Below are 57515 nucleotides of genomic sequence, written 5' to 3' on the forward strand. Positions count from 1 at the left end.
CGTGCGGCCCCTGGCCGCGCCTTACTCTGAGCTTTCGATGAGTTGAATCGGCGCGGGAACTATTGCGCGCTGCTCGCCGACTACTAACGGGCTGATAGGTGTGCCGTCCACTGCCCGGGCGTCGCCGATTCCGGCCAGGCGAGGAGTGCGGGGATGGCGCTGTCGTTGCCGTGCTCGATCGGCGGCCGAAAATGACGGCACCGATATGGATGGCATCGCCTCCCGAAGTTCACTCCAGCCTGCTGAGCAGCGGTCCGGGACCCGGTGGTTTGCTGGCTGCCAGCGTCGCGTGGGACTCGTTGAGTACCTCCTACGCCGAGACCGCGGACGAACTCTCAACGATCTTGGCCAACACGCAGGCCGGGGCGTGGCAGGGCCCCAGCGCCGAGGAGTATGTGGCTGCCCATGCGCCTTACCTGGCCTGGCTGACGAAGGCCGGCGCCGACAGCGCGACGATGGCGGCGCAGCACGCGACGGCGGCAGCCGCCTACACCGCGGCATTGGCCGAGATGCCGACGCTGCCCGAATTGGCCACCAACCACGTAGTACACGGCGTCTTGGTGGCGACCAATTTCTTTGGGATGAACACGATTCCGATCGCGGTCAACGAGGCGGACTACGCACGGATGTGGGTCCAGGCTGCGACCACGATGTCCACTTATCAAGCCATCACCAGTACGGCGCTGGCGGCCAGCCCGCAGGCCGATCCGGCGCCGGTGATCATGCACGCCGCCGACGACGACGGCGAAGGTGAAGGTGACGGCGACGATGACGACATCGTCGACGACGACTCCGGCAACCCCTACCAACTGAGTTGGTGGATCAACCGATTCCTGGAGATATTTCAGACCTTCGCGCGCGACCTGAAGGATTTTCAGACGGACCCAATCGGGTCCATCCTTCATCTGCTCGCCGACCTCGGTCCCCTGATCGCCGATGAGCTCGGTCACGCGCTCGAGGCCTTTCAAGCATTCGCCCCGCAAATCGCGATCATCGTGGCGACCTCCACTCTCGGATTCGCCGGAGCCCTGGCGAGCCTGGCGTCGCTGGCCGCGATCCAGCCTCAGGTTGCCGCGGCTCCGGCCGTGGTGGTTCCCACACCAGCGCCGGCGACGCCGAGCACGCACGCGGCGGCGAGCTCGCACACTGTGGGCGCGCACGCCGCCCCGAAGCCGACCTCCGCCGCAGCCGCCGCGGCCGCGCCCGCGACCGCGCCGGCGCCCGCCTCCGCAGGGCCACCGCCGCCCGCCGGTATCGAGGGTGCCGCCTACCCCTACCTGGTCGGCGGCCCCGGGATCGGGACCGGCTCGGGTGTCCGCAGTGGCGCACGGCGCCACGCTCTGGCGCCCGATTCCGCGGTGGCCGCAGCAGCGGCCGCGGCGTCGGCGCGATCTCAGCGGCAGGGGCGTCGGCGCCGAAGCGCGGGGATGAACGCCGGCCAGCGCGGCTACCGCTACGAGTTCGTGGAATCCGACGGCGATTCGTTCGTCGACGAGCGGGCAGTCGACGGCCCGACCACGCCGTCCGGGCAGGGAGCGGGTGCTTTGGGGTTTGCTGGGACCGTCCCCAACGATGCCGTTGCGGCAGCGGGATTGGCGACGCTGGAAGGCGACGGCTTCGGGAGCGGCACGTCGGTTCCAATGGTGCCCGGAACCTGGCAGGTACCCAGCGATGACGGACTGACGTGAAACGCGCGGCGCCAGAACCGAGCGCGTGCCCAACAGGGAACTTTTCCGGTCCAGCAGCCGACTATTAACTGCCTGCTCGCGGCGCCGCTAATCAGTGAAGGCGGTCGCCCGCGCCCCACCCGATCGGTTAGGAGTCGCTGCTGTGACCGCGCCGGTTTGGATGGCTGCAACCCCGCGCCGGCGTTCGGCGATCGCTGACCACTGCGACTCCGAGTCGGCCCCGGGCATTGCGGCCAGGCCTACTTCCAGCGCCGGTGCGCGGGGCGGGCTCAACCCGTCGCCGAAGGCGTCGGGCACCTGGAGGAACCCTTTGCTATTGAAAACCATTTTCAGTAAGCTCTGGCGTCGACACAGAGTGCGGCCAACGCCACAACTGGAGAGGTGGGCTGGTGATCGGGCAGAAAACCCAGTTCAAGGTCGGTATTCGGGTCGGCAGGTGCTCAGTCGGACGGCCGCGAGAGCCTCGACACTTAGCTTATGCAATGCTAACTTCAGCAAATTAAGTTAGGGGAGACTATCTTCATGGAAAATAGCGGCCGTGGAACTCGGTGACAGCGGTGTGCTCGCAGTCCAGCCCGGCACTTCCCGGGTGGACACCAGAGTCGACGGCGACGTCGTCAGCCGGTTTGCGACGTGCTGCCGCGCCCTCGGTATCGCGGTCTATCAGCGTCAGCGCCCGGCCGATCTGGCTGCCGCTCGCTCGGGCTTCACGGCGCTGACCCGCGTCGCCCATGACCAGTGCGACGCGTGGACCGGGCTCGCGGCCGCCGGCGACGCGTCCTTGCGGGTACTAGAGGCGGTGTCGCGCACCGTGGCCACGGCCGGCGTGCTGCAGCGACAGACCGATCTGGCGCCCGGCGCTCTGGGCTTCCGCTACGACAGCGGACTGTATTTACAGTTTCGCGCCAGCAATGCGGACGAGTTTCACCTCGCCTTCGCCGCCGCCCTGGCAACGGTAGGTCGGTTTGCCGAAGCCAACGAGATCGTCACCGGGCTGACCGCACGCCGCCCGAGCTGGCGTGAGGCGCGGTGGATCTCCGTCGTCATCAACTACCGCGCCGAGCGGTGGTCCGACGTCGTCAAGCTGCTGACCCCGATCGTCAACGACTCCGATCTGGACGCGGCCTACGCGCACGCGGCCAAGATCGCGCTGGGAACCGCGCTGGCCCGGCTGGGCCTGTTCGCCCCCGCGCTGTCCTACCTCGAGGAGCCGGAAGGCCCCGTCGAGGTGGCCACCGTCGATGGGACGTTGGCCAAGGCGCTCGTGCTACGTGCACACGTCGACGAAGAGTCGGCCAGCGAAGTCCTGCAGGACCTGTACGCCGCACACCCGGAGAACGAACAGGTCGAAACTGCTCTGACCGATACCAGTTTCGGGATCGTGACCACCAATGCGGCTCGCATCGAGGCCCGCACCGACCCGTGGGATCCGGAAACCGAGCCCAGCGCAGAGGATTTCGTCGACCCCGCCGCGCACGAACGCAAGTCCGTGCTGCTGCAGGAGGCCGAACGTCAGCTCACCGAGTTCATCGGGCTCGAAGAGGTGAAAAACCAGGTATCCCGGCTCAAGAGTTCGGTGGCCATGGAGCTGGTGCGCAAGCAGCGCGGCCTGCAGGTCGCACAACGGGCCCACCACCTGGTGTTCGCCGGGCCACCCGGGACCGGTAAGACCACGATTGCGCGTGTGGTTGCCAAAATCTATTGCGGCCTAGGCCTTTTGAAGAAGGAAAACATCCGCGAGGTGCACCGCGCCGACCTGATCGGTCAACACATCGGCGAAACCGAGGCCAAGACCAACGCGATCATCGACAGCGCGCTGGACGGGGTGTTGTTCCTGGACGAGGCCTACGCCCTGGTGGCCACCGGCGCCAAGAACGACTTCGGCCTGGTTGCTATCGACACGCTGCTGGCCCGCATGGAAAACGACCGGGACCGGCTGGTGGTGATCATCGCCGGTTACCGGGCAGATCTGGACAAGTTCCTGGACACCAACGAGGGTCTGCGGTCGCGCTTCACCCGCAACATCACCTTCCCGTCGTACAACTCCCATGAGCTGGTCGAGATCGCGCGCAAGATGGCCGAACAACGCGACAGCATCTTCGAGCAGTCTGCGCTGGACCACATGGACGACCTGTTCGAGAAATTGGCGACGGCCACGACCCCCGACTCCAACGGCGTCGAGCGGCGCAGCCTCGACATCGCGGGTAACGGTCGTTTCGTCCGAAACATCGTCGAGCGCTCCGAGGAGGAGCGCGAATTCCGGTTGGACCATTCAGAACAAGCGGGAACCGGCGCGTTCACCGATGAGGAGCTGATGACGATCACCGACCGAGATGTCAGTAATTCGGTGGAGCCGCTGTTGCGCGGGCTCGGGCTCTCGGTGCCGTCATGACCAATCCCGAACCTCAGGACGAGCGGCGTTCCTTCTCGTCGCGTACCCCCGTCAACGACAATCCCGACAAGGTGGTCTACCGCCGCGGATTCGTCACCCGGCATCAGGTGACGGGGTGGCGTTTCGTGATGCGCCGCATCGCCTCGGGAATCGCGTTGCACGACACCAGGATGCTGGTCGACCCGCTGCGCACCCAGTCGCGCGCGGTGTTGATGGGCGCCCTGATTCTAATCACCGGGCTGGCTGGTTGTTTCGTGTTCTCGCTGATCCGGCCCAACGGTCAAGCGGGCAGCAACGCGGTGCTCGCCGATCGGGACACGGCCGCCCTGTATGTGCGCATCGGCGACGAACTGCACCCGGTGCTGAATCTGACCTCGGCGCGGCTGATCGCCGGCAAGCCGGTCAACCCCGCCACGGTGAAAAGCAGTGAGCTGGACCGGTTTCCGCGCGGAAATCTGATCGGCATCCCGGGGGCACCAGAACGCATGGTGCAGAACGCATCTCATGACGCGAACTGGACGGTGTGCGACGCGGTCAGTGAGGCGGCCCAGGGATCGCACGCCGTGCACAGCACCGGCGTTACCGTGATCGCAGGTCCGCTCGACAGCAGCGGTGCCCGTGCGGCCACCATCGCGCCCGCCGACGCAATCCTCGTCGAGTTCACCGGCGACAAGGGCACTAGTACCTGGCTGCTGTGGAACGGCAAGCGCAGCCAGATCGACCTGACCAACCACGCGGTCACCAACGCGTTGGGGCTCAGTGCCGACGTGCCGGCACCACGGCCCATCGCGGCGGGGTTGTTCAACGCGATCCCCGAGGCGCCGGCGCTTTCGGCGCCCGGCGTCCCGAATGCCGGCGCTGCGGCGAACTACCCGGTCCCGGCCCCGATCGGGTCGGTGGTGACGTCCTACGGCGTCGACCCGGGCAACGTGCGTTACTACGCGGTGCTGCCGGATGGCCTGCAGCCGATCTCGCCGGTGCTCGCCGCGGTCCTGCGCAACACCAATTCCTATGGCCTGGACCAACCCCCGCGGCTGGGCGCCGACGAGGTGGCCAAGCTGCCGGTGTCGCGGATGCTGGACACCACGCGCTTTCCGGATCGTCAGATCGCCCTGGTCGACGCGGCCAAGAATCCGGTCGCCTGCGCGTACTGGAGCAAGCCGGCCGGGGCCGCGAGCAGCTCGCTGACCCTGCTGGCGGGTTCCGCGCTGCCGGTGCCGGAGTCGGTTCGCACCGTGAACTTGGTCGGCGGCGGCACGCAGGGGATCGCCACCCGGGTGGCCCTGGTGCCGGGCACCGGCTACTTCGCGCAGAGCGTCGGCGGCGCAGCGACGTCGCCGGGCGCCGGCTCACTGTTCTGGGTGTCCGACACCGGCGTGCGCTACGGCATCGACAACGAGGCCGAGAACGCCGGGCACGGCAAAACCCTTGAGGCCCTTGGCTTAACCCCACCCTCCGTTCCCATTCCCTGGTCGATACTGTCGCTGTTCGCGACGGGCCCGACGCTATCGCGCGCCGACGCGCTACTTGCACACGACGGGTTGGCGCCCGATAGCAAGCCCGGACGTCCGGTTTCGGCCGAAGGAGGACCCCGATGAGCCGACTTATCTTCGAAGCCCGCCGGCGCCTGGCGCCGCCGAGCACCCGCCAGGGCACCATCACCATCGAGGCGCCGCCCGAGTTGCCGCGGGTGATTCCGCCGTCGTTCCTGCGCCGCGCCATGCCTTACGTGCTGGTGATTTTGATCGTCGGCATGATCGTCGCGCTGGTCGCCACCGGGATGCGGGTGATTTCCCCGCAGACCTTGTTCTTCCCATTTGTGTTGCTGCTGGCCGCAACCGCGCTCTATCGCGGCAACGACAACAAGATGCGCACCGAGGAGGTCGACGCCGAACGCGCCGACTACCTGCGCTACCTATCGGTGGTTCGGGACAACATCCGCACCCAGGCCGCCCAGCAGCGCGCGGCCGCGCAGTGGTCGCATCCCGAGCCGGCAGCTTTGGCGACGGTGCCCGGCTCTCGCCGCCAGTGGGAACGTGATCCCCACGACCCCGACTTCCTGGTGCTGCGGGCCGGACGTCACCAGGTCCCCCTGACCACTGCCGTACGGGTCCAGGACACCGCCGACGAAATCGATCTGGAACCGGTGTCGCACAGCGCATTACGCAGCCTGCTCGACACCCAGCGCATCGTGCGCGATGTGCCCACCGGAATCGACTTGAGCAAGGTTTCCCGGATCACCGTCCTCGGTGAACCCGACGAGGTGCGCGGTGCGCTGCGGGCCTGGGTCGCTCAGGCCGTCACCTGGCACGACCCGACCGTGCTGGGGGTGGCGCTGGCCACCCGCGATCCGGAGAACCGTGACTGGTCCTGGCTGAAGTGGTTGCCCCACATCGACATTCCCGGCGAGGTGGACGGTGTCGGCCCTGCCCGCTTCCTGTCCAGTGATCCTGAAGAGCTGGTCGCCCTGCTGGGCCCGGCGCTGGCCGACCGGCCGGCGTTCACCGGCGAGCCGGCCGACGCGTTGCGGCACCTGCTGATCATCATCGACGACCCGGAATACGACGTGAACGCCTCGGCGCTGGCACTCGGACGGGCCGGCGTGACCGTGGTTCACCGCACCACGACATCGCCTCACCGCGAACAGTATTCAGATCCGGAAAAGCCGATTCTGCGTGTCGTCGGGGGGGAGCGCCGGGCGATCCAGCGGTGGCAGACCGGCGGCTGGCAGCCCTTCATCGACAACGCCGACACGCTCGGCGCCGACGAGGCCGCCCACCTGGCGCGTCAGTTGTCGCGCTGGGATTCCAACCCGACTCACACCGGGCTGCGCTCGGCGGCCACCCGGGGTGCCACGTTCACGACGCTGCTGGGTATTCCGGACGCGTCACAGCTCGATGTGCCGACGCTGTGGGGGCCGCGGCGTCGCGACGACGAGTTGCGGGTGCCGATCGGTGTCACCGCGACGGGCGAACCGCTGTACTTCGACCTCAAGGACGAAGCCGAGGGCGGGATGGGTCCACACGGCCTGATGATCGGTATGACCGGTTCCGGCAAGTCGCAGACACTGATGTCAATCCTGTTGTCGCTGTTGACAACTCATTCGGCAGACCGGCTCATCGTGATCTACGCCGACTTCAAGGGTGAGGCCGGGGCCGATAGCTTCCGGGACTTCCCGCAGGTCGTCGCGGTGATCTCGAATATGGCCGAGAAGAAATCGCTGGCCGACCGTTTCGCCGACACGCTGCGCGGCGAGGTGGCACGGCGCGAAACGTTGCTGCGCGAGGCCGGCCGGCGGGTGCAGGGCAGCGCGTTCAACTCGGTGGTCGAATACGAGAACGCTCGGGATTCCGGCGCCCCCGGCGCCGAAGACCTGCCGCCGATCCCGACGCTGTTCGTGGTCGCCGACGAGTTCACGCTGATGCTGGCCGACTACCCGGAGTACGCAGAACTGTTCGACTACGTGGCGCGCAAGGGCCGCTCGTTCCGCATCCACATCCTGTTCGCGTCCCAGACGCTAGATGTCGGCAAGATCAAGGACATCGACAAGAACACCTCGTATCGCATCGGTTTGAAGGTGGCCAGTCCCAGCGTTTCTCGCCAGATCATCGGCGTGGACGACGCCTACCACATCGAATCGGGTAAAGAACACAAGGGCGTGGGCTTCTTGGTGCCCGCCCCCGGCGCCGCCCCGATCAAGTTCCGCAGCACCTACGTCGACGGCATCTACGAGCCGCCGCGCACCGCTAAAACTCTTGTGGTGCAGTCTGTTCCACAGCCGCAACTGTTCACGGCCGGACGGGTCGAGCCCGATCAGGGCACGGTGATCACCGGAGCCGACCAAGACGAGTTCGCCGGTCCGCCGCGCAAGCTGATCGCGACCATCGGCGAGCAGCTGGCGCGCTACGGTCCTCGGGCTCCGCAGCTCTGGTTGCCGCCGCTGGACGAGCCGATCCCGTTGACGACTGTGCTGGCGAACGCCGCTGTGCCGGAACGGCAATGGCGTTGGCCGCTCGGTGAGATCGACAAGCCGTTCGAGATGCGCCGCGACCCGCTGATTTTCGACGCCACGTCGGCGTCGGGTAACATGGTGATTCACGGCGGCGCGAAGTCCGGTAAATCGGCTGCGCTGCAGACGTTTATCCTCTCCGCGGCCAGCTTGCATTCGCCGCGCGACGTCACCTTCTACTGCCTGGACTACGGCGGTGGTCAGCTGCGTGCGCTGGAAGACCTGGCGCATGTCGGCAGTGTGGCGTCACCGTTGGAGCCCGAGCGCATTCGCCGCACCTTCGGCGAGCTCGAGCAGCTGCTGATTTCCCGGCAGCACCGCGAGGCGTTCCGCGACAAGCACGGTTCGACTCACGACGATGGCTTCGGTGAGGTGTTCCTGGTCATCGACAACCTCTACGCCTTCGCCCGGGACAACACCGACCAGTTCAACACGCGTAACCCGTTGCTGGCCAAGGTGACTGAGCTGGTCAACGTCGGCCTCGCGTACGGCATCCACGTGATCGTCACGACCCCGAGCTGGCTGGAGGTGCCGTTGGCGATGCGGGATGGCCTCGGACTGCGGCTCGAGCTCAAGCTGCACGACGCGCGGGACAGCAACGTGCGGGTGGTCGGGGCGCTACGCCGCCCTGCTGACGCCGTGCCCGCAGACCAGCCGGGTCGCGGGTTGACCATGGCCGCCGAGCACTTCCTGTTCGCTGCCCCGCAACTGGACCAGGTGGCCGCGATCAACGCCCGCCACCCGGGTATGGCCGCACCGCCGGTTCGGCTGCTGCCGACCAACCTGGCACCGGATGCCCTCGAGCCGCTGTATCGCGGACCGGAACAGGTCGTCATCGGGCAGCGCGAAGAGGACCTGGCGCCGGTCGTGCTCGACTTCGCGGAGAACCCGCTGCTGATGGTGTTCGGCGACAGCAAGTCGGGCAAGACCACCTTGTTGCGCCACATCATCCGGACCATCCGCGAGCACTCTACGTCGGATCAGGTGGCGTTCACGGTGCTGGATCGACGGCTGCATCTCGTCGAGGAGCCGTTATTCGGCGACAACGAGTACACCGCGAACATCGACCGGATCATCCCGGCGATGCTGGGCCTGTCCAACATCATCGGATCGCGCCGTCCACCGGCCGGCTTGTCGGCAGCGGAGTTGGCGCGATGGAGCTACCAGGGTCACACCCACTACCTGATCATCGATGACGTCGACCAGATTCCGGACGCGCCGGCGATGAGTGGCCCATACATCGGACAGCGGCCGTGGGCCAGCCTCATTCCGGAGCTGAGCCAGGCTGCCGATCTGGGGCTGCGGGTGATCGTGACGGCGCGGGCCACCGGCTCGGGACATGCCCTGATGACCAGCCCGCTGCTGCGCCGATTCAACGACTTGCAGGCAACCACGCTGATGCTGGCGGGCAACCCGCAGGACAGCGGGAAGATCCGCGGTCAACGATTCGGCCGGCTGCCTGCCGGACGGGCAATTCTGTTGGGAGACAACGAAAGCCCGACGTATGTGCAGTTAGTCAACCCGTTGGTTGGCGAGTCTGTTGTAGGGGGAGCCGACGAAGGTTTCGCCCGCTGATGGTGATTAGTGAAGTAGCAACCGAAGGACCACAGAAGGAGGGGTTATGACGTTGCGAGTTGTTCCTGAAGGCCTGGCGGCGACGAGTGCGGCGGTGGAGGCGCTGACGGCGCGGTTGGCGAGTGCGCACGCGGCGGCCGCCCCGGCGATCACCGCAGTGGTGCCGCCCGCGGCGGATCCGGTGTCGCTGACGACCGCTGCCGGATTCAGCGCCCGGGGTCAGCTGCACTCCGTGGTGGCCGCCGAGGGTGTCGAGGAGCTGGGCCGCGCCGGCGTCGGCGTCGGCGAAGGCGGGGCGAGTTATCTCGCGGGTGACATCGCCGCGGCCGTCACGTACGGCGTCTGACAATGACCGCGCCTATCTGGATGGCGTCTCCGCCGGAGGTGCATTCGGCGTTGCTGACCGCTGGACCGGGACCGGGGCCGCTGCTGGCGGCCGCCGGTGCGTGGACCTCGCTCAGCACCGAATATGCCGACGCGGCAGCCGAACTCAGTGGGCTCCTGGGGGAAGTGCAAGCGGGGTCGTGGGAAGGGCCGACCGCCGAGCAGTACGCGGCCGCGCACATCCCGTATCTGGCGTGGCTGATGCAGGCCAGCGCCGACAGCGCGGGGGTGGCCGCCCAGCACGAAGTCGCGGCGGCGGCCTACACCGGCGCCTTGACGGCCATGCCGACGCTGGGGGAGCTGGCCGCTAACCACATGATCCACGGTGTGCTGGTGGGGACGAATTTCTTTGGTATCAACACGATTCCGATCGCGATCAACGAAGCCGACTACGCGCGGATGTGGGTCCAGGCCGCGACCACGATGAGCACCTACCAGGTGGTGTCGGAAGCGGCACTGGCCGGGGCGCCGCAGACCGACGCCGCGCCCAACGTGCTGCGCCCCGGTGCTGAGACCAACAACTTCTCGACGCTGGCCCAGCAGAGCGACTCGGACTCCGGCAACTGGTGGGAGAACCTCCTGCGGCAACTGCAGCAGTTCTTCCAGAACCTGAACGACATGATTCAGCAGTTCATGCAGAATTTGGGGCCGTTCCTGGTGGCAAACGGGCCGCTGTTGTTTTTCCTCGCCTATCAGCTGGTCACCAACCTGCTCGGCTGGCCCACCTGGGGCGCGATTCTGGCCGCACCGCTCCTGATCCCCCTGGTCATCGGCATCGGGGCCTACCTCTACTTGCAGAATCCGCAGGACCTGCCCGAGGTTCCGGGCGCGGTCGCGGTCGCGCCGGTATCGCCCTCGCAGAGTTCATCCATGCCGCCGGTGGCAGCCATGGCCCCGCCGGCTCCCACACCCGCGTCGGCTCCCGGGTCCGCACCCGCCGCGCCCGCCACCGCGGCGACCGCGCCGGCGCCCGCACCGGCCGCCGGAACGTTCGGCTACCTGGTGGCCATGGGAGGCGATCCGGAAACGGGCTTCGGCCCCACCCTGGGTGGCCGCGGCGGGATCAAGGCGCCGGCCGCGACCATCCCTGCGGCCGCCGCAGCGGTACCCGGCCGCGCGGCCGCGGCGCGACGACGCCGGCGGGCCGCGATGCGCGATCACGGTGACGAATTCCTCGACATGAACGTCGACGTCGATCCCGACTGGGGTGGCGCCGAGGAAGTCGCGGCCGCAATGGCTTCGGGCAGTGGGGCCGGACGGCTGGGGTTTGCCGGAACCGCGCGCAAAGACGCGGATCTGCAGGCCTCGGGACTGACCGAGCTGGCCGGCGACGAGTACGGCGGCGGCCCGCGGATGCCCATGGTGCCGGGAACCTGGGACCGCGACGGCGCGGGCCCGGATGAGCCCGATCAAGCGGGGGGAGGGGGCTCCGAAAGTTAACAGTAGCGCAGCCAATAGCCGAAATCGTAAGGGACAGAAGAGAAAGGAAATGTCATGAGTCTTCTGGATGCTCACATTCCACAGTTGGTGGCCTCGCAGTCGGCGTTCAGCGCCAAGGCCGCCCTGATGCGCAGCACGATCAACGGGGCCGAGCAGGAAGCGATGGCCGCCCAGGCATTCCACCAGGGTGAGTCTTCGGCTGCGTTCCAGGCCGCGCATGCCCGGTTCGTGGAGATGGCGGCGCGGGTCAACACCCTGCTGGACATCGCCCAAGCCAACCTTGGTGACGCCGCGGGCACCTATGTGGCCGCCGACGCTGCCGCCGCGTCCGGCTACACCTCGTTCTGAGCCGACCACCAGTAACCGCGAAAGGACTTGAGATGTCGCAGATCATGTACAACTACCCGGCGATGCTGAGCCACGCCGCCGACATGTCGGGCTACGCCGGCACGATGCAGGGCCTCGGCGCCGACATCGCCACCGAACAGGCCGCGTTGCAGAACGCCTGGCAGGGTGACACCGGTATGACCTACCAGGTCTGGCAGGCTCAGTGGAATCAGGCCATGGAGGCGTTGGTGCGCTCTTACCAGGCGATGGCCAGCACGCACGAAAACAACACCCTGGCCATGTTCGCCCGCGACACGGCCGAAGCCGCCAAGTGGGGCGGTTAGTCCCGCATCGATGAGTGTCGAGCCCAATGCCGTCGAGCTGACGGTCGAAAACGCATGGTTCATCGCCGAAACCATTGGAGCGGGCAGCTTTCCATGGGTTTTGGCGATCACGCCGCCCTATCGCGATGCCGCGGAGCGTGACGCGTTCTTCAAAGATCAGAAGGACGAGTTAACCCGGATGGGTTTGATCGAACCCGACGGGGCCGAATCGGGAAGAGTGAACCGGGCGGTCGCCGACTGGATCAAGTTGGTGTGTTTTCCCGACCAATGGCTCGATTTGCGCTACGTGGGCCCGGGCGCGGCCAGCGGTGCCGGCGAGTTGCTGCGCGGTGTGGTCGCGCGGCGCGCCGGTGCCATGGGCAAGACCGTCGTCGCGCTACGCAGCGCGCAGCTGGTCACGTTCACCGCCATGAATATCGGCGACGCGCGGGCACTGGTTCCGGTCCTCGGTGTGGGGCTGGGCCAGCGTCCGCCGGCGCAGTTCGCGGAATTCAGCACGCCGGCGCGTGTCGGAGCCCGCGCCGACGAACGGCTGCGCTCCGGTGCGCTGCTGACCGAAGTCCTTGACTACCTTGGCATTCCGCAATCCGCCCGGGCAGTTGTGGAATCCGTATTCACCGGCCCGCGTACCTACGTGGAGATCGTCGCCGGTTGCCATCGTGACGGTCAGCACGCCACCACCGAAGTCGGTATGAGCATCGTCGACACCACCGCGGGCCGGATCCTGGTCAGTCCGTCCCGCGCGTTCGACGGTGAATGGGTCTCGACGTTCAGTCCGGGAACCCCGTTTGCGATTGCCGTCGCGATCGAGAACTTGACCGCCTGCCTGCCCGACGGACACTGGTTCCCCGATCAGCGGCTGTCGCGAGATCTATCCACCCAATACGCCTCAAACACAACAAGATAGAGAGAGAACACGATGTACCAGGCTGATTCGAGGGTCCGTTGACCTCCGGTGCCGTCATGCCGATCGTTCGCGTGGCCATCCTCGCGCACAGCAGGCTGACAGAAGTTGCCCTGCCCACCGAGCTGCCGCTGCGTGAAGTCCTGCCCGCAGTGCAGCGGCTGGTGGTCCCGACGGCACAGAACGGTGACGGCGGTGACCCTGACAGTGCGCGCACCGGCGCCGTATCCCAACTGAGCCTGGCACCGATCGGGGGAGCGCCATTCAGTCTGGATGCCAGCCTGGATACCGTCGGCGTGGTTGACGGGGATTTGCTTGCGCTGCAGCCGGTTCCGTCCGGTCCGGCCGCGCCCGGCATTGTCGAGGACATCGCCGACGCTGCGATGATCTTCTCGACGTCGAGGCTCAAGCCGTGGGGCATCGCGCAGATCCAGCGTGGGGCGCTGTTGGCGGCGATCCTGGTGGCCTTCCTGGCCACGGGACTGGGAGTGACCTACCGGGTCGCCACCGGCACACTTGCCGGCCTGGTCGCGGTCAGCGTGATCGCGGCAGTGACCGCGATCGCCGGTTTGTTTGTCACGTTACGTTCGGAACGCACCGGGCAGGCGCTGTCGGCCGCCGCACTGGTGCCCATCGCCGCTGCCCTGGCATTGGCGGTGCCCGGCACGTTCGGGGCCGCGCAGCTGGTGCTGGCCGCGGCCGGTGTGACCGCGTGGTCGTTGATCGTGCTGATGGTGCCGACTACCGAGCGGGAACGCATTGCCGGTCTCTTCACTGCGACCGCGGTACTCGGGGCCGGTGTATTACTGGCCGCGGGTGCCGAACTGCTTTGGCAACTACCGATATTGACCATCGGTGCCGGACTGATCGTGGTCGCTGTGCTGGTCACCATCGAGGCGGCACAGCTGTCCGCACTGTGGGCACGCTTCCCGCTGCCGGTGATCCCGGCACCCGGGGATCCGACTCCGTCGGCACCCGCGCTTCGGGTGCTCGAGGACCTGCCGCGGCGGGTGCGCATCGGGGACGCTCACCAGAACGGCTTCATTGCCGGCGCGGTGCTGCTCAGTGTGCTGGGATCGGTGGCGATCGCGCTGCGACCCGAATCGTTGAGCGGCTGGGGCTGGTACGTGCTGGCCGCCACCGCTGCGACTTCCGTGCTGCGTGCCCGCGTGTGGGATTCGGCCGCGTGCAAGGCGTGGCTGCTGGCTCAGCCGTTCCTGGTCGCCGGCATCCTGCTGGTGTACTACGCCTCGACCGGACGCTTCCTGTCCGCATTCATTGCGGCGGCGGTGCTCGTCGTGCTGGTGTTGGCGTGGGCAGTGGTGGCACTCAACCCCGGCATCGCCTCACCGGACACCTATTCGCTGCCGCTGCGCCGCCTGCTGGGCTTCGTCGCGACCGGCCTGGACGCTTCGCTGATTCCTGTCATCGCCTACCTGGTCGGCCTCTTCGCCTGGGTGCTCAATCGATGATTCGTGCCGGATTCGCCTGCCTCACAGCGGCGTTGGTCTTCTCGCAGACCATTGCGCCGTGGGGCTGTCCACAGGCATCGGCGATCAGCCAGCCCGTGGTCGACCCGGGCGTGCAGCCGCCAAGCGGGGCTGCGGGACCGGTGCAGCCGATGGAGCAGCGCGGGCCCTGCGCCGCCTCCGGCGTCATCGGCGGCAGCGACCCCACGGCCGTGACGCCCAGCCAGGCGATGCTGAATCTACCTGCGGCATGGCAGTTTTCCCGCGGCGAAGGTCAGCTGGTGGCGGTGCTCGACACCGGGGTGCGGCCGGGACCCCGGCTGCCGAATGTCGATCCCGGCGGCGATTTCGTGGAGACGACCGACGGCCTGACGGACTGCGACGGGCACGGCACCCTGGTCGCCGGGCTCGTCGCGGGCCAGCCGTCCGGCGAGGACGGCTTCTCGGGCGTCGCGCCCGCGGCCCGCGTGCTGGCGATCCGGACGGGGTCGGGCAAGTTCTCGCCACGCTCACCGGGCGGCGACCCGATGGTGGCGCGGGTGTCCCTCGAGGTCGCGACGCTGGCCCGGGCGATCGTGCACGCGGCCGACCTGGGCGCGCGGGTGATCGATATCTCGCAGGTCACCTGCATGGCGGCCGACCGGCCCGTCGATCAGGCCGCGCTCGGTGCGGCGATCCGCTTCGCGGCGGTGGACAAGGACGCGGTGATCGTGGCGGCCGCGGGCAACACCGGGTCCACCGGCTCGGTCGGCGGCGGAATGTCTTGCGAGTCAAACCCGCTCACCGATCTCGCCCGCCCCGACGATGCGCGGAACTGGGCGGGTGTCACGTCGGTGTCCATTCCGTCGTACTGGCAGCCCTACGTGCTGTCGGCGGCGGCCCTGACCGCGGATGGGCAGCCGTCGAAGTTCACCATGTCCGGGCCGTGGGTCGGTGTCGCGGCCCCGGGCGAAAAAATCGTGTCGGTGAGCAACCGCGACGGTGGCGGCCTGGCCAACGGCCTGCCCGACGACCATCAGCAACTGAGCCCGCTCAGCGGCACCAGCTACGCGGCTGGCTACGTGTCAGGCGTGGCGGCGCTGGTCCGCAGCAAGTACCCGACCCTGTCCGCGACCGAAGTCGTGCGCCGGATCACCGCGACCGCCCACAACGGCGCCCGGGCGCCGTCCAACGTCGTCGGCACCGGCAGTGTGGACCCACTGGCAGCGCTGACCTGGGAACTGCCCGCGAGCACCGGACCGGCTGCGACGCCGGCCAAGCCGGTCGCCGTGCCCCCGGCACCGGCGCCGAAAGACAACACCGGCCGGACCGTCGCGTTCGCCGGGACCGCCGCACTGGCGATGATTGTCGCGGCGGTTGCAGCCGCGGCCGCGATCGTCGGCGCGCGCCGACGGAAGGAGACCACCTCGTGAGCTCGATCCCGATCCCGGGGAGCGCCCGAATCACCCTGGCGGCATTGGCGGTAGTGCCCGCGGTGCTGGCCTACCCCTGGCACTCGACTCGCGACTACTGGCTGCTCGGCATCGCCGTTGTGGCAGTGATCGTGTTGTTCGGCTGGTGGCGCGGACTGCACTTCACCACGATTCTGCGGCGCCGGGTGGCCATCATGAGCCGCCGTTCCAACCCGACCGGCGAAGCCGACGCCCAATCCGTGGTTGCCGCAAAGACAACCGCGTTGGTGCGCATCGGGCCGTCCAGCGCCGACGACGCCGTGCTGCCGCTGCAGTTGATCGCCCGATACCTGGACCGCTACGGCATCCGTGCCGACAAGGTCCGTATCACCAGCCGCGACAACGCATCCGACGTGTCGCGACGTGAGACGTGGATCGGTATCACGGTGTCGGCGGCCGACAACTTGCCGGCGCTGCAGGCACGCTCCTCGCGCATCCCGCTGCATGAGACCGCCGAGGTGGTCGCGCGACGGCTTGCCGACCACCTCCGCGAGATCGGTTGGGAGGCCAACACCGTCGCGCCGGATGACGTCCCGCGGAGGTTGACGGCCAACGCCCGCGAGAGTTGGCGTGCGGTGCAGCGTGGCACCTCGGATTTCGTTGCCGCATATCAAATCGCCGTCGATGCTGGCCTGCCCGCGGCGCTGGAGGCCATCCGGTCGCATCCGGCCCGCGAGACGTGCATCGCGCTCGAAATCGCGCGCTCGGGTGAGCAGGACACGGTCGCGGCCGCGTGTGCTTTCCTCACCGATGCGCCCCCGGCGGGCACGCCGCCAGTGGACGGACTGAGCCCGCAGCGCGGCAACCAGGCGCCGGCGCTGGCGGCGCTGGATCTGTTGTCCACGCAGCGGCTTGACGGTCACACCGCGGAGCCCGACGGCCTGCTGGCGACGTTGGATTGGCCGACGCCGGTGAGCGGCGCGCACCGCGCGGTGCGCGCCGAGGCGGCTAGTCCAGCATAAAACCGTTCAGGAAGCTGGTCATCCGCCTCAGGTAGTCCAGCTGGCTGGTGTGCAGTACGTGACTGCCCGGAAACCAGTGCAGCGCACAGCGATCCCAGTGCTCCCACAGCATGACGGCCTGTCCCGGGGGAGCCATCCGGTCGGCGAGGCCGGTGATGATCATCCGCCGGTCCTTGGGAAGCTGCGGCTGGTAGTTCAGCGGGCAATGGTAGGCCAGCCCCGCGTTCAGGTCGTCGCGGGTGATGCTGGACAACGCAAGCCCCAGGCCGACCAGCTTGTTGGCCGGGAACCACTGGTCGAACATCGTCACCGGCGTGACGACCGGGCAGTTGGGGATGACGGCCTCCAGCCGGTCGTCGACGGAGGCCAGCAGCGCGCTGGTGTAGCCGCCCAGCGAAAGACCGGTCAGCGCAATGCGTTCGACGCCGGTGTGCAGCAAATAGTCGACGACGGACCGGAAGTCGTGCACGGCCTGGGCCATCGATTCGGCGAAGCCGCCGAGCCCGCCGGCGAAGTAACCGAAACCGCTGAACGGCGAGCACTTTTCGGCACGCTGGCCGTGGAATGGCAACGTAAAAAGCAAGACGTCGTAGCCGGACCGGTAGTACCACGGCATCGAGAAGAAGCGGCCGTTGGCCAGATACGACGACCCCATGAAGCCGTGGATCACACACAGCGTGGGACGTGGCCCGTCGTCGTGGCGCCAATGCTGGGCGCGCACGATGTTGTTGGACTGCAACGCATTCCATCGCTCGCGCATCGCGGGATTGATCGCGGTGAAGCTGCTGGGGAACGAGATGTTGTCGACGGTGCCGCGCGCGATCCATCGCGCGAGCGGGCCGGCGGGCCGCGACGATACCCGGGGCAGTTCGGTCGGAGCCGGGAATGACTGCGCCGGATCGTGCTCGGCGGCCAGCTCGGCGTAGAAGTTCAGGTTGGCGCGTTCGCTCCCGGACTTGCTGTGGCGCAACGTGGTGGCCACCACCGCCGGCGCGGCCGTCACGGCCAGCAGTGATGACACCCACGTGCGCAAAGCGACGTCGCCGGCGGCGCAGGCTGCGACCACCCCGCGTTCACGCGGCGGCAACGCCGACAGCGGTGGCAACCCGTCGGCACCGGGCGGTACATCGGCGCCGGGAACGTCGGGAACAGGAATGGGCGGATCGATCGGATCTGTGTCGGGCCCCACGAGTGCCGATGCTATCCCGGTCCAACGGCCGATCCAGGCCATTTGACCCGATTCCGGGGCCACTCGGGCGCCACGGGGGCACGATGCGGTAATACGGTTTTGTCTATATCGCCGACCAGCCACGGCGTTGATCAGGAGGACCGACATGTGGGATCCAGACGTCTACCTGGCATTTGCAGACCATCGCGGCCGTCCGTTTTATGACCTGCTCTCGCGAGTGGGGGCCGAACGGGCGCGGCGGGTGGTCGACTTGGGCTGTGGACCCGGCAACTTGACGAAATACCTCGAGAAGCGCTGGCCAGGCGCGGCCATCGAGGCGATGGACACCTCGCCGGAGATGGTGGCCGCCGCCCGGGAACGCGGGATCGATGCCACGGTTGCGGACGTACGGGACTGGAAGCCGAAACCCGACACCGACGTGGTGGTCAGCAACGCCGCGCTGCATTGGGTTCCCGAACATGCCGACCTGCTGGTCCGGTGGGCCGGGCAGCTGCCGGATCGGTCGTGGATCGCGGTGCAGATTCCGGGTAACTTCGAAACCCCCTCGCATGCCGCGGTGCGGGCCGTGGCGCGGCGCGAGCACTACGCAAAGACGCTGAAAGACATACCGTTCCGGGTCGGCGCGGTGGTCCAGCCGCCGGCGCATTACGCCAATCTGCTGATGGACGCGGGCTGCCGGGTCGATGCCTGGGAGACGACCTACCTGCACCAGCTGACCGGGGAACACCCAGTGCTGGAATGGATTACCGGCACCGCGCTGGTTCCGGTGCGCGAGCGCCTCGACGACGCGGGCTGGGATCAGTTCCGCGAGGAGCTCATCCCGCTGCTCGACGACGCCTACCCGCGGCGGGCCGACGGCACGACGATTTTCCCGTTCCGTCGGGTATTCATCGTCGCCGAGGTCGGCGGCGCGGCCGCGGGGTAGCGGCCGGCTACTCTTCGACGCCGCGGTCGGCGGCGATCGCCGACCGGTTCGCCGGTGTCGTGTGATGGATCTGTAGATACGTTTCGGTATAGCGCATCGCTATCCGGGTACCGGCGAAGTCCGAGGGGATTACGTCGCCGGTGCGTTGACGCCAATCATTAAGGCGGACAGCCAAATCCGCGGCGATCGCATCCATTCCCGGATCGCCGTCGGCCAGTAGATTGGTGGTCTCGGTGGGATCGGTTCGCAGATCGTACAGTTCGCGCTGCGGGCGCGGTGATTTAACGAACGGGGCGACCGCTATCCCGGACGGACTCTCTTCGATGTCCCACGGCAGATCCAGCAGCGGGCGCGGCACGTAGTTCTCGATGTAGCTGTATTCCTTTGTGCGGATTGCCCGAATCGGATCGAACGAGTCGTGATACGTCTTCATCGTGTATACCTGCTCACGCACCGGGTCGGCCGGCGTATCGGGTGCGAGCAGGGCGTGGGCGTGCGAGACGCCCTCGATCTCGGCGGGCACGTCGAGGCCCAGTAGCTCCAGCAACGTCGGAACCAGGTCGACGCCGCTGAACAGCTCTTCGTAGACCTGGGGTGCCGCGGCCCGGTGCGAAGAAGTGGGCGGGCGGATGAGCAGCGCGATGCCGGTTCCGGCGTCGTACAGCGTGGATTTCGCCCGGGGAAAGGCCGGGCCGTGATCGGTGAAGAACACCACCCAGGTGCTGGCGTCCAGGCCCGTCTCGGCCAGGGTGTCCACGATCCGGCCGACCGCGGCGTCCGCGGTGCTGATCGCGCCGTAGAAATCGGCGAGATCGCCGCGCACCTCAGGCGTGTCGGGCAGGTAGTCCGGTAGATCGACGGCCGCGCTATCGGCCGGTTCGTAGCGATCGCGCGGGTAGGGGCGATGGGTCTCGAAGAATCCCGCCGTCAGCAGGAACGGCTGTCCAGCCCGCGCCGCGGCGTCGTTGCGCAGCCAATCCTGCACCCCGTCCACCACGTAGTCGCAGTAGGAGTTCGATACGTCCACCTCGTCGAAACCCAGCCGCTTCGGGTAGGACGTCTCGTGCTGCATACCGAAAAGCGCTGAGTGCCAGCCTGATTCGGACAGGATTTGGGGAAGGGTCTGGACGCCGGCGCGGTATTCCCAGCCGTGGTGGGCCAGGCCGACCAGACCGTTGCTCTGCGGATAGCGACCGGTGAACAACGAGCCGCGCGACGGTGTGCACAACGGAGCGGTGGCATGGGCCCGGGTGAACAGAATGCTCTCCCTGGCGAGCTGGTCCATGCGCGGGCTGCTGACGTCCGGGTGGCCGTAGGCACCGAGATAGCGTCCGAGGTCGTGCCAGTGCACGATCAGCACGTTGTCGCCGGTCACTGCCACCTCCCTACCATGCCTTGCCGACCGGCGACGATACCGCAGACGCCTGCCAAGAATCTGGGCGCGTCACCACATACCCGTGCGCCGAACGTGCTCTGAGGGCGGTTTTTCCGCGGGTTTCTATCCGTGAGTGCACGTTCGGCGCGTGGGTATGCCAAAGTCGCCGATCCCGCGTCACGCCGGCTGGGACGGGACCGTGCTGGCCGCTGCGGTGTCGGGCCCCGGCCGGGTGTCCGGCGGCTGAGTCCATCGGTTCTCGGAGACGAACTCCGCGAGCGGTCGTGCATGCGTCCAGCCGTCGAGCTCCAGCGCCGGCCGGTCGGGGAAATCGGGCACCGGGCCGACGCACAAGATGGCCACCGGCTCGGCATCGGCGGGCATGCCCAGCAACTCGGCCAGGGGTTGCGGATCGAACAGCGAGACCCAGCCGACGCCGAGACCTTCGGCCCGGGCCGCCAGCCACAGGTTCTGAATCGCGCAGGACACCGACGCCAGATCCATCTGCGGCAGCGTGCGCCGACCGAAGATGTGGACGTCGCGTTTGTCGGCCAGCGCCACCACCAGCAGCTCGGCGCATTCGAGAATGCCTTCGACCTTGAGCCGCAGGAACTCCGCGCCCCGTGGTCCCAGCGCTGCTGCGGTGCGCGGACGTTCCTCGTCGACCAGGGCGTGGATGCCGCGGCGCACCGCGTCATCGGTGATCCGGATGAAACGCCACGGCTGCATCAACCCGACGCTGGGCGCGGCGTGCGCGGCCTGCAACAAGCGGGCCAGCACCTCCTCGGGCACCACGGCACCGGGCACGAACCGGCGCATGTCCCGCCGTTCGGCGATCACCCGGTACACGACGCGACGATCCTGCGCGCTGAACGCGTGCTCGCTCACCGCGCCGTCGGAGTATTCGCCGGAGGAGAATGGCATTAGCGTCAATGTATCGCGCAGTCCCACAACACCACCAAGGGAGCGTGCAGTGAAATATTCCGACGTGCTCGATCAGCTGCCCGCCGACCGCCAGCCGGGGCGGGTCTACGGCGCGCCCTTCGAGACCACCGACGGTGCCACCGTCATCACGGTCGAAAGGCCGGTCGGCGTCTTCGTCATTCGTGAGGGCCGGGCAACCTGGGTGCCCGCCGTCAACGCCAATCGCGTCGCGCTGATCGGAGTGCTCACCGGCCTGCTCGCCGCGGTCATCGGCAGCCTCGCGGTGCTCCGCCAGCCGCCGTGGCCGCTGATGACGATCACGGAGAATAGGTGACGCCGACCGCGCGGACGATGCAGTCCGGCGCCATGTCGAACGTCAACGAGCGCGCCGGCAGCCCGCTGAGCACATCCGCCGGAATCGCGGTCTTGTAGAGCAGCGACAGTTCGCCGCTGAACTTGTCGTCGACCCGCGCGACGTCGACGTGTACCTCCATGCCGCCCGCCGAGATCTCGGCCCGGGCCGTGCCGGTCCGCGGCGCATCCCAGGGCACGTCGACGGTCGCGCCGGCCAGTTTCGGCAGCATCGACAGCGTCGCGAGTACCCGTTGCCGGGTGAGCGCCAGCGAGCCCGTGTAGTAGGCGACGCTGTGCGGCAACCGCACACCGGGGATGGTGCCGCTGAACCGCCTGGTCACCGGGACGTAGTCAGCAAGGTAGAGCAGGCCTTCCGCTTCGACCTGAGCATGCAGGTCCTCGGGTAGCTTGCCGATACCGAGCAACCTGCGGACAAAGACCGCCATGACGCCAGTATGACGCGCAACCGGGCCGGGTCCACCAATCCGCATGGTGATCCTGGTATCGCTTAGGGGTGACCCGCCCGCGAGCCTGGATGGCCCCGTCTGCCGCTCTCGTGGCCGTCGCGGTCTATGCACTGATGTGGGTGGGCTACCTCCAGGAGTGGGGCTGGCTGCACCGGATCGATTGGTCGCTGTTGAACGCCTCGCACGACGCCGCGGTCAAGCAGCCGGCGTGGCTGCGGTTCTGGGGCGCGGTGACGAATGCGTTGGGGCCGGTCCCATTGCGGGTGCTGGACACGGTCGCGGCGGCGGCCGCGTTGGTGCGGCGTGAGGTGCGCGCGGCGCTGGTGCTGGTGGCCTGCGGGCTGCTGAACGGCTTGGTGACGCAGGCGGCCAAGAGCCTGGCGGATCGTCCGCGGCCGTCGACCATGCTGGTACCCATTGCCCAGACGTCGTTTCCCTCGGGGCACGCACTCGAGACGACGGCGTCCCTGCTCGCCCTGCTGGCCTTCGTCATGCCGATGATGAGCGTGACGCTGGGTCGAATCGCGATGACGCTGACCGCGATCATCCTTGTGCTGGTGGGCTTTTCGCGGGTTGCCTTGAACGTGCATTACCCGTCCGACGTAGTCGCCGGCTGGGCACTGGGATACCTATACGTCCTGGTGTGTCTGGCAGTGTTTCGTCCTAAGCCGCTGCCGCGGTGGGCCTTTCGTTGATCACGGCGCCGTGACCCAACCGGAGCTAAAGCTTGACTTGACCCTGAGGTTGGCGTCGCCTGACGATGGAATGCATGCATCGATTGCTAGCTTCGCTGTGTGCTGTGGCGTGCTGCGTGTGGGCATCGCTGCTACTCGCGCCGACGGGAAATGCCGCTCCAACGGGCAACCCGCTGGCCGGGACGCCCTGGTTCGCGAATCAGGTTGGCAATGCCACACAAGTGGTTTCGGTTGTCAGCACTGGCGGCTCCAACGCGACCATCGACATCTACCAACGCACCGCGGCCGGCTGGCAGGCGCTGCGCACCGGCGTTCCGACCCACGTGGGTTCGGCGGGAATGGCGCCGCAGGCCAAGAGCGGGGTGCCGGCCACCCCGACGGGCGTGTACAGCCTCGACGCCGCGTTCGGCACCGCCCCGAACCCCGGTACCGGGTTGCCCTACACGCAGGTCACCGGACCCAACTACTGGTGGAGCGGCGACGACCACAGCCCCACGTTCAACTCGATGCAGATGTGCCAGAAGGCGCAGTGCACGTTCAACACCGCCGAGAGCGAGAACCTGCAGATCCCGCAGTACAAGCACGCGGTCGTGATGGGCGTCAACAAGAACAAGACCCCGGGTGGCGGCGCCGCGTTCTTCTTCCACACCACCGACGGCCAACCCACCGAGGGTTGCGTCGCGGTCGACGATGCTCAGCTGGTGTCGATCATGAAATGGCTGCGGCCGGGCGCAGTCATCGCAATCACCAAGTAGCGCTCAGTCGACGGTGGCGATGGCGCGACCGGGCTTGAGCGTGAAGTTCATGCCCTCCAAGGACATCGTGGCGTCGTAGGTCCGGTCGTAGCCGGTACCGCAGATCTTCCAGCCGGCATCGGTGCGCCGGTAGGTGTCGCGGTAGAAGGCGGCGCCGATCAGCATGAAGTTCAGGTCGGCGACGATCACCCGGTCCTGCAGATACCAACTGCCCGTTGCGGTGTCGCCGTCGAGGACGATGTCCGGATGCGTCACCCGGTGTTCGGTGATGACGTTCGCGGGCAGCGACGTCCGCATGTACTCGACCAAGTCGGCGCGGTTGGTGAAGTGCAACTCGTTGCCGATCGACGGCCCGTAGTCGGCCTTGATGTCTTCGGCCAGGGTGTCGTTGAAGTCGTCCCAATGCTTGGTGTCCAGCGCGCGCAGATACCGGTATTTGACTTGCTTGATGGCTTCGATGTCGGCCAGATCGTCGAGGGTCATCCCGTCATTGCAGCACACGGGTAACCATGTCGATCAGGGCCCGTCGTTCCAGGCTCCAGTCGATAGTCGTTCCGGTGATCATCTGGGCCAGCACCACACCGCGCAGCGTGGCCCAAATGACTTCGGCCACACCCGCATTCGCCGGGTCGGTGGTGATCAGCCGACCCAACTGGGCGATCGCGGAGTTCATCTCGAGCAGGTGGCGGCGCGACGAATCGCCCAGGCTGCCGCGGGTGGCCCGCAGGATCTCGAACGCGGCCATCGACGTCGGGCTGCTGTAGCAACCCCACGCGGTGTCGATGACGACTTCGATGCGCTGTTGTGCCGGCAGCTCGGAGACGTCGGCCGACGACAGGCTCTCGATCAGCCGGTCCACCCCGTCGTCGACGACGGCCATCAACAGGCCGTTGCGATCGCCGAAGTGGTATTGGATCACGCCCCACGTGACGCCGGCGCGTTCGGCCACGTGCTTGGCGGTGGCCGCAGCGAAGCCTTCCTCCTGGATGCAGCGGACCGTCTCGTCGATGATCTTCGCGCGGGTGTCGTCGCCGCGTTTGCGCGGTGCAGTGGTGCGCCGGGTCGGGCTGACCGGGCGCCCAGACGTCTGGCCTGCGGCAATGGACATTGTTGACTTTATAACATAGCCAAGTCTATTTTTGTGGCGTGAGCAGCCCCTCGCGATACGCGCAGTTGTCCCGTGCCGAGCTGGTCGTTCTGCTTCCCGAACTGTTACTGATCGGACAGTTGATTGACCGGTCCGGAATGGCGTGGTGCATCTCCTCGTTCGGCCGCGAGGAGATGGTGCAGATCGCCATCGAGGAGTGGGCGGGCGCCAGCCCGATCTATACCCGGCGCATGCAGGAGGCGCTGAATTACGTGGGCAACGACGTGCCCACCATTTTCAAGGGCCTGCAGCTCGACATCGGTGCCCCACCGCAATTCATGGATTTTCGCTACACCGTGCACGACCGGTGGCACGGCGAATTCCACCTCGACCACTGCGGCGCCTTGCTCGACGTAGAACCGATGGGCGAGCAGTACGTGTTCGGGATGTGCCACACCATCGAGGATCCGACGTTCGACGCGACCGCCGTGGCGACCAACGCCAGGGCTCAGGTGCGTCCCATCCACCGTCCGCCGCGGACGCCGGCGGACCGGCACCCGCACTGCGCGTGGACCGTCGTCATCGACGAGTCCTATCCAGAGGTACAAGGCATTCCCGCCCTGGACATCGTTCGTCAAACACGCGCCGCGACATGGAAACTCGATCCCATCGACGCATCGGAGGAGGGGCAGGCGGATTACTCGGGTCCGTTGCTCTCCGATTTCGACTTCGCCGCCTTCTCGCATTCGGCACTGGTCCGGATGGCCGATGAGGTCTGCTTGCAGATGCATCTGCTGTATCTGTCCTTCGCGATCGCGGTGCGGGCACGCGCCGCCGACGAGTCCGAAGCCATCGAGGTGTGCACCCGCGGTCTGATCGGTATCGCCGGCCTGGCCGCCGAACGCATTCACCGCGCGCTCAATCTTCCCGGCGGCATTGACGGCGTGCTGAAGGTGCTCGAATTGCACCCGCTGCTGAACCCGGTGGGCTACGTTGCCGCAGAACTGGAGTCGAACCGGCTGCACGTCTATCCGTCTGCGGCCCACGACGACGGTGCCTGGATCTCGTTGTGCTCACCGGAATCCGTGCAACCGCTGCAGGCGATCGCCACGGCGGTCGATCCGCGCCTCGAAGTGCGAGTTAGCGGAACCGCCAATGACTGGACGGCCGAGCTAATCGAAACCGACACCGATGCTGAGGAACTGCCAGAGGTTTCGGTGGTCAGGGTCAGTGGCGGAGCGACATTCCAGTTCGAGCCGAGGCGTTCGCTGCCGCTGACCGTGGTCTGACGCGCAGTTCTTTGTCAAGGGGTTTTTAGTACCACTTCGGTGACACAACCGCATCGGGGCGATACCAATGGCATTGCAAGCCATCGGCTTTCCGCGTGTCGGCGGCTATCGTTAACGCTGGCCACCGACCCCTATAGACGAAAGTATTCGCTCTATGTACGACCCACTTGGGTTGTCGATCGGAACCACGAACCTGGTCGCAGCGCGTGACGGAAACCAGCCGGTTTCACGTCGAGCGGTACTAACGCTGTACCCGCACTGCGCACCGAAAGTTGGTCTACCCGAGGAGAACCCGCAGCTCACCGAGCCCGGCATGTTGATGAGCGGGTTCGTCGACCGCGTCGGCGACTCGGTGGCACTGGTGTCCGTCGATGGCTCCGCTCACGACCCTGACCTCTTGATGGTCGAAGCACTCGACGCGATGGTGCTGGAGGCTGGTGCGGACGCCGGCTCCTCGGAAATCTCGATCGCCGTTCCGTCGCACTGGAAGCCGGGCACCACGCAGGCACTACGCAATGCACTGCGCACGCATCTGGGCTTTGTGCGAAGCGGCATGGCACCGCGCCTGGTTTCGGACGCGATCGCATCGCTGACCGCGGCGAACGCCGAGCTGTGCCTTGCCGCAACCGGTGTCGTCGGATTGCTCGACTTCGGCGGCTCGGGTACATCGGCAACCCTGTTAGACCTGGCAGGCGACTTCAAACCGCTAAGCGCCACAATGCGTTACACCGACTTCTCCGGTGACGAGATCGACGCGGCCTTATTGCTCTGTGTCTTCGAGGAGCTGGGACACGGCAGCGGCATCGACCCGGCCAGCACCGCCGCGGTCGGGCAACTGGCCCGGCTGCGCGAACAGTGCCGTGCCGCCAAAGAGCAGCTATCCATGGAAAGCGCAACGGAATTCGTGGCCGAGCTGGGTGGCCGCCGGGCCACCATGAAGTTCACCCGCGACGAGCTGGGCGACCTGATCCAGGACCGGCTCACCGGACTCATCTACGCGTTCGACGACATGCTGTGCCGACACCGCAAGGGTTGGAACGACCTTTCCGCGGTGATCACTGTCGGCGGCGGCGCCTGCATTCCGCTTGTCAACGAACGTCTTTCGGTGCACAGCCGTCGGCCGGTCATGTCACCTGCGCAGCCCGCATTCGCCGCTGCCGCCGGCGCGCTGCTGCTGGCCGCTCGCGGCGAGGAACTCGACCTACGCACCCGCACGTCAATCGGTCTGCTCACCGCGTCCTCAGGCAACGACATCATCGAACTGCCCGCCGGCGACCTGTTGGTGATCGACGAGGAAGCGCTCACCGACCGCGAGTTGGCCTGGTCGCAAACCGAATATCCCGGTGACATCCGGGTGCCCTACACGCCCGAGGCGTTCGACGAAGACAGCAGCCCCGGCGGCTGGTCGATGCGGTTGAACGTGATCGAGCCGCCCCGGGAACGGGCGTGGCGCCGGGTCCGGCTGTCACAGTTGGTCGTCGGGATGTTCGCACTAGTGGCCATGACCGCGATCGGCGGTGTGGCGTACACGTTGACCGGGGTCGAAAACCGGCAGGCGCCACCGGCGCCCTCCGTCGTGCCCGTGCCGCTGCCGCCGGCCAGCACTCTGGTGCCCAGTCCCGTCCCGCCCACGGCGGTGCCACCGCCGCCCACCGCGGCGCCGGTGCCCAGCTCGGTGCCGCCTCCGCCGCCCCCGCCGGAACCGCCACCGTCGCCCGCGCCGCCCCCGCCGGTCGTGGTGACCACCGCGCCGCCACCGGTGCACACCACGCACCGTCCGCCACCACCACCACAGACGACGACGCCTCCACCGCCGCCCACGACGGTCATGACGACGCCAACCACCACCGAACCGCCACCGCCGCCACCGTCCTCGACGACGCCGACCACGACGTCGGTGCCGATGACCACGCAGTGGATCCACGTTCCGCTGCTGCCGGTGCCGATCCCGATCCAGGTGCCGGCCAATCAGGCGCCGGCGAACCCGGCTCCGCAGTACCCGGCGCAGCAATATCCCGGGGAATATCCCGGCGGTGGTTACGGGGGCGGCTATCCCCCCAGCGGGGGCGGATACTCGCAGAACCCGTTCCTGGGCCCTGGCTACTAGCGGTGGGATTCGGCCGCGAGCAAACTTCGTGGCGCATCACCGCGCGCGGGCGCACACTGGGCACTAACGCTACGAGCTGCTAGGAGGCCACGTGGGCGAGAATGGACCATTCGGGTTCGATCCCGAGGAGTTCGATCGGGTGATCAGGGAAGGCAGCGAGGGACTGCGCGACGTGTTCGAGCGGATCGGCAGGTTTGCCGCTGCTCCGGGCGCCCGCAGCGGATTTTCGGCGTTCTTCGACGATCTGTCGCGGCGGCCCCGTTCCGGGCCGGAGACCGCAGGCGAGGCGGGCGACGGCGTCTGGGCGATCTACACCGTCGACGCCACGGGCGGCGCGCACGTCGAACAGGTGTATGCCAGTGAGCTCGACGCGCTGCGGGCCAACAAGAACAACGTCGACCCCAAGCGCAAGGTGCGCTTCCTGCCGTACGGCATCGCGGTCAGCGTCCTCGACGACGACGCGGAAGAACAGACGTAAGTTGCCGGTTCCCGGGCGTTTCCACTAACCGGGATTCCGCCTAGGGTTTCAGACGTGACGCCAGCATCGCCGGTGTGCCAGGTGTGCGGCTCGGAGCCGCGTCAGGGTGCGCGCTTCTGCGATGCCTGCGGCAGTCCACTGGCGCCGGCCGCCGAGCCCGCCGAATACAAGCAGGTCACCGTGCTGTTCGCTGACGTGGTGCGCTCGATGGACATCGCCGCGGCGTTGGGTCCCGAGCGACTGCGCGAGGTGATGACCGAACTCGTCGATCGGTCGGCGACTGTGGTCCAGCGTTACGGCGGCACCGTCGACAAGTTCACCGGCGACGGCATCATGGCACTGTTTGGAGCGCCAATCACGTTGGAAGATCATGCTTTTCGTGCCTGCCTTGCGGCGCTGGAGATCCAGGAGGTGGTCCGGACGCTAGCGGTCGAGGTGGGCCGCCGCGACGGGATCGACCTGCGCTTGCGCGTCGGGCTGAACTCCGGCCAGGTGATCACCGGCGAGGTTGGCGCGACTCATCTCGGCTATACCGCGGTCGGCGAACAGGTGGGGATGGCTCAGCGCATGGAAACGGTGGCGCCGCCGGGCGGCATCATGCTCAGCGAATCCACCGCGCGGCTGGTCGAGGATCGCGCGGTGCTGGGCGAGCCCGAAACCGTGCACATCAAGGGTTTTGCCACCGCCGTGCCGGCCCGGCGGCTGTTGGCGGCCGACGGTGAACGCCGCAAGGCGCGTCGCCAGTCCCGCCTGGTCGGGCGCCAGCAAGAGAAGGACGCCGTCGCGGCATTGCTGGACCAAGCGAGCCGGGGTGCGGGAACCGTGATCACGGTCACCGGCCGCCCGGGCGTGGGTAAAACCCGGCTGGTCCGTGAGTCGTTAGCCATCGCGCGTAGTGCCGGATTCGAGGTGTCGGTCGCCTACTGCGAATCCCATACCCGCGAGATTCCGTTCCACGTGATCGCCCGGCTGCTGCGCAGGGTCTTCGGTCTGGGCGGGCTCACGCTCGAGGTGGCGCGGGCGCGGGTGCGCGCCGAAATACCCGAGGCGGGTGACGAGGATCTGGTGCTGCTCGACGACCTGCTCGGCATCCGCGACCCCGACATGCCCTGCCCGGACATCACCCCGGATGCGCGGCGCCGTCGGCTCGTCGACCTGATCAACACGATTTCACTGGCACGGCTTGGCTCCGCGCTCTATGTCATCGACGATGCCCAGTGGATCGACAGCGTCAGCGAGTCGCTGCTCACCGAATTCGCGGCGGCGTTACCCGGCATGCGCGCGGTGCTGCTCGTCGTCTACCGTCCCGAATACTCGGGGCCGCTGGCGCACATCCCGGGCGCCTACCCGTTCATCCTTGAGCCACTGTGTAATTCGCACATCACCGAATTGATCAACGAGCTGCTGGGGGCCGACCCTTCGGTGGCCGGATTAGCGACGGTGATCGCCGACCGGGCGGCGGGCCTGCCGTTCGCCGCCGAGGAGATCGTGCGTGACCTCGCCGAGCGAGGCGAGCTCGAGGGCGCGCCGGGCGCCTACGTGTGCGTGCGCGAAGTGCGCGAAATCCATGTGCCGGCAAGCCTTCAGGGCATTATCGGGGCGCGCATCGATCGGCTCAACGCTACGGCGAAGCGCACCCTGAACGCCGCGGCCGTCATCGGCGCGCAGTTCGACACTGAATTGCTGAAATGTCTGCTGGGCGCGGTCGACGTGGCGCCATTGGTCGAGGCGTCATTGGTCGAGCAGGTCGGCTTCACGCCGCACGAGACATACGCCTTCTGTCACCCGCTGATTCAGGCGGTGGCATACGAATCCCAATTGAAAGCCAGCAGAGCCGAATTGCATCGACGGGTGGCGGCGGTATTGCAGCGCACCTACGGCGAGTTCACCGGTCAGGAGGCCTCGATCGTCGCCACGCAGTACGCGGCCGCCGGGGATCTGCGTCAGGCTTACGAGTGGTACATGCAGGCCGGGACGTGGTACGGCGGGCGGGACATCCGCGCGGCCCGGGCCAGTTGGCAACAGGCGCAGCGATTCGCCGACCGGCTCCCGGACGATCAACCCGACCGGCTGGCCGTGCGCATCGCACCGCGAGCCCTTTTGTGCGGCAGCGTTTTTCAGGTCGGCGGCACGCCCGAGGAGACGGGATTCGACGAATTGCGCACGCTGACCACCCAGGCGGGTGACAAGAGGTCACTGGCCGTCGGCATGGCGGGCCACCTCACCACCCTGACGTTCAACTCCCGTCATCGGGAGGCGGCCGCCATGGCGACGGAGTTTGCCACGCTCGTCGAGTCGATCGGTGACCCCGCGATGACGGCCGGCCTGTTCTATGCCGCCGCCCAGGCCAAGTGGGAGGTCGGCGAGGCGACCGAATGCCTGCAGTTGGCGCAACGGATCATCGACGTCGCACGCGGCGATCCCACCATGGGCAACTTCGTGATCGGCTCCCCGCTGGCGTGGGCGATCACCTTAAAGGGCGCGGCCGGCATGTTTTTGGGTCGGCATGGCTGGCGCCACGACCTCGAGGAGGGCATCGCGATGGCCCGCTCGTTCGACCCGACCACCCACCCTTTCGCGCAGTTGTACAAGTATGCGGCCGGGGTGCAGAACGGCGGGGTGCTGCCCACTGCCGAAGACGTGGCGCAGACGGCGGAGTCGCTGGACATCGCCCGACGCTCCGGCGACAACGCCGCATTGGCGTATGCATTGGTCAATCGTGCCAACGCCCTGATCCACTGCAACGACGAGAACGCGGGGGAGGGCTTCGAATACCTGGCCCAGGCTCGCGCGATGCTCGTCGACGAGAAGCTGATCGTGGCGATTCGCCGTATGACCGATGCCGAGATCGCCCGCGGGCGTGCCCGATCCGGCGATCTCGACGGCGCGATCGACCTGGTGTCCCGGATACTCAACGCGCAGTTCGACGCCGGGACAATGATGTTCCGGGCGCCCGCAACCACCGTGCTGGTCGAGACACTGCTAGCGCGCGACGGCCCGGGAGACGTCGAGGCGGCGCGGCGCGCGGTCGACCGACTCGAGGCCGTCCCGACCGAGCCGGGCTTCGTGCTGCACGAAATTCCGGTGCTGCGGCTGCGGGCGCTGCTGGCCCGCGTCCGTGGCGACGAAGACGCCTATCGCGAACTTCTGCAACGCTTTCGGGCCAGGGCGCACGACGTCGGATTCGAGGGCTACGTGGCACTGGCCGACGCGATGGCCGCGGACTGACCCGTCACCCCTGCGTGACGACGTTGTCGACCCCGGAGTTGGAGATCTTCGGTGCGCCCGAGTGGAACGTCACCTGGTTGTTCATCCCGGACGCTTCGATGGTGTCGGAGGAATCGACGGTGACCGAGTTCTTCATGCCGGACACCGACAGGCTCGCACAGTGGCCGGTGATCACGATCGTGTTGTTGATCCCGCTGACCGTAACCACGTTGTCGTTGCACGCGATCGTCTTGTTCTCGTCGATGCCGGACACGTCGAGCGGCGCGCCCTGCGGCGGCGGTGGCGACGTCGACGGGCCCGAACTGCGGGTCGGGCTCGTCGCGCTGGTCGTCGGCCGGGGACTGCGCGTCGTCGTGCGGGGTGACGGCGTCGCCGGCGTGGTCGTCACCTCCGAGGAGATGATCGACCGGACAGTGGAAAGCTGGTGTGCGGCAAAGGCTGCGATGACGCCGGCGAGCACCAGCACGCCGATGACGATGATGGTGCCGACGATCCACCACATGCGGTTGCCCGAGGATTTCGGCGAGGATCCGCCGTAGGGGCTGCCGTAGCCGTACATGGGCGGTGGCGGCGGCGGCGCGCCATAGGACGGCGATGGCACCGGGCCCGGTGGCGGCGGCGGGTAGGCCTGGTCCTGCGGTGTGCCGCCCAATTCGGACGCGCGCGCGGTCTCGGCCAGCGGGCGCTCCAGGTCCCGAATCCGTTTTTCCGGGTCGTCCTGCGATTCCATGGGACAGATGCTCCCACCAGACGACGTCTAATGGGTAGTTTCAGCAGCGTGCCCGACATGCCAAATCGCCAGATCCTCCTTCGTCGCCGCCCGACCGGGCTGGTTGCACCCGACGACACCGAGCTGATCACCCGGCCGGCACCCGAACCCGACGACGGCGAGGCGCTGCTGCGAACCACCTACGTCGGGCTCGACGCGGCGGTCCGGACCTGGCTGAACGATCAGCCGGGTTACCTGCCGCCGGTGCAGCTCGGCGAGGTGATCCGGGCGGCCGGCATCGGCGAAGTCGTCGCGTCCCGGTGTGACGCCTACGCCGTCGGCGACGTGATCACCACGCTGACCGGGTTTCAGGAATACGTGATCATTCGCGACGATCTGTTCAGCACGCCCATTCCCGGCGAGGACGATCAGCTCGCGATCATGTCGGTGTACGGCCCGACCGGGGCCACCGCTTACTTCGGCATGACCGACATCGGTAAGCCCAAGGCCGGTGAGACGGTGGTGGTCTCGGCGGCAGCCGGCGCCACCGGATCGGTGGCCGGCCAGATCGCCAAGATCGCCGGCGCCCGGGTGGTGGGCATCGCCGGCGGGCCGGAGAAGTGCCGTGCCGTAGTCGAGGACTTCGGCTTCGACGCGTGCATCGACTACAAGAACGACGACGTGCCGGCCGCGCTCAAGCAGCATTGTCCGAAACGCGTCGACGTCTACTTCGACAATGTCGGCGGGCCGATCCTCGACGCGGTGCTCGGCCGGCTCGCCAACAATGCGCGCGTCGTGCTCTGCGGCGTCATCTCCAGCTACCTGACCGGTGAGCACCCCGGTCCGGCGAACTACGTGAACCTGCTGTCGAAGACCGCGCTGATGCAGGGCTTCAACGCCCTCGACCAATGGGGCCGTTTCGACGAAGCCTTTGCCGCACTGCGTCAATGGGAGGCCGAAGGCCGACTCAAGCACCGCCAGACCATCTTTGAAGGCATCGAGTCGTGTGTCGACGCCCTGAACGGGTTGTTCACCGGAGCCAACATCGGCAAGACGCTGGTCAAGATCAGCGAGCCCGGATCCGGCTAGCGTCCGGTTAGGGCTCGCAGGTTGTCACATCCGTCTCATGCGTTCCTGCCGCAACGGCGGTGCGTTTTGCCCGCCTCCGAGCGACAAATTGCACCGTTGACTGCTCTCGTGGCTTGTCGCTCGGAGGCGGGCAAATGGTGGGCCCGGCCCAGGCCGCTAGCCGCGCGGGCACCGTGATTCGCGCTAGTCCTCGCCGAGGACGCGGTGCAGCGTCTTCTTTGCCTCACGCAGCGCTTCGAGAACCTTGGCCCGGGCCGCCGCGAGCTGTTGCTTCTGCTCGTCGGTGCCGGTCCAGGTGATCGTGCGGGACAGGCCCGCGATCTCGAACATCTCCCGGCGGATCTTGAAGACGTCGCCGAATTGACCCGCACGCTTGAGGAAAGCGTGTGCGGTCTCGCTGCTGACACCCCGCCACTTCAGCAGGTTCTGACCGAACTCGGTCAACGTCGCGACGCCATTGTCGACCGTCACCACACCGCGGCCGTCGAGCAGGCCGATGGCCAGCTCCGCGATCTCCTGCGGCGGAGTGAGCGCACCGCCGGTCGCGTCGGACACCCGCTGGACGATCTGCGCGGCATCGGCCGGCCCGTCGAGTAGCAGCGCGGCGGTCACAAAGGCCGCTCGCTTGAGCGGTGGACGACCACCCGGACCAAAGCCTGGGCCGCCATGCCCCCAACCGTGCTTACCCCAACCGCCCCCGAAACCGCCGGGGCCGCCCCCGAAACCGCCGGGACCGCCGCCGAAACCGAAGCCGGGGCCACCGCCGAAACCGAAGCCGGGGCCACCGCCGAAACCGAAGCCGGGGCCACCGAAACCGCCGGGGCCGCCGAACAATCCGTCACCAGACATCCTTGTCATTCCTTTCCGTATCGGACCATCAAGCTCCTTGATACCACCGACTCCGGCAATGTCAACAAAGTTGATGGTTCCCAGGTCACCGCGGAGCTCAAGCTGCGCGCGGACTCCGACGTGGCGGAAGCCGAACAGCGGATTCTGGCCCGGCTCGCCGTCGAACAGCAAAACGAGCTCAAAGAACTGCTTTATGCTGCGGGCACCCCTTGAACCGAAAGTGCCAGATATGGATCGTCGCCGGATGATGATGCTGGCCGGATTCGGTGCCCTGGCCGCGACGGTCCCCACCGCGAGTGCGGGCGCCGCGCCGGCACGGTCCGGAACGTACCTGTTTCACGACGAGTTCGACGGTCCGGCCGGCTCGGCACCCGACCCCGCGAAATGGGTTGTGGCGAGCCAACGTACGCCGATCAAGAATCCGACCGGGTTCGACCGCCCCGAGTTTTTCGGGCAGTACCGCGACAGCCGGCAAAACGTGTTCCTCGACGGCAAGTCCAACCTGGTACTGCGCGCGACCCGAGAGGGCGGCAACTACTTCGGCGGCTTGGTGAGTGGCAGCTGGCGTGGCGCCATCGGGACCACCTGGGAGGCGCGCATCAAACTCAACTGCCTCACCGGCGGCTGCTGGCCCGCCTGGTGGTTGTCCAACGACGATCCCGGCCGTAGCGGGGAAGTCGACTTGATGGAGTGGTACGGCAACGGGCAGTGGCCCGCGGGCACCACGGTGCACGCGAACCCGGACGGCACGGCATTCCAGACTCACCCGATCGCGGTCGACGGCGGGTGGCACACCTGGCGCGTGACCTGGAATCCGGCCGGCATGCAGTTCTGGGAAGACTATGCCGAGGGCGCCGAGCCGTACTTCAGCGTTCCCGCGACCGGCATCGAGGATCTGCACGACCCGATTCGGATGTGGCCGTTCAACGACGTCGGCTACACGATGTTTCCCATGCTCAACCTGGCGGTCGGCGGTTCGGGCGCCGGTGACCCCGCATCCGGCACCTACCCGGCGGAAATGCTGGTCGACTGGGTGCGCGTCTTCTAAGTACCGGGTGCGGGATGCACGCCATCGGCGCGCATGGTTGTATAACACCGTTTGCGGGAGTTGGCCGGGGGGACCGTGCCGAACCGGAGCTCCGGCGTCTAGCGATGGGTGGTAGTGCAGATGGATCGTCGCCGCATGTTGATGACGACAGGGCTCGGCATGCTGGCAGCGGCGGCATCGATGCCTATCCCGGAAGCGCTGGCGTCCCCGTCGGTGCCGGCCGCACCGGCCGCCGGACCAGGTGGGCCCTACCTCTTCTCCGACGAGTTCGACGGCCCGGCCGGTTCGCCTCCCGACCCGGGCAAGTGGACAATCCAGACCTGGCAGGACGACGTCTACCCGCCGGTCGAGGGGATCTACCGCGCCGATCCGCAAAACGTGTTCCAGGACGGGCACTCCAACCTGGTCCTGCGTGCCACCCACGATTTCCTGACCAACACCTACTACAGCGGCAAACTGCGCGGCAATTGGCGCGGCATGATCAACACCACCTGGGAAGCCAAGATCAAACTGGACTGCCTGACCCCCGGCCTGTGGCCGTCGTTCTGGGCGGTCAACGAGGACCCGCTGCCCGACGGCGAGGTCGACGTCTTCGAGTGGTACGGCAACGGCCAATGGGCCCCGGGTACCACCGTGCACGCGGCATCCAACGGAAAGACCTGGGAAGGCAAATCGATCCCCGGCCTGGTCGACGGTGACTGGCACACCTGGCGGATGCGTTGGGACGACAAGGGTTTCGCGTTCGCGCGCGACGGCGCCGAGTACTTCAAGGTTCCGCCCAAGCCGATCCACGTCGCCGGCAATCCGCCGGAGGACATGCGCTGGCCGTTCAGCAATCCTGGCTACTGGATGACGCCGATGTTCACGCTGGCGGTCGGCGGCGTCGGCGCCGGCGATCCTGCCGGCGGGGTCTTCCCGGCGTCCATGCTGGTCGACTACCTCCGCGTCTGGTGATCAGCGCGTCGCTTTGAACACCTGAACAAGGTTGAACTGCCAGCGCTCGACGAGCCGGAAGCCCAGGTCGTGCGGGACCGCAAAAGCGGGCGTCGCGCCGTAGCGCGGGCCCGGCGGCAGCGCCGAACCCTCCTGGTGGGCAGGCATCGACTCGTCGGCCTGGGTGATGATCCACACCACCGCGCAGTGGCTGAGCGGCGTGGCGACGACCTCGGGGATCAGGTTGGTGTCAAAGACATCCCGGCGGTCGGTGGCCCGTTGCCACAGCGTGAGGTCGACCAGCTTGCGGTACGCATCGGGGCGCGCCGCCATCAAGGGACGCATCGGTGCCGGCATAAACGTCACAGTGTCGTTAATCAGCAGGCAATCACCCGGCGCCGCCTTGGCCGTGATCAGATCCGCGACCTGGCTGTAGTCCATGCCGTACTTGGCGTACGGGTTATGTTGCACCCATAGGTAATTCGGCGCCGCCGCGACCGCGAACAGGGTGACGACAGCCGGCGTCACCCATGGTTTGGCCGTCAGTGCGCCAGTGCAGACGCCGAGGGCCAACGCGATCGCCGGCGCGGTGAAGCACAGGTAGCGCGGCGTGTAGATCGGGTGCAGCAGCGCCGACCACACCACGATCAGAGCGGTCGGTATCAGCACCCAGGCGACCGCCAAGGTCAGCAACTGCCGATCTGCCGCAAGGAATTTCACCGATGTCCACCGCCACACGACGACGGCTGTCACGATCACCAGGGCCGCGAGCACCGCGAATGGCGGGCTGCGCTCGAAGTACTGCTGAACCGTCACGTCCTCGATCGTGCGGTGCCCGATCGGCGCGACCCAACTGATCTGATGCACCTGCCCCGCGGCCACGACCAAAAACGGCGCCACGGCACAACTGGCCAGAACCGACGTGACGACGAAGCAGGCCACCACGGTTCGCTTGCGCAGGAACGCGCAGACAAACGCGAAATGCACCGGCAACAGCAGCACCAGGTACACGTCAAGCACTATCGAAACCGCTTGGGCGACACCGTAAGCCACCCATATCCAGCCGCGGTTGCGACGCGTCGCGTGGACGAACAGGACGGTTACCCACACCGCGGCCATCATCGACATCGCGTACGGACGAGCCTCGATACCGGCCCACGTCGACCGCGGCAATACCGCGCAGATCAACCCGGAGGCCAGTGCCACGGTGCGCGACGAAAACTGGTTGGCCAGCACCACGACTCCGGCCGCAGCGCCTCCGACGGCCAGACCGCTTGGCGCACGCGACCAGAACTCGGTCGGCGCGACGAGCTGGAACCAGCCGTGCATCAACAGGTAGTACAGGCCGTGCACGGCATCGACGTTGCCCAGCATCTGCCACAGCTGGGCCAGCGAACGGCTGTATGCCGCCGAAATCGTCGCGGCCTCGTCGTACCAGAACGAGGGACGGCCGGCGCCGGCAAGGCTTACCGCGGTGGCCAGTACGCCGACGATCAGCGGGTCCAGCACGCGACGCCCTGACACACCGTTATGGTGCCAGAAGCAAACCCGGAGTCTTTCCGGGCGCGCCTGCTAGTTGGTCAGGTAGAGGTAGTACAGACCGTCCGCGTGCTGGCGGCAATCCCAGTGCGTCCACAAGTTGTCGTTGTGGGCCAGTTCGACGTGCGGGCCGTCCGCCTCGCATGCCCCCAGGGTCGAATAGACGCCGTCGACCTGAATTTCGTCGGCATTGGCCACGCCCACCGCAGTGGTCATCAGCCCGCCGAAGGCCAGCAAGCCCGTAGCGATGAGCCTGATCATGCCGATCTCCCCAGTTGTAGCGGTCGGTTGCGAGGCGAACTATATCGATTTGCCGGAGCTGGGGAGGGGCAATCGGCCGGACGCAACCAGACCGTCACTTTTCGAACGTATGATCGAACAATGAGGCCGCTGGCGTCGATCGGGTACCACGGACAGCCGGTCCGCGACCCGTTTCGGGTGGTGCGTCCGCCGATCGCGGTGCTGATAGATCTGACGGTGCTTTTCCCGCGCGAGCCACATCGCTCGGGCCGGTATCAGCCCAACGGTTTGCAGCTGCACAAGGTCGTCGAGGGCCGGCTGAGCTGCTGGGGTCTGTGCGAGCAGGGCGACTGGTGGGGATTGGTGACCTATCCAATCGCCTACGGGTCCAAGCAAAAGACGGTGACGCACTGGATACCGGCCTGGACGCTGCGTCGAAAGGGCTAGTGGCGGTGCGGGTTACAGCCGGCGGCCCTGCACATAGGTGCCGGCGACGGATGTCTCGCGCGTCCGCATCAGCACGCCGAACAGGGTCTGGTCGCGAGCCATCACCGGGTCGTCGGACCGCACGCCGTCGGTGATCACGGCCTTCAGCGCCGGCGTGCGGTTCGGGTCGATGACGACGAAGTCGGCCTCCTTGCCGACGTCGAAGTTGCCGAACCGGTCCTCCATGTCCAGCGCCCGGGCACCGCCGAGCGTTCCGATGAACAGCATCTCGGCCGGATGCATCGCCACGCCCGCGTCGCCCGGCTCGGACATGTGCACCTTGAATGCCGCGGCGAGCACCTGCGGAATCGGCCACTCGTCCCCGCCGCCGAAATCCGTTCCGGCGGAGATGTTTACCCCGGAAGCGACCGTGCGCAGCCACGGCATGGTGCCGGACCCGAGGAACTGTTGCGACACCGGGCAGTGTGCGATGGACGTGCCCGTTTCCGACATCCGTTGCAGTTCGGTGTCCTGGCAATGCACCGCGTGCGCCATTACGCTGCGTCGTCCCAGCATGCTCGGGCCGCCGACTTTCGAGCCGGGCAGAAACTTGCCGTCGTAGGTGTCCAGGCACGTGTCGACTTGATAGGACCGCTTGGTCGTGTCGACTTCGCCGCTGCCCGGCCGGTTGTCCTCGTTGAGGTGTGTGTGGAAGTACACGCCACGATCTCGCACCGAATCATACAGTTCGCCAAGCCGTTTCAGCGTCTGGGCGGTCACCGCGATCGCGAAGCGCGGGACCAGCGCCACGTGCAGCCGGGCGGTCTTGACGTTGCCGGTGTCGGCGGCGTGCCATTTGTTGATCTCGTCGCGCGCCAGCCGGATCGCATCGTCTTCCGACGTCGCCAACGATTGGGCAGCCTTCGGTCCCACGGTCTGGATGCCGCGGCCGCTGACAATGCGCAGCCCGCGGCGCGCCGTCTCGGTGAACAACGCATCCTGGGCGCCGGGGAACGCAGAGCCGAACACCATAGCCGCCGTGGTTCCGCTCGCGATGCGCCGATCGCAGAACTCGACAGCCGCCCGCCGGGCGAAGTTCTGGTCGGCGAAGCGGGCTTCGGCGGGATAGATGCAGTGGTTCAGCCATTCCATCAGCTGCCCACCGTTGTACGAGTCGCCCGCGAAGGTCTGCGGGAAATGCACGTGGCTGTCCACGAAGCCCGGAAGCAGAAACCCGGGGCGATGATCGGTCACGGGTGTGGACCGGTACTTCAGCGGGACGCCGGCGCGCTCACCACAGAATGCGATCTTGCCGTCGTCCTCGATCACCAATGCGCCCTCGGGGATGGACACCAATGCATGGGCGGCCTCGGACACCAGCGGCGAACCGGCGAGGTGAAAAATGTGCCCAAGATGAATCCGAGCCACGTGATCGTCCCCTAGTGTTTTCCACGTCGCGCTGCAGTTCACATACAACCACCTGGGCGTGTTCAGCGACGGCCCCGGACAGCGAGCGCGGCTCGTTCGGTAGCACGCCGACGATGTCGATGAGAGGATTGCTGCCCGTGGCAGGAAGCTGGAGCTCGCTGTTACCCACCCTCATTCCGCTGGCGCTGGTTACCGCCGTCTCTCCGCTCTCGATCATCCCGGCCGTCCTGGTGCTGCACGCACCGCAGCCGCGTCCCGCCGGGCTGGCCTTCCTGGGCGGCTGGCTGTTCGGGCTGGTGGCGCAGACCGTGATCTTCGTGGCCGGTTCGGGTGGGCTCGGCGACATGCACAAGTCGTCGCCACCGACGTGGGTGTCTTGGATGCGGGTGGTGCTGGGCTCCGCATTGATCCTGTTCGGCATTTACCGGTGGCTGACCCGGCACCGGTCCACCGAGTCCCCGGCCTGGATGCGGCACTTTTCCACGATGCGCCCCCGGCGCGCGGCCATCACCGGGCTGGTCCTGACGGTGGTCCGCGTCGAGGTGCTGCTGATGAACGTGGCGGCGGGCTTGGCCATCGGCACCAGTCATCTCGACGATGTCGACAAGCTGTCGGCCGGCATTGTCTTCGTCGCCGTGTCCGCGTCGACGGTCGCGATCCCGATCCTGGCCTATGCGGCCGCGGGGCATCGCCTCGACGATTTCCTGGAACGCGTCCGAAACTGGATGGAGAAGCACAATGCCGCACTGATGGCGGCCATCCTGATCCTGATCGGTATTATGGTGCTGCACAACGGAATTCGCGCACTTTAGCGGCTACCGGTAGCCGCCGTCGGACAGCCCGGCCTGCGCCTCGAGCCGGTTCGTCTTGTCAAAGAGCCTGTCGCGGGCCACTTCCCATAGGTAGGCAATGATCATCCGGGAGTGGCCCTTGGCGGCCCACTGCTGGGAATGCAGCTCCTCGTGGTGCAGGACCCGGTCGAGCGCGAGAGTGCTTTCCACGGGCCGGCCCTTGCGATCGGTGTACCACGCGTGTCCGGACTCGACGATCTGGCGCAGCCGCCGGGCGGGGCCGGTCGGGTCCGTGACGTCGACCGCGACGTTGACCATGAAGATGTCGCCCCACGCGGTGCCGCCCTGGCGGCTGAAGAGCCGCTGGATCCAGTTGCCGCCCAAGCCCATAAGCATGCCGTTCGGGGTGGTGACGAGGCGTCCGCCATTGCGGTGGACGAATCCGACATCCTCGCCGTAACTCCAGCGGTTCGCATGCTGGCGATCGATGATTCGCCGCACTTCGTCGGCGCAGTACGGCGTCTCGGGGAAGTCGGTGGGCGGGCTTGGCGGGCCGCCGTAGCCGGTGCCCGCGTTGATGATGTAGGTCATCAGCGTGGCGGCGCGCACCTGGTCGCCGGGGGTGCCCGCAGGAATGAGAAAGAACGACTTGCCATCCGGATCGTTGATCTCCGTCATTGCCGCCAGGACCCGAAAGCTCTCGCGCGTGATGCCGTGTTGCGCCGCGATCGCGGTGGTGTGCGCGGCGGGCACGGCCAGACGTTCGGCATTGGCCAGCCACTTCTGGTGATGGTCCGCTGGCGGTCGCCTGGTCATAGTCCGTCAATTGTTATCAGTCCCACCGCTAGGGTGTAGCGAATGAGCAGGGGGCCCTGGCAACGCGCGCGTGGAATCAAACAGATCACCCGGGGTTTGGGCACCCTTGATCGCGAGTTGTTCGTCGCCGTGGCAGAAACCCCTACCCCGCTGCTCGACACGGTCATGCCCCCGTTGACGCGGGCGGCCGACCATTCCAAGCTGTGGTTCGTCATCGCGGCCGGGCTACTCGCGACCAGGAAGCCCGCCGCGCAGCGCGGCGCGACGCGCGGGGTGGTGACGCTGGGTGTGACGAGTCTGTTCACCAATCAGATCGCCAAACGAATCCGCCCGCGCTCGCGACCGATCTACGAGTCGGTGCCGGTGGTCAGAAGAGCTCACCGCCGCCCGACGTCCAACTCGTTTCCGTCGGGACACTCGGCCAGCGCCGCCGCGTTCGCCGTCGGCGTGGGCCTGGAGAGTCCGCCGTTGGGCTTCGCGCTGGCGCTACTGGCCGGACTGGTCGGGTTGTCGCGCGTGGCGACCGGCGCGCACTACCCCGGCGATGTCATCGCGGGGCTGGGCGTCGGTGCCGGGATCGCCGTGCTGGGCGGCAAGCTGGTCCCGCCCATCGCCGAAACCGCTCTGCCGCAATCGGAACCGCTGCGCGTCGAGACACCGGAACGGCCGGACGGCTCCGGCGTGGTGTTCGTGGTCAATCCGGCCTCGGGGAGCGGCACCGGGGCTCGCGTCGTCAAAGAGGTCCGCATTGAGCTGCCGAAGGCGGAGATCGTCGAGCTCGGCCCCGACGACGACCCCGAGCGGGTGCTGCGCGCTGCCGCCGCGCGCGCCGAAGTGCTCGCGGTGGGCGGCGGCGACGGCACGGTGGCAACGGCGGCGGCGGTGGCGGTCGACGCGGGCCTCCCGCTGGCTGTCTTTCCGGCCGGAACGTTCAACCACTTCGCGAAGGACATCGGTTGCGACACCGTCGGCAAGACGGTGGAGTCGATCCGTCGCGGCAGCGTGGCTTGCGTTGATCTGGTGTGCCTCAACGAAAGTCGGATGGTCATCAACACCGCCAGCATCGGCGCGTATCCGGCGTTCGTGCAGCAGCGCGAAAAGCTGGAGAAACGGATCGGCAAGCCGCTGGCCGGCTTCTACGCGATGCTGCACACACTGCGCAACGATCAGCCTGTCCGCATCCGCTACGACAACAAGACCCTGCTGACGTCGCTGTTCTTTCTGGGTAACTCGCTTTATCTGCCAACGGGATTCGCACCGTCGCGTCGAACGCGCATGGACGACGGTCTGCTCGATGTGCGCATTCTGGAAACCGGCCGCCGGTTGGCGACGACGAGGATCCTGACCGCGCTCGCGTTGGGACGGTTGCAGCGTAGCCCGCTCTACCACGAGCTGCAGGTGCCCGAATTCAGCTTCACGGCCGTTGACGCGCCGACGGTGATCGCCCATGACGGCGAGGTCGGCGACGAATACCGCGAAGCGAGCTTCACCGCGAAATACCGGATGCTGCCGGTGTTCTGCCCGATTCGCTGAGCTACCCGTTCGGCTGATCGGACTCAATTGCGTTCTGCCCGTTAGCTTTCCGCGTCAACCCCCAGGTAGGCGTCCGCCCAGGCGCCGATGATTCGCCCGGCTCGGTGAGCTTGGCCCCGGGCGGTGAGCAGGTGATCGGAGCCCTCGAGCGAGACGAAGCTGCGCGGGTGGCGGGCCAGCCGGAAGATCTCGCTGGCGTTGTCGATGCTGACGGTGTTGTCGGTCGGCGAGTGCAGGATCAGCAACGGCAGCCGTAAGGCCTGGATCTTGTCGTGCAGCTGGGCCGCGCGGACATCCTCGACGAATGCGCGCTTGAGCGTCAGCTTGCGCCCGCCGACCATCCACTCGGCGCTGCCCTCGGCCAAGCATCGGTCGACGACTGCGTCGTAATGCTTTTCGACGTGGCTGGGGTCAAACGGTGCCGCGACCGTGACGACCGACCGCACGCCCGGCGCGCGCATCGCCGCGGCGATCACCGCGGCGCCACCCCACGAGTGACCGACCAGAATGTCGGCCGGCGTCCCGCGGTGCGCCATGAACTCGCAGGCCCGGACCACGTCGTCGACCTTGACGGTGAACGACCCGTCACCCCAGTTCCCATCGGATCCACCGAGCCCCAGTGCGTCGAAGCGCAGCATCCCAATCCCGTCGGACGCCAGCTGCTTGCAGATCCGGGACGCGGCCGGAGAGTCCTTGCCGAGGGTGAACCCGTGCGCGAACACCCCCCAACCACGCACCTGCGATTCCGGGACCTCGATGACGCCGGCCAGATTCGCGCCGCTGGAGCTCTGGAACGTGACACGTTCGCCCATGGTGCCGATCTAACTACGCAACGCCGGGCCTTCGCGACGGCCCCGCTCATATTTTCCGCAGCGGTGCCCGGACGCGAAAGATTGGAATCGCAAAGGAAATTAGCGGTGCGAGAAGCGGCCGGCACGCGTCCCCCATAAGGTGGATGCGTGGCCTTTGCTGCGAGTCGCATGCTGGCGCGGAACGGGCAATTGCGCATGCTCATGGCGGCCTGGGTGGCCTTTTACGTCGGTGCATTCGCCCATATGGTCCTGGTGATCGCCTTCACCTTCTCGGTGGGAGGCGCTGCCGCCGTCGGTGCGGCGACGGTGCTGGTGACGTTGCCGGCCGGCCTGGTCGGGCCGCTGACCGCGCCGCTCGCGGCGAGCGCACACCCGCAGCTTCATCTGGCGTTCGGGAACGGGATTCGTGCCCTGACGATGGCTGCGACCATTATCGCGGTGCTCAGCGGAGCGCCTATCGGTGTCGTGCTGGTGATCGTGGCGGTCGACTCCGTTTTGTCGGGGGGTGTGCGGCCGCTGCATGGCGCGATGGTGGTCCGACTTTCCACTACCGCCGCCGAGGCGGCCGCGGGAAATGCCATGACCAGCTCACTCGTCAGCGCCAGCGCGCTGGTCGGGCCGGCGCTGGCCGGAGTGGCGTTAGAGCTCGGGGGTTTCGGGTGGGCCTTCGCTCTCCCGGCGATTCTGTTCCTTACCGGTGCGGCCGTGGCGGCGCTGATCCGCGTACCGAGTGCCGGCAATTCCCGACCCCATACCTCTGGGTCGTCCCGGCCCGCGACGTCGGTGCTCCGCCTGCTGGGGACCGGGTTTCGCGGGATCTTCGCAAGTCGTCCCGCTGCCGCGGCCACCGTGTTGTTCTCCGTCAACGTCATCGTGCTGGGCGTCTGGTTTGCCAGCAGTGCGTCGGTGGCCAAGGAGCAGTTGCATCTGGGCAAGGATGGCGTCACGACCATCATGACGGTTTACGGCGCCGGTGGACTGCTCGGAGCGCTGGCCATGCTGTCCTTCGCCGCGCGTCGCGGTCTGGCTTCCGTGCTCGCCGGTTCGCTGCTGGGCCTCGCTGCCGTCATCGCCTCGCTGGGAACGATCAGTTCGCCGGTCGTCGGTCTGGCGCTGGCCGGCGGGCTGGGTGTCGCCGGTGCCGTCACGTACGCGATTGCGCCCACGCTTGTGCAGCGCGGCGTCGCACGCGAGTCGATGGTGCCGGCCGTGGCCACCCTGCAGAGCCTGTATTCGCTTGGCATGGCGTCCGGCGCCCTGGTCGCGCCGTTTCTAATCGATCCGTTGGGGCTTCCGGCCACCTTGGGCCTCGTGGGCGCAGTGGCGGGCCTGATCTCGTTGCTGGCCTGGCCACGACTGCGTGGCGCCGACGAGCTCAGTGCTGACGACGCCGCCAAGCTGGCAGTCATTCGCGCCGTCCCCATGCTTGAGCCGTTACCGGCGCTGGCACTCGAACAGCTGGCGCGGGCCGCGACGCGCCTGACGCTGCCCGCCGGCTGCGAGGTGTTCCGGCAGGGCGACCCCGGTGACCGCTTCTACATGATCGCTGCCGGCGTCGCGGAGGTAACGGTCGACGGACACCGCGTCGCCACCCTTGGTCCCGGCGGCTCGTTCGGAGAAATCGCCCTGCTGCACGACGTGCCGCGCTCCTCGACCGTGACGGCGCGCGAGGAGCTCGATCTGGTCGCCGTCGAACGCGCCGAGTTCCTCAGCGCGCTGTGCACCGATAACGTGTCGGTCGGTCGCCTCGGCCGGATCGCCACCACCCGCATGGCCACCCCGCCGGTGGCCGAGCGCCTCGTCGAGGTGAGCCGCGACACGACGCTGAGCAGCGGGGCCGCCCGCGAATTGCTGGCCTCGCAGCCTCCGATGGCCGCGATCGAGGCCACGGCGCTCGGTGAGCTCGCCGATACGGCGCGGGTGTTCGCCGCCGGCGACGGTGCGCTGATCACCCGCGAGGGCGACTACGGCGATACGTACTACGTGATAGTCGACGGCGCCGCAAAGGTTTTCGAGAGCGACGCCGAGATCCGTGAACTGCGGGCCGGGGACGGATTCGGTGAGCTGGCGATCCTGCGCGACGTTCCGCGCACCGCGACCGTGCGGGCGCAGGGCGACACCACGTTGCTGGCCGTGGACCGCGACGCGTTTCACCGCGCCCGGCAATCCGAGTAGCAGCCGATATGCTGACGCAACCCCTGGCCAACGGAGGTTGCGGCGCGAATGAAAATTCCCACGGCGTTCTGCTGGGTCTTGCTCATCCTCACATTGCTCGCCGCTGTGGTCATGGCGGTGTGGCCCGCACTGACCGCCCAAGCCGGTGCTGCCCAAATGGGATTTCTCATCCTGTTCGTCGTGGTCCATGCGTGGCTGGGCTACTCCGCTCGGGGCATGGTCGCGTTTGTCCTCATCGCGTGCGTCATCGCGTTCGCGTTGGAGGCAATCGGCGTGGCGACCGGTTTCCCGTTCGGCTCCTACGTCCATCACCTGCCCGGTCCGAAACCTCTGGGCGTTCCCCCGGTGGCAGTCGCGAGCTGGCTCATGTTCGGCTGGCTGGCCTGGGCGCTGGCCCGGGTGATCATCCGGGCCGAACCCGCAGTGGCTGATGGTGGCGCCGAACGCTTTACGACACCCGTGGTGGCGACGTTCATTCTCGGGGGCTACGACCTTGTCTACGACCCGATCGGCGCGACGGCACACGACTGGTATTCCTACGACCACCCGACCGGAGCGCTGGGCGTCCCGTTGACCAACTTCCTCGGCTGGCTTCTCACCGGCTGGTTGATCTTTCAAATCGCCGCACTCGTCGAAACCAGATTCCCCGCCCGACCCGTCACCTCGAGCCGCAGCTACTGGCTGCTGCCATGTCTGTTCTGGCTGTCCACCGCCACCCAGGTGTTCGCCGGCCTGATCCATCCAACCGCCGGGGCGGTGGTCCGGGGCGGCAAGACCATCCGGATCGCCGACGTGTACGAATCCGGCGCTTCAGCAGCGCTATTCACCATCGTCTGCACGGGGATCATTGCGCTGGTGCGGCTTTATAGCCGTCGGGCGTCACCTCGCTGATCCCCTTGGGGCGGCGCAGTATTCGCGCTACCGACTTGTGACGGCGTCGTGACGTCACCATTTGGAAACGGCGCGGTGCGGCGCGCGTCGTGCCGCGGGTCGCCCACCAACAATGGGGGCGGTCGTCGAGGGGCGACTTGGCTACGGCTATGTGGTTCTGCTGCGCGAATGAAGGAGTTGGACGTTGATGACGATCTTTGATCGATTCAACATCGGTATTGTTGCTAGCGCTGGATTGTGCGGTGCCGCTATAGCGTTGAGCCCGGACGCTGCAGCCGTCCCATATATGACGGGTGGCGGTGCGTGCATGTACGGCCAGGCCGGCGAGGCCGGTGCCCCGGCCGCCGGCGGTCCGGTGGGTGCCGGGGGAGCAGCGGCGGCCGCACCGTGCGCCGCTCCGCTGACTGACATGGCCGGTGTTCCAATGGTGGTGCCCGGTCCGGGAATCGTTCCGGTTCCGGCCGGTGCTCCGCTGATTGCGCTCGGACCGCCGATACCTCCGGTGCCGGTGGTTCCCCCGTTGCCGTTTGCGCCTCCGGTGCCGATCGGTGCTCCGTTGCCGCTGGGTGCCCCGCTGGTTGCCCTCGGTGGGGTCGCGGATGGCCTTCCCGTCGCCCCGCTGATTGACATGTCCGGGGTGAAGGACGCGCCGACCGGTCCGGCGCCCACCGGCGGGCCGGTGGCCGGTCAGCCGGTTTCGCCCGGTCCCTCGCCGGTGCACGGAGGCTAAACCCCTAGTAATGCAAATGACCCGCGGCCGCACTCCGCGGGTCATTTGCATTGCGGGACATCGTGTTCCGCGTCGAATCTGACGCTGAGAGGCGGGTCCGCCGTCGAGTGTGACGCCAGGGCGTCGAATGTGACGTCAGGGCGGAGAATCCGCCGAAATGCCGCCGTGAGCGCACATTCGACGCCGCGGCGTAACGCTAGAGACCGCGGGCTAACGCTAACGACTGTGCACCAACGGTTTACGACGAGGGCAATTCGTTTGTGGCCTCGCGTACGACGACCGGGTCACCGACGTTGACCGTGTTGTAGTACCACTCGGCATCCTCGGGGCTCAGGCTGATGCAGCCGTGGCTGACATTCTCCAGCCCCAGCGAATTGAGCGCCCACGGGGCCGAGTGCACGAAAAGACCATGGTTGGTGATGCGGACGGCGTAGTCGACCGTGACGAGATAACCGTCGGGGTCGCTGACGGGAATACCGACGCTGCTCGAATCCATTTGCACCGAGCGGTCTTTGGATAGAACCGTGTAGGACCCGATGGGAGTCGGGTACTCGGGTCTACCCAACGAGGCGGGCAGCACGCCCTCTTGGCCGAAGTGCGGCCGGTGGTGCGGCGACGGCAGTGACGACGGTGGTCCCGACTCGACCCCGTCGATGCTCACGGTGAAGGTGTGCTCGGAGATGCTGGCAATACCGATGACCCTCGGACCCGTCTTGATCTCGGCGGGCTGGCCTTCCACGGTCAGTGCGATCGTGGTGTGCGCGGGCCAGTATCGGTCCGGAACCCACTGCACCACTTTGTTGTCGAGCCATTCGTACTTGCCCGTCATCGGCGGCGTCGACTTCACGTCCAGGGCACGCTCGGCGGCATGCCGGTCGGTGACGGGGGAGCGGAAGGTCACTATCACGGGGTGCGCCACGCCGACGGCCTGGCCGCTGGTGGGCTGCACCGACGCGATGGGGAAGGGGGCATACGACTGGCTGGCCGCCGCGAGGCTCACGTCGGCCGGTAGCGGCAGATTCACGACGGCGGTCCCGGCGACCACGCTCGCGCCGATTCCGATGACAGCCACGGCACACCGAATACCCGCGCGCATAACCCCAATTCCTTTTAACTGACAGAGTTGCAATAGGAATGGTAAATGCCTGCTGAACTGCGGAAGCGTAAGGGCGCGTTAGCAATTGATCAAGTGTCTGTCACGATTTGGCCACAGCGGTCCGATCTGTCAACGTGGGTCATACGCAGGGCGGATGTCTGAGCACCAGTGTTGTCAGCAAAGGAGGACGGTGTGTCGCGGCGTTGGGTTCGTGGGGTTGGTCTGGCGGGTGCCGCGCTGCTGTGCGCGGTCGCATTCGCGGGCACGGCGGTGGCCGCGCCGCCTCCCGCGCCCGGGATTCTGGTCAGCGATGGAATCACCAAGTGCACAACGGGTTTCGCGGCCCAAGGTGGTGACGGCAGCTACTACTTGTTCACCAGCGGGCATTGTGACCATGGGGCGCCGTTCACCTACGACGAGAATGTCCCGCTCGGACACGTCACCTCCAGCGAGCTGCTGGGCGACCTGAAAGACGCCGCGATCATCCGCCTCGACCCGGGCGTCGGCGCCCCCGGCGCTGAGGTCGGCGGCCAGCGCGTTCGGGGCGTCTTGAGCGCTTCTCAGATCAAGGGGGGCATGCCGTTCTGCAAGTTCGGTGCAATGTCCGGGGAGACCTGTGGCTCCGTCAAGAGCATCGACGGCGAAGTCGTCGAAGCCAACGTGTTCGCCCAGCCCGGTGACAGCGGCGGGCCCGGCTACGTAAAGAATCCGGACGGCACCGTGACCGCGGTGGGCCTGGTGATGGAGTCGTCGCTCGCGGGCGACCCCAACACGACCTACTTCGTCCTGGTGCAGCCCCTGCTCGGCAGATGGGGCGTGCACCTCGTCGGCTGACGACGGCGCGGCCCCCGCGGCGTCAGCTCGCGCCCGCCGCGATCACCTGGTCCACCTCGACGGCCCGCTCTGCCATTTCGGCATGCGCCTTGTCGAGCGCTTCGGCCTGATCCTCATCGGCTTTCATCAGCGACTCGATGTCGAAGCCGGCCATGTCCAGAACACCCATGTCCGAGAAGGCTTTCTGCACCTTGTCGCCCCACAGGCCGATGTCCTTGACGATCGGCACGATGCGGCTGAACAGGTGCGAGCGGAACTGGATCATCAGGGGCGACGTGTCGACCCACTCGGCACACGCTTTGACGTCGAGGTCGAGGGTCTCGAAAACCTCCTCGGCGCGGAACCGGTCGCGCATCAGGTAGCAGGCTTCCACGACGAACTCTTCGCGCTCGTCCCGCTCGGTCTCGGTCAGCTCGGAGTAGTAGTCCTTCAGCGAGATTCGGCCGAAGGCGACGTGCCGGGCCTCGTCCTGCATGACGTAGGCCAGCAATTGCTTGGCCAGCGAGTCCGGCGCCGCCATGTCACGCAGCACCCCGAAGGCGGCTAGCGCGAGCCCTTCGATGAGAACCTGCATGCCCAGGTAGGGCATGTCCCAGCGCGAGTCGCGCAGGGTGTCGTCCAGCAGGGCCGTCAAATGCTTGTTGATCGGGTAAACCAGGCCCACCTTGTCCTGCAGGAAACGCGAAAACGCCTCGACGTGCCGGGCCTCGTCCATGGTCTGGGTGGCCGCGTAGAACTTCGCGTCGAGGTCCGGGACGACCTCGACGATCTTGGCCGCGCACACCATTGCCCCCTGCTCGCCGTGCAGGAACTGGGAGAACTGCCAGGCTTGGGAGTGCAGGCGCATCTCGGCGCGGCGTGCGTCGTCCGCGGCCTCCCACATCGGGCTGCCGAACAACGGATGGAATTCGTCGGGCAGCCCGACCGGATTCATCGGGTCGACGTCTTGTGCCCAGTCGATGCGCGACTGCGCATCCCACTGCTTGTCCTTGCCCTTCTGATACAAAGACAGCAGCCGCTCGCGGCCCTCGTCGTACTCCCAGGTGAAGCGCGCGTCGCCGGCGCTGGGGACCTCCCACGAATACGGCTCGGGGACGTCCGTGTATTTGTCTCGCGTGGTCATGGGCTGCTGCCTCTCTGCAACGTGACCAGTGGTCATGTGATGGCTATCACAGTGCGCCGGGGACTGCGGCGCTGTCAACCCTTGACGAGCGAGCAAAATGACCGCGGCCCGGGCTACCTCAGTGGATGCGCGCGCTGCCGCCCAGGCCGATCTCGAGCACGCTTCCGGTGATGACTCCGGGATCGGTGACCAGATACACCACGCCGCGACTGACGTCCTCGGGCTGTAGCCAGGGCTGGGGGATTGGGTTGGCTCTCATCATCCGGCGCACCAGATCGTCTGGGATGTCATCACTTCCGGCCGGCTGCACCATCGGGGTTTGGACGGTGGTGGGGCAGATGACGTTGATCGTGATGCCCTCTTTGGCGACCTCTAACGCGGCGGACTTCGCCAGGCCGATGACACCCCATTTGGTGGCGTTGTAGGCGGCCAGTTCGGGAATGCCCATGCGGCCGCCCATCGAAGAGGTCACGACGATCCTGCCGAACCGCTGCTGGCGCATTACCGGTATCGCGGCCCGCAGGGTGTGGAATGCGCCGGTCAGGTTCGTGTCGATCAGCTGTTGCCAGACCACATCGCTGACGTCTTCCAGCAGCCCGGTGCTGACGATTCCGGCGTTGGCAACCACGATGTCGAGGCTGCCCATATCGGCGACGATCTGCTTGATGCCGGCACCGACCGCTACCGAATCGCGCACGTCCAGGGTCAGCGGTAAGCACCGCCGGCCCAGTTCCTCGACGAGCTTCGTCGTCTGCTGCAAGTCTTCCTCGGTGCCCAGGGGGTAGGTCAGCTCCGCCATCGCGTCGGGGGCATCGGCGACCACGACGTCGGCTCCCTGTGCCGCTAACGCCAGCGCATGCGCGCGCCCCTGCCCCCGAGCCCCGCCGGTGATCAAGGCCACGCGTCCATCCAAAGCACCCATGGGGATAGAAGCTACCAGCGTGTCAGACGCAAACCGTCCGCCAGTGCCGCGTCATGAAAGATGTTGCCGTGGGCCATATTTCGTGCTTGCAGTCGGTCAGTGGTGGCCGCTACCGCTCTCGCTGCCGGAACTGCTGCTACTGCTGGAGCCGCCGCCACTGCTCTCGCTACCGCCGCTACTGCTGGAAGTGCTGCCACCGCCGGAGCTGGTTCCACCGCCGACTTCGGCGCCACCGCTGCTTGGACTGCTGCCACCGCTGGCGGGCCCGCCGGCGCTGGCGGGCCCGCCAGCGCTGGGGGATTCGCCGCCGCCGGTCGGCACACCGGAACTTGGGCTGTTGCCGCCGACGCTAGGTGTGCCACCGCTGGCGGGTTCGCCACCGCTGGTCGGCGCGCCGCCGTGGGGTCCGCCGCTGGTCGGCCCACCACTGCCGGGCGAAGTGCCGCTCTCAGCGGGCCCGCCGCCTGGAGTGCCAGGCCCGCCGCCGGGAGTGCCGGGGCCGCTGGCGGGCCCGCCGCCGCCGGGAGAGCCGTGGCCGGGGCCGGTGCCCGTAACGGGCCCACCACCGTGCGGTCCTCCGCTGCCGGGATTGTTGTGACCGGATCCCGGGCCACTAACTGGCCCGCCACCGCCGGAGCTGGGCGGTGGGCCTTGCCACGGGGGAGGCCGGTGCGATGGCGGCGGGACGTAGATCGGCGGCGGCCACGATTGCGGCGGAGCCTCGACCACGGGCGGAGTCACCGGCGGGAGGGGCAGCTGAACCGGGGGCTCGGGAGCCGGGACGAACAGGGGAACAGGCGGGGCCGCTGGGACCACAACCGCGGGGGCCGCCGGCACCACAACGGGCGCCGCCGCCGGGGCCGGAGGCGGCATGATCCGCGGTGGACTCAACGGTTGAGGCGCCTCCATCTTCATCGCGGCGACTTCTGGCGCGGGCAAGAGTGCCTGCTGGACCGGAGCGACGATGCCCTTGATCGGGGCGGGCAACGCATCGACTGTCGTGCGGATGCCGAGCGACAGCGCGATTTCCAACGCCAGCGCCGCACTGAATCCGGCTATTGCCACCACACTTCCGACCAGCAGCGCCGGCCTTGGGCGAGGCTCGCTGCCATCCGCCGCGCCCAGGATCACCGTCGCGGCGTCGGCCTCGTCGTCGGCTACCGCGCTGTACGCGAGGTCGTCCTTGCCGAGCGGGGCGTCGGTGGTGCTCAAATATTCAGGCAAGACAGATACGTCGACGCCGCCCGTGCCGGGGTATTGGGCGTAGGCCCACGCGGTGGTAGCCGACGCGAGCGTGTTCGCGGACGCCAGCGCTGCGCCTCGGGCCAGCGCCGTCTCCGGTTCCTCCGGCACATTCACGACGAGCGGCGTCGCCTCTTCTAAACGCCGCCTGATCGCGGTGACGTCGACACCGGAGCCGACCACAAACACGCCGCCTGGCGGAGCCGGCAGTTCGTCGAGCCCGGCGACCAACTCGAGCAGCTCCGCGGTGACGATCTGCCCGGCCTCGGTATCCCACTGTTCTTTGCGGACATCGTTGATGGAGCCGTCGGAGGTCTCGACGACGGCCAACGTGGTGGTCTCAGGCTCCACGAAAAGCACTGCGGTGCGTTCGTAACCCATTGCCCCGCCGACAGATTGGGTCAACGCGGCCGCGGCCACAAACGCTGAGACCAGTAAGACGTTCTCAATCTTGTGGGCGGCCAGCGCGTCACGTAGTACCGCTGCTTCCAGCTGGTCGGTGCATGCCACGCCGATGGAGTCCAGTTCTAGGCCGGCGTCGGCCGCATCCGCGCGGGTACACGTGATCGCGGCGATCACGCGATCGGACGCGCTGACGGTGGCCGAGTCGTCGGCAGCGGTGATGGGGAACTCGTTCTCGTCGATCGTTGCGCCGTCGGCATTTTCGCCTTGCAGCATGACCATTTGAACCGAGGCCGGCGCTATCGAAACTCCGAGCACGATGTCCATTGCCCACGCCTCCCAGCCACGCGGTCTTAATGACCTGATCGTCGCTGTCGAGGCTGTGCCCAGATCCTGCGGATGCTATGCAGGCGTTATGAAGCCATGAAGGCTATGACGGCGTGCCTTCGGTGGCGGAGTCATCGGCGTTGGCCAGGTGGTGCAGGACGCGTTCGTTGAGGGCGGCGAGGAGCTCGAGCTCGGCCGGAGTGAACAGGTCGATGAAGTTGCGGCGGACGTCCTCCACGTGCCCAGGCGCCGCCTTCTCGATGGCGGCCCGGCCGGCCGGCAGCAGGCAGACCATGGTGCTGCGCGCGTCATCGGGGTTGGGCGCGCGGCCGATCAACCCGTCCTTCTCCATCCGCCGCACTTGGTGGGAGACACGGCTCTTCTCCCAGCCCAGCGTGTTGCACAGGTCGCGCGCGGGCATGCGGTCCCCGTCGTGACTCGAAAGCACCGCCAGGATCTCGTAGTCGGCCCCGGACAGACCCGATGCCTGCAAACCCCGGTTCAGCTGCACGTCGAGCTGATGACGCGCGTGCCGGAACGCCCGCCACGCGCGATCTTCACGCGGGTTCAACCAGTTCGGTTCCATCAGCGGCCATGCTACTCGTTTGGTTGACGCATCAACAAATTGTGCATAAGGTTGAGTAGTCAACCTTTCGATCAACAGCTTTAGGCGGGACACCTCATGAGCAGCATCAGCGTCATCGGCACCGGAAACATGGCCCGCGCCATCGGCGCTCTGGCAGTGGCGGGCGGCAATACCGTCGAGATCATCGGCCGCGACCCTTCGAAGGCTGCCGACTTGGCCAGTGATCTCGGCGAGGGCGCCACGACGGGAGAGTTCGGTGCCGTCCCGACCGGGGACATCGTCATCGTTTCCCTGTTGTACGCCAACGTCGTTCCGGTTGTAGCCCAATATGGAGACGCCCTCGCGGGCAAGGTCATCGTCGACATCAGCAACCCGTTCAATTCCGCGGCCGACGGGCTCGCCATCCCGCATGACACCTCGGTCGCGCAGGAAGTTGCCAAGGCGGCTCCGGCCAGCGCCAGCGTGGTGAAGGCATTCAACACAATCTTCGGCGTCGTTCTGGCCCAGGGCCGACCGCTCGACGTCTTCATCGCCGGCGACGACGCGCGCGCCAAGAAGGCCGTGGCGGAGTTCATCGAGAGCCTCGGGCTACGCCCGCTGGACGTCGGCGGCGTGAATATGGCGCACTGGCTGGAAGGAACGGGCCTGGTCGTGATGGGTCTCGCGCGCCACGGGGTGGGGAACTTCGACTTCGCCCTCGGCACCGCCGTTCCCGGCTGATCACCCGGGCTTACGGACCTCGACGAGCAGCCGCGTGGAGTGCGCGACGAACGGCCCCTCGGTCTCGATGTGTTCGTGGAGTTCGCGCAGCCGGTTCCGATAGCGCTGCACGGTGAAGCCCGGCACCGTCCAAATCACCTTGCGTAGGAAGTAGACGACGGCGCCGACGTCGAAGAACTCGGCGCGCAGCCGCTCCATGCGCAGGTCCACGATCTGCAGGCCCGCGGCCTGTGCCTGCGCGCGCACGGTGTCGGGATGCAACTCGGCCCATATCTCTGGGCGCGGCGCAGTGAAGTACTCGACCAGCTCGCGCACCGTGGCGGGCCCGATGTGTTGCGCGAAGTAGGTGCCGCCCGGCCGCAGCACCCGACGGATCTCCGTCCACCACACGGAGATCGGATGGCGTGTGGTCACCAGGTCGAACGCTTCGTCAGCGAACGGCAACGGCGGTTCATCCCGAGTCGCCACGAGCACCACGCCGAGCGGATGCAAGCGTTTGGTTGCCAGGGCCGCGTTCGGCGGCCAGGTCTCCAGCGCCGCCATCGTGGGCGGAAAAGGTCCCGCGCCGGCCAGTACCTCCCCGCCGCCGGTGTGAATGTCCAGCGCGGCCGACACCGTCGCCAAGCGGCTGCTCAGCAACCGCTGGTAGCCCCAGGACGGCCGTTCCTCGGTTGCGCGGCCGTCGAGCCAGGAGAAGTCCCAGCCGTCAACGGATACCGAATCGGCTTCGGCCACCAAATCTTCGAATGTTCGAGACATCATTGCCTTCTCGTCAAAGTGTCGAGCGAACGTCCTGGAAGCGATCGTAGGCATGCTCGACACAATGGCAATGGCCGCTGAAACTCTAGGTAGTGGCGAACGGGTATGGGAGCAATCGCGGAGGGTCGAAGGTGACGAGACACGCGAGTTATGTCATCGCCTCCACTCCTCGTTCGGGCAGTTCACTTCTGGCCGCCGGCCTGGTGGCGACCGGAGTTGCCGGGCGGCCCGAGGAGTACTTCACGCCCGACCACATTGCGTCCTACAAGGAAGATTTGAACCTTCCGGCGAATTGCTCGTGGAACGAATATCTGGCGAAGGTTATGGCGTTCGCGACGACGGCCAACGGTGTTCGAGGCGTGAAAATCCATTGGCGCCATGTCGTTTCGCTAGCGCAAGCCCTGGATGTGCCTGGCGATACGGGAGGTGTTCTCGAAAAGCTTTTCCCTACAGCAGTTTTCGTCAATATCGTCCGTGCTGATCGGCGCGCGCAGGCCTTATCGCTGTTTCGCGCCGAAGCGACCGGCGAGTGGTTTCGTTCGCACGGCGCGTCGGCAAGTGTGCGCCCGTGGGGGCTCTATATGGCTCGGCGCGCTCCCGGCGAGGCCTCGGCCGATCTCACCGGCGTCGCGCCGACATACGATCAGATTATCGAGATAGAGCGCAGACTCGATGCCGAACAGGCAGCGTGGATCGATTACTTCACCACTCGGCGTCGTGAGATTTTGACGGTCCAGTACGAAGACCTCGACGCGAATCATCCCGGTGAGATTGCGCGAGTTCTGCAGTTCCTCGGCGCCGATCCCGCGCACGCCGTCGGCTTGCCCAAGCCGCCGCTCGACCGTCAGTCCGACCACATCAACGAAAGCTGGCGGCGACTAATTGACCGGCAGCAGCGCGAGTTTCGCGGCTCCTAAGCAGCGTCGATGTTGGGATCGGTAGCACAACCTTCGGTGTGCACTTACCGCGACGAGATCATTCGCCCCGAGGGAGTTCCCATGAGGATTGCCGCCATGGCACTTGCCGGTCTTATGGCCGGCGCATCGCTCACCGCGAGCACCGCCCACGCCGACGTGATGGCCGGGCCGGGGCCGGCCCACATCTATCCGCTGCAGCCCCCGCCCGGTCCCGTCGTCAACCCCGATCCGGTAGTGGCGGTGCAGGACTTTCAGCGCCACATCTCCGATCTGCACGACAACTGGGACACTCTGAGCCCGGATGAGCGGAATCAGCGGCTGAAGGCCCTACAGCAGGAGGCCCCCATGGTCGAGGCCGAGACTCGCAATCTGCCGCCGGGTCAGCAGCTGCAGGTCGAAGGCATGCTCTTGTCGGCGATGTTTCAGCTGACTGATCTTCTGCGGCGCATGCGATAACTGCGGTGGAGCCGATGACGGGAATCGAACCCGCGTATTCAGCTTGGGAAGGCATTTCCACACGCGAACGGGTGTTCGGAACTGCCTGGTCCGAGCAGCCTAGGGCAAACGCGAATTGCGACACTAGCTGCAGGTTCTTGCTTACCGCGTACGCCTACGGGTCGGACCGAGTCCGCCTACAGTTCGCCTACGTACAGGGGACCGTTAGGGGACCAAATGACCGGGTTACGAACATGGCGCGGGGCCGCGCGTTCTCGTAAGCCGACCCCTTGTCGGTGGCGGCTGGGACGATAGAGGCGTGAGT

At 67.1% G+C, this 57515-nt stretch carries 54 protein-coding genes (1 of these 54 only partly in view); 34 read left to right on the forward strand and 20 right to left on the reverse strand.

The window, feature by feature from the left end; all coding sequences use genetic code 11:
- Positions 1-191 precede the first annotated feature (191 nt).
- On the forward strand, positions 192-1688 hold the full coding sequence (locus ACAG21_RS24930) for a PPE family protein (RefSeq protein WP_370498933.1): 1497 nt from the start codon (positions 192-194) through the stop codon (positions 1686-1688).
- Positions 1689-1775: 87 nt separating this feature from the next.
- On the opposite strand, the gene ACAG21_RS24935 is transcribed toward ACAG21_RS24930, so the two are convergent.
- Positions 1776-2015, reverse strand: a complete 240-nt coding sequence (locus tag ACAG21_RS24935; protein WP_370498934.1) for a hypothetical protein — start codon at positions 2013-2015, stop codon at positions 1776-1778.
- 211 nt (positions 2016-2226) lie between these two features.
- Between ACAG21_RS24935 and eccA the strand changes: the two genes are divergently transcribed.
- Genes eccA through eccE form a run of 11 tightly spaced genes read left to right on the forward strand, consistent with a single transcriptional unit; the run spans position 2227 to position 16945 of the window.
- Positions 2227-4080, forward strand: a complete 1854-nt coding sequence (gene eccA, locus ACAG21_RS24940) for a type VII secretion AAA-ATPase EccA (RefSeq protein WP_370498935.1) — start codon at positions 2227-2229, stop codon at positions 4078-4080.
- A complete protein-coding gene (eccB, locus tag ACAG21_RS24945; protein ID WP_370498936.1) occupies positions 4077-5678 on the forward strand; it encodes a type VII secretion protein EccB in 1602 nt (533 codons plus the stop codon). The genes eccA and eccB overlap by 4 nt, the downstream gene beginning before the upstream one ends.
- On the forward strand, positions 5675-9664 hold the full coding sequence (eccCa, locus tag ACAG21_RS24950; protein WP_370498937.1) for a type VII secretion protein EccCa: 3990 nt from the start codon (positions 5675-5677) through the stop codon (positions 9662-9664). Before eccB ends, eccCa begins: the two co-directional genes overlap by 4 nt.
- A 46-nt stretch (positions 9665-9710) precedes the next feature.
- On the forward strand, positions 9711-10010 hold the full coding sequence (locus tag ACAG21_RS24955; protein WP_370498938.1) for a PE family protein: 300 nt from the start codon (positions 9711-9713) through the stop codon (positions 10008-10010).
- A 2-nt stretch (positions 10011-10012) separates the two neighbouring features.
- Complete coding sequence (locus tag ACAG21_RS24960; RefSeq protein ID WP_370498939.1) at positions 10013-11488, forward strand: PPE family protein; 1476 nt, start codon at positions 10013-10015, stop codon at positions 11486-11488.
- A gap of 54 nt (positions 11489-11542) precedes the next feature.
- A complete protein-coding gene (gene esxG / locus ACAG21_RS24965; protein WP_096284045.1) occupies positions 11543-11836 on the forward strand; it encodes a type VII secretion system protein EsxG in 294 nt (97 codons plus the stop codon).
- A 32-nt stretch (positions 11837-11868) separates the two neighbouring features.
- Positions 11869-12159 (forward strand): WXG100 family type VII secretion target, encoded by a 291-nt coding sequence (locus tag ACAG21_RS24970; protein ID WP_025736523.1) that lies wholly within the window; start codon positions 11869-11871, stop codon positions 12157-12159.
- Between the two features lie 10 nt (positions 12160-12169).
- Positions 12170-13066 carry an ESX secretion-associated protein EspG gene (locus tag ACAG21_RS24975; protein WP_370498940.1) on the forward strand — a complete coding sequence of 299 codons (897 nt, stop codon included), beginning with the start codon at positions 12170-12172 and terminating at the stop codon, positions 13064-13066.
- Between the two features lie 56 nt (positions 13067-13122).
- Complete coding sequence (gene eccD, locus ACAG21_RS24980; RefSeq protein ID WP_370498941.1) at positions 13123-14535, forward strand: type VII secretion integral membrane protein EccD; 1413 nt, start codon at positions 13123-13125, stop codon at positions 14533-14535.
- The gene (gene mycP, locus ACAG21_RS24985) at positions 14532-15944 is read left to right on the forward strand and encodes a type VII secretion-associated serine protease mycosin (protein WP_370498942.1); all 1413 of its coding nucleotides are present in this window, start codon (positions 14532-14534) and stop codon (positions 15942-15944) included. Before eccD ends, mycP begins: the two co-directional genes overlap by 4 nt.
- Positions 15941-16945 carry a type VII secretion protein EccE gene (gene eccE, locus ACAG21_RS24990; RefSeq protein ID WP_370498943.1) on the forward strand — a complete coding sequence of 335 codons (1005 nt, stop codon included), beginning with the start codon at positions 15941-15943 and terminating at the stop codon, positions 16943-16945. Before mycP ends, eccE begins: the two co-directional genes overlap by 4 nt.
- On the opposite strand, the gene ACAG21_RS24995 is transcribed toward eccE, so the two are convergent.
- The gene (locus ACAG21_RS24995) at positions 16932-18134 is read right to left on the reverse strand and encodes an alpha/beta hydrolase family protein (protein ID WP_370498944.1); all 1203 of its coding nucleotides are present in this window, start codon (positions 18132-18134) and stop codon (positions 16932-16934) included. The two genes, eccE and ACAG21_RS24995, sit on opposite strands and share 14 nt — an antisense overlap.
- Before the next feature lie 145 nt (positions 18135-18279).
- On the opposite strand from ACAG21_RS24995, the gene ACAG21_RS25000 reads away from it, so the two are divergent.
- The gene (locus ACAG21_RS25000; RefSeq protein WP_370498945.1) at positions 18280-19059 is read left to right on the forward strand and encodes a trans-aconitate 2-methyltransferase; all 780 of its coding nucleotides are present in this window, start codon (positions 18280-18282) and stop codon (positions 19057-19059) included.
- A gap of 7 nt (positions 19060-19066) precedes the next feature.
- Here the strand turns inward: ACAG21_RS25000 and ACAG21_RS25005 are convergent, their stop codons facing one another.
- Both ACAG21_RS25005 and bluB read right to left on the reverse strand, forming a co-directional pair.
- Positions 19067-20440, reverse strand: a complete 1374-nt coding sequence (locus ACAG21_RS25005; protein WP_370498946.1) for a sulfatase — start codon at positions 20438-20440, stop codon at positions 19067-19069.
- A gap of 171 nt (positions 20441-20611) precedes the next feature.
- Positions 20612-21358 (reverse strand): 5,6-dimethylbenzimidazole synthase, encoded by a 747-nt coding sequence (bluB, locus tag ACAG21_RS25010; protein WP_370498947.1) that lies wholly within the window; start codon positions 21356-21358, stop codon positions 20612-20614.
- A 49-nt stretch (positions 21359-21407) separates the two neighbouring features.
- Here bluB and ACAG21_RS25015 point away from each other — a divergent pair, with 49 nt between their 5' ends.
- A complete protein-coding gene (locus ACAG21_RS25015; RefSeq protein WP_370498948.1) occupies positions 21408-21692 on the forward strand; it encodes a hypothetical protein in 285 nt (94 codons plus the stop codon).
- Here the strand turns inward: ACAG21_RS25015 and ACAG21_RS25020 are convergent.
- Positions 21676-22158, reverse strand: a complete 483-nt coding sequence (locus tag ACAG21_RS25020; protein WP_370498949.1) for a hypothetical protein — start codon at positions 22156-22158, stop codon at positions 21676-21678. The two genes, ACAG21_RS25015 and ACAG21_RS25020, sit on opposite strands and share 17 nt — an antisense overlap.
- Positions 22159-22226: 68 nt before the next feature.
- Here ACAG21_RS25020 and ACAG21_RS25025 point away from each other — a divergent pair, with 68 nt between their 5' ends.
- Both ACAG21_RS25025 and ACAG21_RS25030 read left to right on the forward strand, forming a co-directional pair.
- Positions 22227-22874 (forward strand): phosphatase PAP2 family protein, encoded by a 648-nt coding sequence (locus ACAG21_RS25025; protein ID WP_370498950.1) that lies wholly within the window; start codon positions 22227-22229, stop codon positions 22872-22874.
- 74 nt (positions 22875-22948) lie between these two features.
- Positions 22949-23629, forward strand: a complete 681-nt coding sequence (locus ACAG21_RS25030; protein ID WP_370498951.1) for a L,D-transpeptidase — start codon at positions 22949-22951, stop codon at positions 23627-23629.
- A 3-nt stretch (positions 23630-23632) separates the two neighbouring features.
- Here the strand turns inward: ACAG21_RS25030 and ACAG21_RS25035 are convergent, their stop codons facing one another.
- Both ACAG21_RS25035 and ACAG21_RS25040 read right to left on the reverse strand, forming a co-directional pair.
- A complete protein-coding gene (locus ACAG21_RS25035) occupies positions 23633-24112 on the reverse strand; it encodes a nuclear transport factor 2 family protein (protein ID WP_370498952.1) in 480 nt (159 codons plus the stop codon).
- Between the two features lie 4 nt (positions 24113-24116).
- Positions 24117-24737: a TetR/AcrR family transcriptional regulator gene (locus ACAG21_RS25040; RefSeq protein ID WP_370498953.1), complete on the reverse strand. Its 621-nt coding sequence runs from the start codon at positions 24735-24737 to the stop codon at positions 24117-24119.
- A 38-nt stretch (positions 24738-24775) separates the two neighbouring features.
- Between ACAG21_RS25040 and ACAG21_RS25045 the strand changes: the two genes are divergently transcribed.
- The 4 genes from ACAG21_RS25045 to ACAG21_RS25060 all read left to right on the forward strand — a co-directional run bounded on the left by ACAG21_RS25045 (position 24776) and on the right by ACAG21_RS25060 (position 31818).
- Positions 24776-26005: a hypothetical protein gene (locus tag ACAG21_RS25045; protein WP_370498954.1), complete on the forward strand. Its 1230-nt coding sequence runs from the start codon at positions 24776-24778 to the stop codon at positions 26003-26005.
- Between the two features lie 154 nt (positions 26006-26159).
- A complete protein-coding gene (locus ACAG21_RS25050; RefSeq protein WP_370498955.1) occupies positions 26160-28112 on the forward strand; it encodes an Hsp70 family protein in 1953 nt (650 codons plus the stop codon).
- Between the two features lie 91 nt (positions 28113-28203).
- Positions 28204-28590 (forward strand): hypothetical protein, encoded by a 387-nt coding sequence (locus ACAG21_RS25055; protein WP_370498956.1) that lies wholly within the window; start codon positions 28204-28206, stop codon positions 28588-28590.
- A gap of 54 nt (positions 28591-28644) precedes the next feature.
- Positions 28645-31818: an adenylate/guanylate cyclase domain-containing protein gene (locus ACAG21_RS25060; protein ID WP_370498957.1), complete on the forward strand. Its 3174-nt coding sequence runs from the start codon at positions 28645-28647 to the stop codon at positions 31816-31818.
- 4 nt (positions 31819-31822) lie between these two features.
- Here the strand turns inward: ACAG21_RS25060 and ACAG21_RS25065 are convergent, their stop codons facing one another.
- A complete protein-coding gene (locus tag ACAG21_RS25065) occupies positions 31823-32548 on the reverse strand; it encodes a DUF3060 domain-containing protein (RefSeq protein ID WP_370498958.1) in 726 nt (241 codons plus the stop codon).
- Between the two features lie 48 nt (positions 32549-32596).
- Here ACAG21_RS25065 and ACAG21_RS25070 point away from each other — a divergent pair, with 48 nt between their 5' ends.
- Positions 32597-33616: an NADP-dependent oxidoreductase gene (locus ACAG21_RS25070; RefSeq protein ID WP_370498959.1), complete on the forward strand. Its 1020-nt coding sequence runs from the start codon at positions 32597-32599 to the stop codon at positions 33614-33616.
- Between the two features lie 183 nt (positions 33617-33799).
- On the opposite strand, the gene ACAG21_RS25075 is transcribed toward ACAG21_RS25070, so the two are convergent.
- Complete coding sequence (locus ACAG21_RS25075; RefSeq protein WP_370499000.1) at positions 33800-34450, reverse strand: hypothetical protein; 651 nt, start codon at positions 34448-34450, stop codon at positions 33800-33802.
- A 208-nt stretch (positions 34451-34658) separates the two neighbouring features.
- On the opposite strand from ACAG21_RS25075, the gene ACAG21_RS25080 reads away from it, so the two are divergent.
- Together ACAG21_RS25080 and ACAG21_RS25085 are read left to right on the forward strand one after the other, a co-directional pair.
- Positions 34659-35513 (forward strand): family 16 glycosylhydrolase, encoded by an 855-nt coding sequence (locus ACAG21_RS25080; RefSeq protein WP_370498960.1) that lies wholly within the window; start codon positions 34659-34661, stop codon positions 35511-35513.
- Positions 35514-35633: 120 nt separating this feature from the next.
- Positions 35634-36467 (forward strand): family 16 glycosylhydrolase, encoded by an 834-nt coding sequence (locus ACAG21_RS25085; RefSeq protein ID WP_370498961.1) that lies wholly within the window; start codon positions 35634-35636, stop codon positions 36465-36467.
- Here the strand turns inward: ACAG21_RS25085 and ACAG21_RS25090 are convergent, their stop codons facing one another.
- Positions 36468-37970 (reverse strand): hypothetical protein, encoded by a 1503-nt coding sequence (locus tag ACAG21_RS25090; RefSeq protein ID WP_370498962.1) that lies wholly within the window; start codon positions 37968-37970, stop codon positions 36468-36470.
- Positions 37971-38018: 48 nt separating this feature from the next.
- Positions 38019-38246 (reverse strand): hypothetical protein, encoded by a 228-nt coding sequence (locus ACAG21_RS25095; protein WP_370498963.1) that lies wholly within the window; start codon positions 38244-38246, stop codon positions 38019-38021.
- A 120-nt stretch (positions 38247-38366) separates the two neighbouring features.
- Between ACAG21_RS25095 and ACAG21_RS25100 the strand changes: the two genes are divergently transcribed.
- A complete protein-coding gene (locus tag ACAG21_RS25100) occupies positions 38367-38672 on the forward strand; it encodes a hypothetical protein (RefSeq protein WP_342926195.1) in 306 nt (101 codons plus the stop codon).
- A gap of 12 nt (positions 38673-38684) precedes the next feature.
- On the opposite strand, the gene ACAG21_RS25105 is transcribed toward ACAG21_RS25100, so the two are convergent.
- Positions 38685-40079: an amidohydrolase family protein gene (locus ACAG21_RS25105; RefSeq protein WP_370498964.1), complete on the reverse strand. Its 1395-nt coding sequence runs from the start codon at positions 40077-40079 to the stop codon at positions 38685-38687.
- Between the two features lie 119 nt (positions 40080-40198).
- Here ACAG21_RS25105 and ACAG21_RS25110 point away from each other — a divergent pair, with 119 nt between their 5' ends.
- A complete protein-coding gene (locus tag ACAG21_RS25110; RefSeq protein WP_370499001.1) occupies positions 40199-40891 on the forward strand; it encodes a GAP family protein in 693 nt (230 codons plus the stop codon).
- Between the two features lie 3 nt (positions 40892-40894).
- Here the strand turns inward: ACAG21_RS25110 and ACAG21_RS25115 are convergent, their stop codons facing one another.
- On the reverse strand, positions 40895-41686 hold the full coding sequence (locus tag ACAG21_RS25115; RefSeq protein ID WP_370498965.1) for a hypothetical protein: 792 nt from the start codon (positions 41684-41686) through the stop codon (positions 40895-40897).
- A 42-nt stretch (positions 41687-41728) separates the two neighbouring features.
- Here ACAG21_RS25115 and ACAG21_RS25120 point away from each other — a divergent pair, with 42 nt between their 5' ends.
- Positions 41729-43219, forward strand: a complete 1491-nt coding sequence (locus ACAG21_RS25120) for a bifunctional phosphatase PAP2/diacylglycerol kinase family protein (RefSeq protein WP_370498966.1) — start codon at positions 41729-41731, stop codon at positions 43217-43219.
- Between the two features lie 41 nt (positions 43220-43260).
- Here the strand turns inward: ACAG21_RS25120 and ACAG21_RS25125 are convergent, their stop codons facing one another.
- Positions 43261-44031 carry an alpha/beta hydrolase family protein gene (locus tag ACAG21_RS25125; RefSeq protein WP_370498967.1) on the reverse strand — a complete coding sequence of 257 codons (771 nt, stop codon included), beginning with the start codon at positions 44029-44031 and terminating at the stop codon, positions 43261-43263.
- 147 nt (positions 44032-44178) lie between these two features.
- On the opposite strand from ACAG21_RS25125, the gene ACAG21_RS25130 reads away from it, so the two are divergent.
- From ACAG21_RS25130 to ACAG21_RS25140, 3 genes are all read left to right on the forward strand, one after another.
- Complete coding sequence (locus ACAG21_RS25130; protein WP_370498968.1) at positions 44179-46206, forward strand: cyclic nucleotide-binding domain-containing protein; 2028 nt, start codon at positions 44179-44181, stop codon at positions 46204-46206.
- Between the two features lie 48 nt (positions 46207-46254).
- A complete protein-coding gene (locus tag ACAG21_RS25135) occupies positions 46255-47097 on the forward strand; it encodes a carotenoid biosynthesis protein (protein WP_370498969.1) in 843 nt (280 codons plus the stop codon).
- Between the two features lie 187 nt (positions 47098-47284).
- Positions 47285-47827 carry a hypothetical protein gene (locus tag ACAG21_RS25140; protein ID WP_370498970.1) on the forward strand — a complete coding sequence of 181 codons (543 nt, stop codon included), beginning with the start codon at positions 47285-47287 and terminating at the stop codon, positions 47825-47827.
- A 238-nt stretch (positions 47828-48065) separates the two neighbouring features.
- Here ACAG21_RS25140 and ACAG21_RS25145 read toward each other — a convergent pair whose 3' ends face one another.
- Positions 48066-48923 carry a L,D-transpeptidase gene (locus ACAG21_RS25145; protein WP_370498971.1) on the reverse strand — a complete coding sequence of 286 codons (858 nt, stop codon included), beginning with the start codon at positions 48921-48923 and terminating at the stop codon, positions 48066-48068.
- A gap of 192 nt (positions 48924-49115) precedes the next feature.
- Here ACAG21_RS25145 and ACAG21_RS25150 point away from each other — a divergent pair, with 192 nt between their 5' ends.
- Entirely contained in the window at positions 49116-49757 is a 642-nt protein-coding gene (locus tag ACAG21_RS25150; protein ID WP_370498972.1) for a S1 family peptidase, read from the forward strand.
- A gap of 22 nt (positions 49758-49779) precedes the next feature.
- On the opposite strand, the gene ACAG21_RS25155 is transcribed toward ACAG21_RS25150, so the two are convergent.
- The 4 genes from ACAG21_RS25155 to ACAG21_RS25170 form a co-directional block, all read right to left on the reverse strand.
- Positions 49780-50880: a ferritin-like domain-containing protein gene (locus ACAG21_RS25155; protein ID WP_370498973.1), complete on the reverse strand. Its 1101-nt coding sequence runs from the start codon at positions 50878-50880 to the stop codon at positions 49780-49782.
- A 118-nt stretch (positions 50881-50998) separates the two neighbouring features.
- Entirely contained in the window at positions 50999-51802 is an 804-nt protein-coding gene (locus tag ACAG21_RS25160; protein ID WP_370498974.1) for a mycofactocin-coupled SDR family oxidoreductase, read from the reverse strand.
- A 96-nt stretch (positions 51803-51898) separates the two neighbouring features.
- Positions 51899-53773 carry a hypothetical protein gene (locus ACAG21_RS25165; protein WP_370498975.1) on the reverse strand — a complete coding sequence of 625 codons (1875 nt, stop codon included), beginning with the start codon at positions 53771-53773 and terminating at the stop codon, positions 51899-51901.
- A 103-nt stretch (positions 53774-53876) separates the two neighbouring features.
- Positions 53877-54359, reverse strand: coding sequence for a MarR family winged helix-turn-helix transcriptional regulator (locus ACAG21_RS25170; protein ID WP_370498976.1), 483 nt, complete (start codon positions 54357-54359; stop codon positions 53877-53879).
- 96 nt (positions 54360-54455) lie between these two features.
- Between ACAG21_RS25170 and ACAG21_RS25175 the strand changes: the two genes are divergently transcribed.
- Positions 54456-55079: an NADPH-dependent F420 reductase gene (locus ACAG21_RS25175; protein ID WP_370498977.1), complete on the forward strand. Its 624-nt coding sequence runs from the start codon at positions 54456-54458 to the stop codon at positions 55077-55079.
- Here the strand turns inward: ACAG21_RS25175 and ACAG21_RS25180 are convergent, their stop codons facing one another.
- Positions 55080-55838, reverse strand: coding sequence for a methyltransferase domain-containing protein (locus tag ACAG21_RS25180; RefSeq protein ID WP_370499002.1), 759 nt, complete (start codon positions 55836-55838; stop codon positions 55080-55082).
- 131 nt (positions 55839-55969) lie between these two features.
- On the opposite strand from ACAG21_RS25180, the gene ACAG21_RS25185 reads away from it, so the two are divergent.
- The 3 genes from ACAG21_RS25185 to ACAG21_RS25195 form a co-directional block, all read left to right on the forward strand.
- Positions 55970-56755, forward strand: a complete 786-nt coding sequence (locus ACAG21_RS25185) for a Stf0 family sulfotransferase (RefSeq protein WP_370498978.1) — start codon at positions 55970-55972, stop codon at positions 56753-56755.
- Positions 56756-56836: 81 nt separating this feature from the next.
- On the forward strand, positions 56837-57211 hold the full coding sequence (locus ACAG21_RS25190) for a hypothetical protein (protein ID WP_370498979.1): 375 nt from the start codon (positions 56837-56839) through the stop codon (positions 57209-57211).
- 298 nt (positions 57212-57509) lie between these two features.
- Positions 57510-57515, forward strand: the beginning of a protein-coding gene (locus tag ACAG21_RS25195; protein WP_370498980.1) for a hypothetical protein. 888 nt of this gene lie beyond the right edge of the window; only the first 6 of its 894 coding nucleotides appear in the window; the start codon lies at positions 57510-57512; its stop codon lies beyond the right edge, outside the window.

It is taken from the genome of Mycobacterium sp. pR1184 (assembly GCF_041287235.1).
Taxonomy (GTDB): Bacteria; Actinomycetota; Actinomycetes; order Mycobacteriales; family Mycobacteriaceae; genus Mycobacterium.

Bases quoted from the DNA above. Each gene is read 5' to 3' on its own strand.
- ACAG21_RS24930 (WP_370498933.1), top strand. From the start codon at position 192: ATGACGGCACCGATATGGATGGCATCGCCTCCCGAAGTTCACTCCAGC.
- ACAG21_RS24935 (WP_370498934.1), bottom strand. From the start codon at position 2,015: ATGGTTTTCAATAGCAAAGGGTTCCTCCAGGTGCCCGACGCCTTCGGC.
- eccB (WP_370498936.1), top strand. From the start codon at position 4,077: ATGACCAATCCCGAACCTCAGGACGAGCGGCGTTCCTTCTCGTCGCGT.
- eccCa (WP_370498937.1), top strand. From the start codon at position 5,675: ATGAGCCGACTTATCTTCGAAGCCCGCCGGCGCCTGGCGCCGCCGAGC.
- ACAG21_RS24955 (WP_370498938.1), top strand. From the start codon at position 9,711: ATGACGTTGCGAGTTGTTCCTGAAGGCCTGGCGGCGACGAGTGCGGCG.
- ACAG21_RS24960 (WP_370498939.1), top strand. From the start codon at position 10,013: ATGACCGCGCCTATCTGGATGGCGTCTCCGCCGGAGGTGCATTCGGCG.
- esxG (WP_096284045.1), top strand. From the start codon at position 11,543: ATGAGTCTTCTGGATGCTCACATTCCACAGTTGGTGGCCTCGCAGTCG.
- ACAG21_RS24970 (WP_025736523.1), top strand. From the start codon at position 11,869: ATGTCGCAGATCATGTACAACTACCCGGCGATGCTGAGCCACGCCGCC.
- ACAG21_RS24975 (WP_370498940.1), top strand. From the start codon at position 12,170: ATGAGTGTCGAGCCCAATGCCGTCGAGCTGACGGTCGAAAACGCATGG.
- eccD (WP_370498941.1), top strand. From the start codon at position 13,123: ATGCCGATCGTTCGCGTGGCCATCCTCGCGCACAGCAGGCTGACAGAA.
- mycP (WP_370498942.1), top strand. From the start codon at position 14,532: ATGATTCGTGCCGGATTCGCCTGCCTCACAGCGGCGTTGGTCTTCTCG.
- ACAG21_RS25000 (WP_370498945.1), top strand. From the start codon at position 18,280: ATGTGGGATCCAGACGTCTACCTGGCATTTGCAGACCATCGCGGCCGT.
- bluB (WP_370498947.1), bottom strand. From the start codon at position 21,358: ATGCCATTCTCCTCCGGCGAATACTCCGACGGCGCGGTGAGCGAGCAC.
- ACAG21_RS25020 (WP_370498949.1), bottom strand. From the start codon at position 22,158: ATGGCGGTCTTTGTCCGCAGGTTGCTCGGTATCGGCAAGCTACCCGAG.
- ACAG21_RS25030 (WP_370498951.1), top strand. From the start codon at position 22,949: ATGCATCGATTGCTAGCTTCGCTGTGTGCTGTGGCGTGCTGCGTGTGG.
- ACAG21_RS25035 (WP_370498952.1), bottom strand. From the start codon at position 24,112: ATGACCCTCGACGATCTGGCCGACATCGAAGCCATCAAGCAAGTCAAA.
- ACAG21_RS25040 (WP_370498953.1), bottom strand. From the start codon at position 24,737: ATGTCCATTGCCGCAGGCCAGACGTCTGGGCGCCCGGTCAGCCCGACC.
- ACAG21_RS25050 (WP_370498955.1), top strand. From the start codon at position 26,160: ATGTACGACCCACTTGGGTTGTCGATCGGAACCACGAACCTGGTCGCA.
- ACAG21_RS25065 (WP_370498958.1), bottom strand. From the start codon at position 32,548: ATGGAATCGCAGGACGACCCGGAAAAACGGATTCGGGACCTGGAGCGC.
- ACAG21_RS25080 (WP_370498960.1), top strand. From the start codon at position 34,659: ATGCTGCGGGCACCCCTTGAACCGAAAGTGCCAGATATGGATCGTCGC.
- ACAG21_RS25085 (WP_370498961.1), top strand. From the start codon at position 35,634: ATGGATCGTCGCCGCATGTTGATGACGACAGGGCTCGGCATGCTGGCA.
- ACAG21_RS25095 (WP_370498963.1), bottom strand. From the start codon at position 38,246: ATGATCAGGCTCATCGCTACGGGCTTGCTGGCCTTCGGCGGGCTGATG.
- ACAG21_RS25100 (WP_342926195.1), top strand. From the start codon at position 38,367: ATGAGGCCGCTGGCGTCGATCGGGTACCACGGACAGCCGGTCCGCGAC.
- ACAG21_RS25110 (WP_370499001.1), top strand. From the start codon at position 40,199: ATGAGAGGATTGCTGCCCGTGGCAGGAAGCTGGAGCTCGCTGTTACCC.
- ACAG21_RS25115 (WP_370498965.1), bottom strand. From the start codon at position 41,686: ATGACCAGGCGACCGCCAGCGGACCATCACCAGAAGTGGCTGGCCAAT.
- ACAG21_RS25120 (WP_370498966.1), top strand. From the start codon at position 41,729: ATGAGCAGGGGGCCCTGGCAACGCGCGCGTGGAATCAAACAGATCACC.
- ACAG21_RS25125 (WP_370498967.1), bottom strand. From the start codon at position 44,031: ATGGGCGAACGTGTCACGTTCCAGAGCTCCAGCGGCGCGAATCTGGCC.
- ACAG21_RS25135 (WP_370498969.1), top strand. From the start codon at position 46,255: ATGAAAATTCCCACGGCGTTCTGCTGGGTCTTGCTCATCCTCACATTG.
- ACAG21_RS25140 (WP_370498970.1), top strand. From the start codon at position 47,285: ATGACGATCTTTGATCGATTCAACATCGGTATTGTTGCTAGCGCTGGA.
- ACAG21_RS25145 (WP_370498971.1), bottom strand. From the start codon at position 48,923: ATGCGCGCGGGTATTCGGTGTGCCGTGGCTGTCATCGGAATCGGCGCG.
- ACAG21_RS25155 (WP_370498973.1), bottom strand. From the start codon at position 50,880: ATGACCACGCGAGACAAATACACGGACGTCCCCGAGCCGTATTCGTGG.
- ACAG21_RS25160 (WP_370498974.1), bottom strand. From the start codon at position 51,802: ATGGGTGCTTTGGATGGACGCGTGGCCTTGATCACCGGCGGGGCTCGG.
- ACAG21_RS25165 (WP_370498975.1), bottom strand. From the start codon at position 53,773: ATGGACATCGTGCTCGGAGTTTCGATAGCGCCGGCCTCGGTTCAAATG.
- ACAG21_RS25170 (WP_370498976.1), bottom strand. From the start codon at position 54,359: ATGGAACCGAACTGGTTGAACCCGCGTGAAGATCGCGCGTGGCGGGCG.
- ACAG21_RS25175 (WP_370498977.1), top strand. From the start codon at position 54,456: ATGAGCAGCATCAGCGTCATCGGCACCGGAAACATGGCCCGCGCCATC.
- ACAG21_RS25180 (WP_370499002.1), bottom strand. From the start codon at position 55,838: ATGTCTCGAACATTCGAAGATTTGGTGGCCGAAGCCGATTCGGTATCC.
- ACAG21_RS25190 (WP_370498979.1), top strand. From the start codon at position 56,837: ATGAGGATTGCCGCCATGGCACTTGCCGGTCTTATGGCCGGCGCATCG.